At 39.6% G+C, this 54,002-nt stretch carries 45 protein-coding genes and 1 riboswitch; of the genes, 19 read left to right on the forward strand and 26 right to left on the reverse strand.

What is annotated here, in order from left to right; translation table 11 throughout:
- The 3 genes from H3U82_RS09705 to H3U82_RS09715 all read left to right on the forward strand — a co-directional run.
- A partial coding sequence (locus H3U82_RS09705; RefSeq protein WP_304944958.1) for a calcium-binding protein occupies positions 1 to 959 on the forward strand: 959 nt, incomplete at its 5' end.
- Between the two features lie 450 nt (positions 960 to 1,409).
- A complete protein-coding gene (locus H3U82_RS09710; protein WP_370524709.1) occupies positions 1,410 to 2,030 on the forward strand; it encodes a hypothetical protein in 621 nt (206 codons plus the stop codon).
- Between the two features lie 383 nt (positions 2,031 to 2,413).
- Entirely contained in the window at positions 2,414 to 7,567 is a 5,154-nt protein-coding gene (locus H3U82_RS09715; protein ID WP_198210369.1) for a calcium-binding protein, read from the forward strand.
- 283 nt (positions 7,568 to 7,850) lie between these two features.
- Here the strand turns inward: H3U82_RS09715 and H3U82_RS09720 are convergent, their stop codons facing one another.
- From H3U82_RS09720 to cysT, 3 genes are read right to left on the reverse strand one after another with little or no spacing between them, the layout of a single operon-like run.
- On the reverse strand, positions 7,851 to 8,933 hold the full coding sequence (locus tag H3U82_RS09720) for a sulfate/molybdate ABC transporter ATP-binding protein (RefSeq protein WP_198186682.1): 1,083 nt from the start codon (positions 8,931 to 8,933) through the stop codon (positions 7,851 to 7,853).
- Positions 8,934 to 8,963: 30 nt separating this feature from the next.
- Complete coding sequence (cysW, locus tag H3U82_RS09725) at positions 8,964 to 9,836, reverse strand: sulfate ABC transporter permease subunit CysW (RefSeq protein WP_198210371.1); 873 nt, start codon at positions 9,834 to 9,836, stop codon at positions 8,964 to 8,966.
- Positions 9,836 to 10,672 (reverse strand): sulfate ABC transporter permease subunit CysT, encoded by an 837-nt coding sequence (gene cysT, locus H3U82_RS09730; RefSeq protein ID WP_025329851.1) that lies wholly within the window; start codon positions 10,670 to 10,672, stop codon positions 9,836 to 9,838. Before cysT ends, cysW begins: the two co-directional genes overlap by 1 nt.
- Before the next feature lie 366 nt (positions 10,673 to 11,038).
- Between cysT and ppc the strand changes: the two genes are divergently transcribed.
- Together ppc and grpE are read left to right on the forward strand one after the other, a co-directional pair.
- Positions 11,039 to 13,741 (forward strand): phosphoenolpyruvate carboxylase, encoded by a 2,703-nt coding sequence (gene ppc / locus H3U82_RS09735; RefSeq protein WP_198210373.1) that lies wholly within the window; start codon positions 11,039 to 11,041, stop codon positions 13,739 to 13,741.
- A gap of 263 nt (positions 13,742 to 14,004) precedes the next feature.
- On the forward strand, positions 14,005 to 14,553 hold the full coding sequence (grpE, locus tag H3U82_RS09740; RefSeq protein ID WP_037476114.1) for a nucleotide exchange factor GrpE: 549 nt from the start codon (positions 14,005 to 14,007) through the stop codon (positions 14,551 to 14,553).
- Between the two features lie 148 nt (positions 14,554 to 14,701).
- On the opposite strand, the gene H3U82_RS09745 is transcribed toward grpE, so the two are convergent.
- The 4 genes from H3U82_RS09745 to H3U82_RS09760 are packed head-to-tail and all read right to left on the reverse strand — an operon-like array spanning position 14,702 to position 16,115.
- Entirely contained in the window at positions 14,702 to 15,091 is a 390-nt protein-coding gene (locus H3U82_RS09745; protein WP_100126007.1) for a cupin domain-containing protein, read from the reverse strand.
- 26 nt (positions 15,092 to 15,117) lie between these two features.
- Positions 15,118 to 15,405 (reverse strand): MafI family immunity protein, encoded by a 288-nt coding sequence (locus H3U82_RS09750; protein ID WP_078475034.1) that lies wholly within the window; start codon positions 15,403 to 15,405, stop codon positions 15,118 to 15,120.
- A 24-nt stretch (positions 15,406 to 15,429) separates the two neighbouring features.
- The gene (locus H3U82_RS09755) at positions 15,430 to 15,783 is read right to left on the reverse strand and encodes a hypothetical protein (RefSeq protein WP_198210376.1); all 354 of its coding nucleotides are present in this window, start codon (positions 15,781 to 15,783) and stop codon (positions 15,430 to 15,432) included.
- On the reverse strand, positions 15,765 to 16,115 hold the full coding sequence (locus H3U82_RS09760; protein WP_198210378.1) for a hypothetical protein: 351 nt from the start codon (positions 16,113 to 16,115) through the stop codon (positions 15,765 to 15,767). Before H3U82_RS09760 ends, H3U82_RS09755 begins: the two co-directional genes overlap by 19 nt.
- A 309-nt stretch (positions 16,116 to 16,424) precedes the next feature.
- Here H3U82_RS09760 and H3U82_RS09765 point away from each other — a divergent pair, with 309 nt between their 5' ends.
- Positions 16,425 to 17,279 (forward strand): hypothetical protein, encoded by an 855-nt coding sequence (locus tag H3U82_RS09765; protein WP_232336159.1) that lies wholly within the window; start codon positions 16,425 to 16,427, stop codon positions 17,277 to 17,279.
- A gap of 406 nt (positions 17,280 to 17,685) precedes the next feature.
- On the opposite strand, the gene H3U82_RS09770 is transcribed toward H3U82_RS09765, so the two are convergent.
- The 9 genes from H3U82_RS09770 to H3U82_RS09810 form a co-directional block, all read right to left on the reverse strand.
- Positions 17,686 to 18,558, reverse strand: a complete 873-nt coding sequence (locus H3U82_RS09770) for a DUF3800 domain-containing protein (protein ID WP_198210380.1) — start codon at positions 18,556 to 18,558, stop codon at positions 17,686 to 17,688.
- Positions 18,559 to 18,669: 111 nt separating this feature from the next.
- Positions 18,670 to 19,425 carry an amino acid ABC transporter ATP-binding protein gene (locus tag H3U82_RS09775; RefSeq protein WP_037393151.1) on the reverse strand — a complete coding sequence of 252 codons (756 nt, stop codon included), beginning with the start codon at positions 19,423 to 19,425 and terminating at the stop codon, positions 18,670 to 18,672.
- Positions 19,426 to 19,429: 4 nt separating this feature from the next.
- Positions 19,430 to 20,074: an amino acid ABC transporter permease gene (locus H3U82_RS09780; RefSeq protein ID WP_037393149.1), complete on the reverse strand. Its 645-nt coding sequence runs from the start codon at positions 20,072 to 20,074 to the stop codon at positions 19,430 to 19,432.
- 78 nt (positions 20,075 to 20,152) lie between these two features.
- Entirely contained in the window at positions 20,153 to 20,953 is an 801-nt protein-coding gene (locus tag H3U82_RS09785; protein WP_025329846.1) for an amino acid ABC transporter substrate-binding protein, read from the reverse strand.
- A gap of 205 nt (positions 20,954 to 21,158) precedes the next feature.
- Positions 21,159 to 21,929, reverse strand: coding sequence for an ABC transporter ATP-binding protein (locus H3U82_RS09790; RefSeq protein ID WP_198210381.1), 771 nt, complete (start codon positions 21,927 to 21,929; stop codon positions 21,159 to 21,161).
- A 9-nt stretch (positions 21,930 to 21,938) separates the two neighbouring features.
- Entirely contained in the window at positions 21,939 to 22,940 is a 1,002-nt protein-coding gene (locus H3U82_RS09795) for an iron ABC transporter permease (protein ID WP_198210382.1), read from the reverse strand.
- Positions 22,941 to 22,942: 2 nt separating this feature from the next.
- A complete protein-coding gene (locus H3U82_RS09800) occupies positions 22,943 to 23,731 on the reverse strand; it encodes a hemin ABC transporter substrate-binding protein (RefSeq protein ID WP_084565135.1) in 789 nt (262 codons plus the stop codon).
- A 100-nt stretch (positions 23,732 to 23,831) separates the two neighbouring features.
- Positions 23,832 to 24,872, reverse strand: a complete 1,041-nt coding sequence (locus tag H3U82_RS09805) for a ChuX/HutX family heme-like substrate-binding protein (protein WP_198210383.1) — start codon at positions 24,870 to 24,872, stop codon at positions 23,832 to 23,834.
- Between the two features lie 77 nt (positions 24,873 to 24,949).
- Positions 24,950 to 27,178 carry a TonB-dependent hemoglobin/transferrin/lactoferrin family receptor gene (locus H3U82_RS09810; protein WP_198210385.1) on the reverse strand — a complete coding sequence of 743 codons (2,229 nt, stop codon included), beginning with the start codon at positions 27,176 to 27,178 and terminating at the stop codon, positions 24,950 to 24,952.
- Positions 27,179 to 27,801: 623 nt separating this feature from the next.
- On the opposite strand from H3U82_RS09810, the gene H3U82_RS09815 reads away from it, so the two are divergent.
- The 4 genes from H3U82_RS09815 to tenA all read left to right on the forward strand — a co-directional run bounded on the left by H3U82_RS09815 (position 27,802) and on the right by tenA (position 34,400).
- Positions 27,802 to 28,107: a hypothetical protein gene (locus tag H3U82_RS09815; protein WP_198210387.1), complete on the forward strand. Its 306-nt coding sequence runs from the start codon at positions 27,802 to 27,804 to the stop codon at positions 28,105 to 28,107.
- 798 nt (positions 28,108 to 28,905) lie between these two features.
- Positions 28,906 to 30,327 (forward strand): M48 family metalloprotease, encoded by a 1,422-nt coding sequence (locus H3U82_RS09820; protein WP_198210389.1) that lies wholly within the window; start codon positions 28,906 to 28,908, stop codon positions 30,325 to 30,327.
- Between the two features lie 2,145 nt (positions 30,328 to 32,472).
- Complete coding sequence (locus H3U82_RS09825) at positions 32,473 to 33,015, forward strand: hypothetical protein (protein ID WP_038648597.1); 543 nt, start codon at positions 32,473 to 32,475, stop codon at positions 33,013 to 33,015.
- A 575-nt stretch (positions 33,016 to 33,590) separates the two neighbouring features.
- Positions 33,591 to 33,680, forward strand: a riboswitch (TPP riboswitch).
- A 57-nt stretch (positions 33,681 to 33,737) separates the two neighbouring features.
- Positions 33,738 to 34,400, forward strand: coding sequence for a thiaminase II (gene tenA / locus H3U82_RS09830; protein ID WP_198210391.1), 663 nt, complete (start codon positions 33,738 to 33,740; stop codon positions 34,398 to 34,400).
- 263 nt (positions 34,401 to 34,663) lie between these two features.
- Here tenA and H3U82_RS09835 read toward each other — a convergent pair whose 3' ends face one another.
- The 6 genes from H3U82_RS09835 to H3U82_RS09860 all read right to left on the reverse strand — a co-directional run bounded on the left by H3U82_RS09835 (position 34,664) and on the right by H3U82_RS09860 (position 41,639).
- The gene (locus H3U82_RS09835; protein WP_037393173.1) at positions 34,664 to 34,891 is read right to left on the reverse strand and encodes a SlyX family protein; all 228 of its coding nucleotides are present in this window, start codon (positions 34,889 to 34,891) and stop codon (positions 34,664 to 34,666) included.
- A gap of 120 nt (positions 34,892 to 35,011) precedes the next feature.
- Positions 35,012 to 35,167: a 50S ribosomal protein L33 gene (rpmG, locus tag H3U82_RS09840; RefSeq protein WP_025329834.1), complete on the reverse strand. Its 156-nt coding sequence runs from the start codon at positions 35,165 to 35,167 to the stop codon at positions 35,012 to 35,014.
- 26 nt (positions 35,168 to 35,193) lie between these two features.
- A complete protein-coding gene (rpmB, locus tag H3U82_RS09845) occupies positions 35,194 to 35,427 on the reverse strand; it encodes a 50S ribosomal protein L28 (RefSeq protein WP_002216391.1) in 234 nt (77 codons plus the stop codon).
- A 255-nt stretch (positions 35,428 to 35,682) separates the two neighbouring features.
- Entirely contained in the window at positions 35,683 to 37,182 is a 1,500-nt protein-coding gene (locus H3U82_RS09850) for an efflux transporter outer membrane subunit (protein WP_198210392.1), read from the reverse strand.
- The gene (locus tag H3U82_RS09855) at positions 37,179 to 40,391 is read right to left on the reverse strand and encodes an efflux RND transporter permease subunit (protein WP_078475051.1); all 3,213 of its coding nucleotides are present in this window, start codon (positions 40,389 to 40,391) and stop codon (positions 37,179 to 37,181) included. The genes H3U82_RS09850 and H3U82_RS09855 overlap by 4 nt, the downstream gene beginning before the upstream one ends.
- 12 nt (positions 40,392 to 40,403) lie before the next feature.
- A complete protein-coding gene (locus H3U82_RS09860; RefSeq protein WP_100125991.1) occupies positions 40,404 to 41,639 on the reverse strand; it encodes an efflux RND transporter periplasmic adaptor subunit in 1,236 nt (411 codons plus the stop codon).
- Between the two features lie 310 nt (positions 41,640 to 41,949).
- Between H3U82_RS09860 and H3U82_RS09865 the strand changes: the two genes are divergently transcribed.
- Positions 41,950 to 42,579: a TetR family transcriptional regulator gene (locus H3U82_RS09865; protein WP_041879958.1), complete on the forward strand. Its 630-nt coding sequence runs from the start codon at positions 41,950 to 41,952 to the stop codon at positions 42,577 to 42,579.
- Positions 42,580 to 42,680: 101 nt separating this feature from the next.
- On the opposite strand, the gene H3U82_RS09870 is transcribed toward H3U82_RS09865, so the two are convergent.
- Positions 42,681 to 43,133, reverse strand: a complete 453-nt coding sequence (locus H3U82_RS09870; RefSeq protein WP_025329829.1) for a universal stress protein — start codon at positions 43,131 to 43,133, stop codon at positions 42,681 to 42,683.
- Positions 43,134 to 43,310: 177 nt separating this feature from the next.
- Between H3U82_RS09870 and H3U82_RS09875 the strand changes: the two genes are divergently transcribed.
- The 3 genes from H3U82_RS09875 to H3U82_RS09885 are packed head-to-tail and all read left to right on the forward strand — an operon-like array spanning position 43,311 to position 45,307.
- Positions 43,311 to 43,742: a thioesterase family protein gene (locus H3U82_RS09875; RefSeq protein WP_198210393.1), complete on the forward strand. Its 432-nt coding sequence runs from the start codon at positions 43,311 to 43,313 to the stop codon at positions 43,740 to 43,742.
- A complete protein-coding gene (locus H3U82_RS09880) occupies positions 43,743 to 44,645 on the forward strand; it encodes a tyrosine-type recombinase/integrase (protein ID WP_100125988.1) in 903 nt (300 codons plus the stop codon).
- A gap of 23 nt (positions 44,646 to 44,668) precedes the next feature.
- Positions 44,669 to 45,307, forward strand: coding sequence for a LysE family transporter (locus H3U82_RS09885; protein ID WP_037476080.1), 639 nt, complete (start codon positions 44,669 to 44,671; stop codon positions 45,305 to 45,307).
- A gap of 80 nt (positions 45,308 to 45,387) precedes the next feature.
- Here the strand turns inward: H3U82_RS09885 and H3U82_RS09890 are convergent, their stop codons facing one another.
- Together H3U82_RS09890 and H3U82_RS09895 are read right to left on the reverse strand one after the other, a co-directional pair.
- On the reverse strand, positions 45,388 to 45,777 hold the full coding sequence (locus tag H3U82_RS09890; RefSeq protein WP_110413790.1) for an aminotransferase class I/II-fold pyridoxal phosphate-dependent enzyme: 390 nt from the start codon (positions 45,775 to 45,777) through the stop codon (positions 45,388 to 45,390).
- Positions 45,778 to 46,015: 238 nt separating this feature from the next.
- Positions 46,016 to 47,377 carry an MFS transporter gene (locus tag H3U82_RS09895; protein WP_198210394.1) on the reverse strand — a complete coding sequence of 454 codons (1,362 nt, stop codon included), beginning with the start codon at positions 47,375 to 47,377 and terminating at the stop codon, positions 46,016 to 46,018.
- 304 nt (positions 47,378 to 47,681) lie between these two features.
- Here H3U82_RS09895 and H3U82_RS09900 point away from each other — a divergent pair, with 304 nt between their 5' ends.
- The 5 genes from H3U82_RS09900 (at position 47,682) to H3U82_RS09920 (ending at position 52,330) form a co-directional block, all read left to right on the forward strand.
- Positions 47,682 to 48,365 carry a winged helix-turn-helix domain-containing protein gene (locus H3U82_RS09900; protein WP_143557985.1) on the forward strand — a complete coding sequence of 228 codons (684 nt, stop codon included), beginning with the start codon at positions 47,682 to 47,684 and terminating at the stop codon, positions 48,363 to 48,365.
- 190 nt (positions 48,366 to 48,555) lie between these two features.
- Positions 48,556 to 49,098 (forward strand): hypothetical protein, encoded by a 543-nt coding sequence (locus H3U82_RS09905; protein ID WP_084547615.1) that lies wholly within the window; start codon positions 48,556 to 48,558, stop codon positions 49,096 to 49,098.
- A gap of 296 nt (positions 49,099 to 49,394) precedes the next feature.
- Entirely contained in the window at positions 49,395 to 50,135 is a 741-nt protein-coding gene (locus H3U82_RS09910; protein WP_180296338.1) for a carbonic anhydrase, read from the forward strand.
- A gap of 529 nt (positions 50,136 to 50,664) precedes the next feature.
- A complete protein-coding gene (locus H3U82_RS09915; RefSeq protein WP_084552699.1) occupies positions 50,665 to 51,258 on the forward strand; it encodes a DJ-1/PfpI family protein in 594 nt (197 codons plus the stop codon).
- Positions 51,259 to 51,298: 40 nt separating this feature from the next.
- Positions 51,299 to 52,330 (forward strand): AI-2E family transporter, encoded by a 1,032-nt coding sequence (locus tag H3U82_RS09920; RefSeq protein ID WP_198210395.1) that lies wholly within the window; start codon positions 51,299 to 51,301, stop codon positions 52,328 to 52,330.
- A gap of 55 nt (positions 52,331 to 52,385) precedes the next feature.
- Here H3U82_RS09920 and H3U82_RS09925 read toward each other — a convergent pair whose 3' ends face one another.
- On the reverse strand, positions 52,386 to 53,585 hold the full coding sequence (locus tag H3U82_RS09925) for an MFS transporter (protein WP_100125982.1): 1,200 nt from the start codon (positions 53,583 to 53,585) through the stop codon (positions 52,386 to 52,388).
- Between the last annotated feature and the right edge of the window lie 417 nt (positions 53,586 to 54,002).

The following is a 54,002-nucleotide window of genomic DNA, read 5'->3' on the forward strand; positions in this document are numbered from 1 at the left end:
TAGGTGGTGAGGGAAATGATACTTACGTATTTGCCAAAGGCCATGGCCAGGACAAAATTTATGATATCAAAGGTACTGATACCATCCAGTTTACCGATGTTAATTCTGACGAAGTCAAATTCCGCAAAGATAACTATGATTTAATTATCTATGGTTATAACGAAGGAGATTCTATCCGCGTCACCGACTTCTTCTATAGTGACACTTACGCTATCGAAAATTTTGTCTTTAAAGACAAATCCTTCACTCTGGATGATTTACGTAAAGAAGGTATGGTGCTTTATGGCACTACCGGCAATGATACCATCACCTTAAAAAATGGCCGGGCTATTATCTATGGTGGCGATGGTAACGATACCATTACTACCGGTAATAGCAATGATGTGCTCAACGGCGGTGACGGTGATGATTCTCTTTACGCTTATGGCGGTGACGATTTACTCGACGGAGGCGCCGGTAATGATTATCTGGTAGGTGGTGAGGGAAATGATACTTACGTATTTGCCAAAGGCCATGGCCAGGACAAAATTTATGATATCAAAGGTACTGATACCATCCAGTTTACCGATGTTAATTCTGACGAAGTCAAATTCCGCAAAGATAACTATGATTTAATTATCTATGGTTATAACGAAGGAGATTCTATCCGCGTCACCGACTTCTTCTATAGTGACACTTACGCCATCGAAAATTTTGTCTTTAAAGATAAATCCTTCACATCTAAAGATGTGCATATTTATGTGCGTTCAATTGAAATTCACCTAAACGGCACTCAAAATTATAATATTTCTGCTTTTAACAATACTCCAAGTAGAAACAACATTTTGTCTTCTCAGGCACAAAATTTAATAATGGCCATGTCTAATTTTACGTCTTCGCAAAATGGATCACTGGTAAATTCTGATCAAACTCAACATTTTAATCAGAGCAACATTATTGCCACATCTTGGAATAATTAAGTAGTTTATTATTATTCTAAATAGCCACCGAAATAAAGTTCGGTGGCTATTTATAATTTCATAATTATTTGATATATTTTATATTATCAATAAATATAATATTATGTTCTATCAAGCAGCAATTTCAAATATCATAAAGACAAAGCAATCTTGTAATAAATTGTGTTTATGCTATAAATCATATCAATCAATTTCAACATAATTCAACCATTCATGTTCTGAACAATATCACTGTTTCAGTAGGATATAACACTAATAAATTAAACTTTAAAATCGTTTGGTAGAGCTATTTTGGTTTAGTATTAAGAGCAATACATAAATACATTCCTCGGAGTAATTGCAGTGAATAGGTTATGATTAGCTGGTTATTACTAAGTTATAATAATTCATATAATCAGGCTATTATTTAAGATTTACATAATACTTTACCTGCAATAAAAATATCGTTACATATACTATACTTATGTAGAAAAGTTACACGGATACAGTCACCGTGTCGTTCCCGACCGCATAGAAGCCGGAACTTTTTTGTGTGCTGTGGCTATGACCGGCGGCAAAGTCGTTCTTAAACATGCCGCACCTAAAACCATGCAGGCCATTCTGGAAAAACTGAGTGAAGCCGGCGCAATTATTGAAGCCGGTGACGACTGGATCAGCATCGACATGCAACAGCGTCCCAAAGCTATCGACATCTGCACCCTGCCCTATCCGGCATTTCCTACCGATATGCAAGCACAGTTTATGGTAATGAATAGTATTGCCAGCGGTAACAGTAAAGTAGTAGAAACCATTTTTGAAAACCGTTTTATGCATGTACCCGAACTCAATCGTATGGGTGCCCGGATATCAGCTGAAGGTAATACTGCAATTGTGGAAGGTGTAGAACAATTATCTGGTACAACTGTTATGGCTACCGATTTACGCGCCTCCGCCAGTCTGGTACTTGCCGGTCTGGTGGCCAGTGGTGAAACTATTGTTGAGCGTATTTATCATCTTGATCGTGGCTATGAAAATATAGAACAGAAGCTAGGCGGAGTGGGCGCAATTATTGAACGTGTCAGCGACCATTAATCATCAGTAAATCTCAAGGGCATATCTACATATAGTCAGATATGCCCTTTTATATATTACGAAGCAATTAGAATTCAATTTGTCATAATTTAAATTTCATAAATATATTATATAAATTATAAATAAAATTATTAATGCATAAATTTTAATAATAAACAACTATTTATATAATTAAAAAAAATAGAAATATTTTAAATAAAAGAAGATTATTTGATATCTATCAATTTTTATACTGGTTATACATAGTATATATAACTTCTGATTATGATACATAAAACTTTGATTTATAATGATTAAAATTTAAATATCATAATTAGTGCTGATTCTGATCATTCAGCAAACTCATTTAATAATACAAACTTTAAGCAAGGAGAATCAAAATTATGGAAACACTAAACAACTTATTCAGACAGCAAAGTAATTCCCAGTCAAAGACTGAAATAAATTCTCTGAAATCAGTAGCTTTTGCAGAAAGTCTGAATCCAGCAAACACTAATGGTCTTATTCAGGGTAAAGACTGGATAAAAGACAAGTACGTATTCAGAAACGGCCACGGACAGCATACTATCAGTGATCAGGGGTACGATAGTTCTGACTCTTATTGGCAACAACAACGCAATGATATTGTTTTTGAAAATATCAATTCCACTGAAGCATTTTTTATACGCTCCGGTAATAATCTGATTATCTACACTAATAACGCCAAAGATTCTGTTATCTTAAATGATTATTTTGACTATACCAGAAACAGCCGTGCCTTTAACTTCATCTTCAATGATAAAACGATAACCTATGAAAATCTGAAAAGTAGTTATACCTTTAGTGTAAGCGGCGATAGTAATGACAATCACATTAATGGCTGGCAGGGTAAAGATTTTCTGTATGGAGGCAACGGTAACGATACTCTTAACGGCAATGACGATGATGATACTCTCTACGGCGATGCCGGCAATGATATCTTAAATGGCGGCAATGGTAACGACACTCTTTATGGCGGTTCCGGTAATGATACTCTGAATGGAGCTGATGGCGACGATATTATTAACGGCGATGATGGAGATGATATTCTCTATGGTGAAGCCGGTAATGATGTACTTAATGGCGGTTACGGTAACGATACCCTGAGCGGAGGTAATGGCAACGATATTCTTGATGGTGGTTACGGCAACGATATTCTTAATGGTAATAACGGAGATGATATTCTCTATGGTAATGACGGAGATGATATTCTCTATGGTGATGCCGGTAATGACCAGCTCAATGGCGGTACCGGCAATGATACAATTACTGGCGGCAATGGTTTTGATATTCTCAATGGCGGCACTGGTAACGATATCCTCAGTGGCGGTGATTACGAAAAAGATCAGTATATTTTCCAGCGGGGCCATGGTCAGGATATTATCAATGATAAAGGGGATGATTACGCCATTTCTTACTGGCAACAGAAACGCAATGATCTGGTTTTTCAGGGGGCCAATTCAGTAAATGCCGTATTTACTCGCGTCGGTAATGATCTGATCATCCGAGCCTACGGTACTACTGATTCTGTTACCTTGCCGGATTATTTTGATCTGAGTAGAAGCAGCCGTGCCTTTAACTTTATCTTCGATGATAAAACCGTTACTTACGAAAATCTCAAAACCGATTATGCTATTACAACCAATGGTGATGCAGGTGACAATACCCTTATCGGCTGGGCCGGTAAGGATATTATGAACGGAGGTAATGGTAATGATGCCCTGTGGGGCAGAAATGGTGATGATACCCTGAATGGCAGTGATGGTAATGACGAACTCAACGGAGAAAACGGTAACGATATTCTTAATGGGGGTGCTGGTAACGATACATTAAACGGGGGCACCGGTAATGATATTCTTAATGGCGGAGATTCTGAAAAAGACCGCTACCTGTTCCAAAAAGGGCACGGACAGGACATAATTAATGATCTGGGTAAACTTAATCAAACCTCTGCAATTAATGACCTTGTCTTTGAGGGTGCGAAATCAGCTGATGTTGTCTTTACCCGCTCTGGTAATAATCTGATTATCAGTGCCTATGGTTCAAATGATTCTGTCACTGTGAATGATTATTTTAACTATGAAATGGACAGTCGCGCATTTAATTTTATTTTTGATGATACAACGATCACTTATGAATATCTCAAAAATAATTATACCTTTACTGCTAACGGCGACGACCGAAATAATATTATTAACGGCTGGGAAGGCAAAAATATTTTAAATGGCGGCGACGGTAATGATGTCCTTAATGGTCAGAATATGGATGATATTCTGAATGGTGATAATGGCAATGACATACTTAATGGTGGTATCGGTAATGATACCCTGAATGGCGGTGCCGGTAATGATATATTATATGGCCAGAGCGGTAACGATATTCTTATCGGTGGTACAGGTAATGATATGCTCTACGGAGGAAGCGGGCAAAAAGATTGCTATCAATTTCAGGAAGGACATGGACAAGACGTTATTGTGGGGTCAGCAAATAGTAATGATGTTGTCTTTAAAGAAGCCTATTCAGCCAATGCTGTATTCAGCCGGTATGGAGATAATTTGATTATCCATGCTTATGGTAGTGATGACTCCGTTACTATAATTAATTATTTTAATAAGGATAAACAGGCTTTCAATTTTATCTTTGATGATAAAACCATTAATTATGAATATATAGTAAATAATTATACCCTTACTACCATAGGAGACAGTCGTAGAAACTCCCTATCTGGCTGGGAAGGCAAGAATATTCTTTATGGCGGTGCCGGTAATGATAATTTGTATGGTAAAAATAAAGATGATATTTTAAACGGCGATGACGGCGATGACTATTTAGACGGACAATATGGTGACGATACTCTTAATGGCGGTGCCGGCAACGATAGATTAAATGGTGGTCGCGGTTCGGATATCCTCAATGGTGGTGCCGGTAATGATTTTCTTGATGGCGGAGGTAATGAAAAAGACACTTATTTGTTTCAGCGCGGACATGGACAGGATATCATCCAAGAAAGTTATTATAACAATCCTGTGAAAACGGATGATGTGATTTTTCAGGGTGCACATTTTGCAGATGCGATATTTACCCGTTCTGGCAATAATCTGATTATCCATGCCTATGGTAGCGATGACTGCGTTACTATAAATAATTATTTTTATAAAGATAGTTATACAAATTACCATGCTTATAATTTTATTTTTGACGACAAAGTAATTACTTATTCCGAACTTATCAATAACAATTACTCTTTTACCGCCATTGGTGATAATACCAATAACAAAATTGATGGCTGGGATGGTAAAAATATTCTTATCGGCGGTGGCGGTAATGATTTTCTATATGGGCAAAACAAAGATGATGTTCTGAATGGAGATGACGGCGATGACGAACTCAATGGAGCAGGCGGTGACGATATACTTAATGGTGGTGATGGTGATGACAAATTATATGGTGGCAGTGGTTCTAATGTTCTGATCGGAGGTGCAGGCAATGACCTCCTATACGGTAGTTATAATGAAAAAGACACTTACCTGTTTCAGTATGGTCACGGACAGGATATTATTAATGATAGTGGGTATTATAATAGTAACCACACCTTATATAACGACGTTATCTTTGAAGATGCCTACTCTACTGATGCTACTTTTACCCGTTCCGGGAACGATTTAATCATACAAGCTTATCACTCAGATGATTCTATTTCGCTAACTGATTATTTTACTGGCGGTTCCAGACAAGCTTTTAATTTTATCTTTACTGATAAAACTATTGATTATGAATATCTTAAAAATCATTATACTTTAACGCCCACGGAGAATATTAATAAAAAAATAACAGGTACCAATGGTGACGATATTCTGAACGGAGACATGGGTAATGATACTCTAGACGGATACAGTGGCAATGATACTCTGAACGGGAATGATGGCAACGATATCTTATGGGGCAGAGACGGCAATGATATCCTGAATGGAGGTAATGGCAATGATACCTTATGGGGCAATAGTGGCTATGACATACTGAATGGTGGTGCCGGTAATGATATCCTGAACGGAGGCAACAGAGAAAAAGACCGTTACCTTTTTCAGCGCGGACACGGACAGGATACAATCAATGATACTGGAAATAATTATTACTCAAATGAGATTGATGATATTGTTTTTGAAGGTGCCAATTTTGCCGATGCAGTTTTTACCCGCTCCGGCAAAGATTTGATTATCCGTGCCTATGGATCGGAGGATTCTGTTACTCTGACTGATTATTTCACTAACAGCTCAGCTAATGCTTTCAACTTTATTTTTAACGATAAATCCGTTGATTATCAATATATCAGAAATAATTTCACTTTTACTGCAGATGGTGATGATACTGATAATATAATCGATGGCTGGTATAGTAAAAATATTCTGAATGGTGGCGCCGGTAATGACACTCTTAACGGAAAAGATAAGGATGATGTCCTGAATGGCGGTGATGGCAATGATAGATTATATGGTAACTATGGCAATGACACCCTTAATGGTGGTGCCGGTAATGATTTTCTTGATGGTGGTGATTCCGCAGACCGTTATTTATTTCAGCGCGGACACGGGCAAGACATTATTCATGATAGCCATCCCTACGATGATGTTAATGAAGTCGTTTTCCAAGGTGCTAAGTTTGCTGATGCCGTATTTACCAGCTCTGGTGAAAATCTGATTATTCAAGCCTATGGTTCGAATGATTCTGTTACTATTAATGATTATTTCAATAATGGCATTTATAAACCAGCCAAAGCTTATAAATTCATTTTTGAAGACAGAATTATCACCTATCAGGATTTTCAGGATTATTATACCTATATTACCTATGGCGATAGCAGCAATGACACAATTAATGGTTGGGAAGGCAAAAATATTATCAATGGCGGAGCCGGTAATGACACTCTTAATGGATATGGCGGCTTTGATATACTGAATGGCGGTGCCGGTAACGATTATCTGCATGGTGGTAATGGAAAAGATCGTTATCTGTTTCAGCGTGGTCACGGACAGGATATTATCGATGATAGGGGGAACAATATATCCAGTGAATTTAATGATATTGTTTTTGAGGGTGCAAATCTTACCAATGCTGTATTTAGGCGTTCCGGTTATGATCTGATCGTGTGGGCATATGGTACTGATGATTCTGTAACTTTGAGTAGCTACTTTTATTTTGGTATAGGAGCCCAATCTTTCAACTTTATATTTGATGATAAAACCATCAGCTATCAAGATATTATTAAAGGAAATTACTTGTCTGCCCAAACCGGCAAATCCGGCTATGGTCTAACTTCAAAAAGTTTACTTAACCGTGATTTATTGACCAGAAATTCTACTCCTGTAGCAAATGAAGGTCCGGCTGTAGCCAGTCAGGCTCAGCAACTGGCTTCGGCTATGTCCGGTTTTACCGCCAGACAGGATAGTTCTCTTTCCGGCATGCCGGATCAGATACAACAATTTGTTCAGCAAAATAATTTTGCTGCCTATTGGGGTAATTAAATCATAGATGATTTAATTAAAGCGGCTACCGAATATCATTTCGGTAGCCGTTTTTTATTTATTCAATATTTATTGTGATAATTTTTTTTGAATTATATCTTTATTGGTATTGATAGCTTAGCTGCCATTTAATTAATCTTTTTTCTGCAGATAAAAAATACCTGTAATTAATATTTACTAACTTAAAATATTTGAAATTATATAAATAAAAACACATATATAACCGAGGCAGATTTTATTCTAATTTAATTATTTATATGCTTTTAGTATAAGATTAATATAATTAAATCACGTAATCCACCATCTCCGGCAATCTGAACATAGTTAACCGCTGAGGTCTGAACCATACTGTCTGAGCCGGCTGTAATGACAGCGTACGAAACTCGGCCGGCGACAGCCATACCTGTATACGCTGATTATTATCCACCCGGCGCAACCATAACCTTATTTGTGCACCGATAGCATGTATTTCCTCTACGCATGCACTGGCAATTACATTATCCTGAATATGAGTTAATACCTGTATTTCCTGAGGCCGGATATAAACAGCTACATTCTGACGGGCTTTTTCTCCTGTGGTAATAGGTTCATGATAATGCCCCAGACACAATTGCCCGTGTTCAATACAGGCATCTTCAAATACATTAACCTCACCCAGAAACTCAGTAACAAATACATTTTCAGGATTATCATACAAAGATGAGGCAGCTCCGCTTTGCTCAACTTTTCCCTGATTCATCACCACTATCTGGTCGGCCATTTCCAGCGCCTCTTCCTGATCATGTGTAACCAGTACACTGGTAATCCCAAGCTGATGATGAATTTCCAGCAGCCACTGGCGTAATTCCTTGCGCACCTTAGCATCCAGTGCACCAAACGGCTCATCCAGCAGCAGCAGCTTTGGTCTGGTAGCCAGAGCACGTGCCAGAGCAATACGCTGGCGCTGACCTCCGGATAGTTGCTGCGGATATACTTTAGCCAGCCAGTCAAGCTGCACCAGTTGTAATAATTCATGCACCCGGGCAGCTATTTCTGCTTTATTCGGGCGAATGCGTTTAGGCAGTACCTGTAAACCAAAAGCCACATTATCAAATACGGTCATATGCCTGAATAAGGCATAGTGCTGAAACATAAATCCGACCCGGCGCTCACGCACATGCAGATTACTGACCTCATCATCAGCAAAAAACAGCTCACCTGAATCTGCGCGTTCCAGCCCGGCAATGATGCGTAACAAGGTGGTTTTTCCACAACCGGACGGACCAAGCAATGCCGTCAGTGAACCGGTTGGTACCTGCAGATTAATATTCTGCAAGGCATGATAATCACCATAATATTTATTTAATTGTTTAATACGAATACTCATAATCGCTACCCAGCACGGTACTTTACTTATTCAGTCGCTTACTGCAATCTGCTCGCGCCGTGCATCTTTGAACAAACGTGTCTGCCGCCAGTCGAGATATTTCTGTAATACCAGCGTGCATAAAGCCAGCAAGGCCAGTAAACTGGAAACAGCAAATGCCCCTACCATGTTGTATTCGTTATACATCATCTCTACCAGTAAAGGCATTGTATTGGTTTCACCGCGGATATGGCCTGAAACCATGCTGACAGCCCCGAATTCACCCATTGCACGGGCATTAGTCAGAATAATGCCGTAAACCAGAGCCCATTTCAGATTGGGTAATGTGACACGCCAGAACATTTGCCAGCCACTGGCACCCAGTATCAGTGCAGCCTGTTCTTCACTACTTCCCTGAGCCTGCATTAAAGGGATGAGCTCACGCGCCACAAAAGGGAAGGTAACAAACAGAGTCGCCAGCACCATACCCGGTACTGCAAAAATAATCTGTATTCCATGTGTTTCCATCCAACCACCGAACCAGCTGTTACTTCCGAAGAGTAAAACAAACATCAGCCCCGCAACGACCGGTGAGACTGCAAATGGCAGATCCAGCAAGGTTGTCCATAACTGTTTACCACGAAATGAAAAATGGGTTAACAACCAGGCCATTGCCACACCCAGTATCACATTCACCGGCACCACAATAACAGTAATCAGCAAGGACAAACGAATGGCTGAGAGTGCCTCTTCATCAGTCAAAGCAGCCAGATACAATTGCCAGCCCTTTGCCAGCGCAAAACTGAATACCGATAACAGCGGCAAAAGTAACAGCAAACCTAGACACAGCAGCGTTATGCTTATCAGCAAGTAGCGCAGCCAGCGTGGCTCGGTAAGCAACTCATTGGTTTTAACTATGCTCATCAGTATCGCCCCTGCATACGCCGGCTCAAACGCCATTGCCACAAATTCAGCATAAACAAAATGGTAAAGGAAATTATTAACATAAATAATGCGACCGCTGCCGCTGCAGGCAAATCAAACAATTCAAATTTACTGACAATAATCAGCGGCAGAATTTCTGATTTAAATGGCACATTACCGGCAATAAAAATTACGGAACCGTATTCTCCGGTAGCGCGTGCAAAAGCCATACCTGCCCCCATTACCAGTGCCGGTAAAACCTCCGGCAGCAGTACCCTGAATACAATGGTTAATCTGGAAGCGCCCAGAATAGCCGCAGCTTCTTCATATTCTCCTGATAATTCTGCCAGCACCGGCTGTACTGCGCGTACGACGAATGGCAGGCTTACCAGCAACAATGCCAGCCAGATACCTGCCGGTGTAAATGCTATCTGCAATCCAAACCGGGTTAATAACGCACCTATCCACCCTGTAGGTGCATATAAGGTAGCCAAAGCCACCCCTGTTACTGCAGTAGGTAAAGCAAACGGCAAATCCACCAATGCATTAACCAGATCCTTACCCCAGAAGTGGTAACGTACCAATACCCATGCCACCAAAGTTCCCAGCAGCACACTGGCCAGCATTGCCAGTAAAGACATTTTCAAAGTCAGCCATACCGCAGCAAGTGTCCTTGGTTCAGAAATGACTTGTATAAAACCATGCCAGCCCAGATCAGTAACAGTCCATACCAGCATCGTAAATGGCAACAGCACCAGTACTGACAGCGATAACACACTTATGCCGAGACTAAGCGAAAAACCGGGCAGTACAGATGGCTGTTTTAAAAACAGCATAACCTTCTCTCCCACAGACCTGGCAGGCACAAACAATACCGGTAGCTGTATCAGACACACCGGCACACATTGGAAGCATCCTGTTCGGGCTATGTTCCAAGCGCAAAATACCAACCACAACAAGAAAATGAATTAACAAGTCAAAAAAAACAGAATGTAAAAATAAATTCAATCATTCTGTTAAATCAGAATCAGCCAACAATATAAAAGGCTGTTTGGGTGATTGAGAAAGAATATATTTTTGTAACCTAAGAAGCTGAGGTTATAACTCTTATCAAATCAGTAGTATTGCCCGTACCATCACCACGTAATATCATGGACGCAGGTTATTCAGTATAAACACAAGTCTGCAAAAGCGAGAACACAATGCCAACATCACTTCTGGACGAGCGTAAAGATGCGCCCCTGTCGGCTGATATCAAATTCCTGACTGAAGCACTATTTAACGTCCTGCAAAACGAAACTACAGCTACTGTGCAAACTGTATTGCGCCAGCTCCTCAGTGGTAATCAGCCACAAATCATCATTCAACAGGTAGTGCCTACTCTGGATTTACAACAACAGCAAGATTTAATTCGTGCATGCAGCCTGTTTGCACAAGTACTGAATATTGCCGAAGATGCGCACCATGAACGGCGGCGACAGGCATATGAAAATGACAGACAGCATCCCGGACGCACCAGTTTTACTCATGTTATCAACCAGATTCAGCAACAGCAGATTAGTGCTGCGCAACTGGAACAGATTTTGCAGCAAACCAGTATCAGTGCAGTGCTAACCGCTCATCCGACTGAAGTACAGCGCCAGTGTATTCTGTGCTTTCAGCGTCATATCCGCACCATTCTCAGTGAATACGACCATTCTGATCATCACTATAACGAACAGCTAAAGCAACAGGCTGAAACTATTCTGCTGGCCTTATGGCAGACTGATGAAACGCGCCATTTCAAAATCAGTGTAAGTGATGAAATTTATAATAGCGTTAACTATTTTCCATTGAGTTTTTTTAAAGCGGTACCAGCTCTTTACCGCAAACTGCAACAGCAGCTCACCAGCGCGTATCCGCAAATAACTCTTCCTGATGTACTCAGTATCGGTGGCTGGGTTGGCGGAGATCGTGACGGTAATCCGTATGTTAATGCAGATACTTTACAGGAAGCTTTCATCTTTCAGGGTGACACTTTGTTAAAGCATTATCATCAATGTCTGGATGAGCTGCACCAGCTGCTGCCGCTTTCTTCTCGTCGCGTTCAGATTGACAGCAGCGTGTATCATATGGCCGAGCAGTCACCGGATACTGCAACGGCTCATAGCGAAGAACCATACCGCCGTGCTCTTACCTATATACAGGCACGCCTGAATGCTACCTCCCGGCAACTGAATATTGCTCCACACAACCAGCATCATGGTCTGCCTCCATATAAACAACCGGCGGAACTTTTGCAGGAGCTTAATAATATAGCCAGCTCTCTACAACAAAATGGCAGTGCCCTGCTCACACAAGGCAAACTGGCGGACCTGATTCGTTCTGTTTCCCTGTTCGGTTTTCATCTGATGTCCATCGACTTGCGTCAGCATGCAGCCAAACATGCCGAAGTTGTAGCCGAGCTGTTTACACACGCCGGTCTTGAAACATTTGAGACATTAAGTGAAGCAGCCAAACAGCGCGTTCTGTTACGTGAATTAAGCACCCAGCGCCCGCTATACAGCCCTTATATTCAGTATAGTCCACACACCATGCGTGAGCTGGCTATATTCCAGACTGCGGCGAATATTAAAAATAACTATGGTGAAAGCGCTATCAATCAGTGCATTATTTCTAACGCCGAAACCGTTAGCGATATATTGGTGGTAGCGTTATTGCTGAAAGAAACCGGTTTACTCAGCATCAGTAATGAGAAACCGACCAGCCGGATTAATATTGTTCCTCTGTTTGAGACCATTGATGCCTTGCATAATTGCATCAGTATTATGGATAAATTGTTTAATCTGCCCTGGTATCGTGCTTTTTTGCGTAGTCGTGATAACCTGCAGGAAATTATGCTGGGCTACTCCGACAGTAATAAAGATGGTGGTTATGTAACCAGCCAGTGGTCACTTTATCAGGCTGAGTCGAGACTGGTACAACTATTTGGTCAGCACCATATCCGTCTGCGCCTGTTTCATGGCCGCGGTGGCAGTGTCGGTCGCGGTGGCGGACCTTCATTCGACGCAATCATGGCACAGCCGGCTGGCAGCGTAGCCGGACAAATACGCATTACTGAACAAGGAGAAGTTATTACCGCCAAATATGCTGATCCGACCAATGCAGAACGTAATCTTGAAGCACTCATTGCTGCTACGCTTGAAGCTACTGTTTTACCTATGCACAACAGCGAGCCTGACAGCGAACTGATGAATGCATTGTCTGCCAGCGCATTCACACATTACCGGCAATTAATTACCTTCCCAGGCTTTATTGATTATTTTCTGCAAACCAGCCCGATTCAGGAAATTGCGAGCCTGAATATTGGCAGCCGCCCCGCCAGCCGGAAAACACTGGCTAAAATTCAGGACTTACGCGCCATACCATGGGTATTCTCATGGACCCAGAACCGCCTGATGCTGCCGGCCTGGTATGGTTTCGGTAGTGCAGTAGCGGAACTGATTGAACAGGACAGCACCAATCTGCAACGCTTACAGCAGCAGGTTAAAAACAGTCCGTTTTTTCAAACCATGCTTTCCAACATGGATCAAGTCATGGCCAAAGCCGATCTCACTATTGCTGAGGCTTATGTAGATCTTGCCAGTGATCAGCAAGCTGCCAGAACCATTTACACCATGCTTTCTGAAGAGTTTGAACGCAGCCGGCAGGCTTTGCTTAATATTTTGCAACGTCAGCATTACCTGAGTGATAACCGCACTCTGGCACGTTCTCTGGCCTTGCGTATTCCCTATTTGAATGCACTGAACTGGTTGCAGATACATCTGCTGCAACAATTACGCCAGCAGCCGGATAATAGTGAGATACTCCAGCTCATCCATCTGACAATTAATGGTATTGCACAAGGGTTGCGTAATACCGGCTAGATATCATCCTGTTTTGCGGACAGTATTTCCATTCTGTCCGCTCATCACCAGTACATATAACTTGAATTTTCCAATGAAATATTTACTTTTATATCCAAAATAAAACACTTGGATATTGATATATAAATATATTTAATTTTTAGAAAAATCAATGTATTAAAATTAATAAATAAAAGTGATTACAAATCTGTTACAGTCGCTTGAAATCGATATACAACGACCCAATTTAATCATATAACTTACCCTTTTGCAGAGGAAAAAATATGCAACCGGAAAACAATACCGAAAACGAAACACAGGTTAACGATAATACCGAAACCACAGAACCAATTGTCGCTCCTGAAGCTACCGTAGAAGAGTTACAGGAACGTATTAGCGAACTTGAAGGACAACTCAAAGACGAACAGTTACGTTCACTCGCCAATGAACAAAATCTGCGCAGACGTCATCAGGATGAACTGGAAAGCGCACACAAATTTGCCGGACAGAAATTTGCCAGTGCTATGCTGCCAGTTAAAGATTATCTGGAAATGGCCCTGCAAGATCAAAGCGGTAACTTTGACGCACTGAAAATGGGCGTACAAATGACGCTGACCGAATTACAAAAAGCTTTCGATCAGTCTAATATTAAAGAGATCGATCCTAAAGCCGGCGACAAACTTGATCCACACCGTCATCAGGCCTTGCAAAGTGTAGAAAGTGAGCAAGAACCCAATACAGTAGTTTCGGTAATGAAAAAAGGTTATACCCTGTCCGACCGTGTATTACGCCCTGCTATGGTAACTGTAGCTAAGGCTGCTGACGCAGAATAAACCTGCTTACACAAAAACCGTCAGACACACCCAAGGTCTGACGGTTTTTTATGTATACAGTTTCATCCCCATCCAATTAAATTACGATTCAAAGAGCAAAAACATGCCGCTCCGGTTATCCATCTGAGCAGTAAAACTGTACCTGAAATTATTGCTCAGCAATCACATCAATAAACACCAGCGGCTCCTTACCTATATTGGCCAAAGCATGCGATTGCCCCTTACGCGCAATTGTCACATCACCAGCCGTAACCTGATAAGATTTACCATCAGAATCAGTAAACAGACCTATCCCAGAAACAATAATATAAGTATCCTCATTATGCTCATGCCGATGAAAACCGATTGAAGCACCCGGTTGCAACGTCATCCAGCCAATCTCCTTGATCGCCTCATCCCTCTTTGCCGCATCTCGTCTGAAAGCAAACTGCCCATACAAAGTACCTTTACCACCAGCCGCCGCATCACGATTAAAATCAATCAATTCATCTTTTAAATAAACATCAGCCCATACCGTACTGGCCATAGCAGCCAGCATCAATGCAAGCAACCATCTGGCAAACATCATTCCGCCCCCATATCAAAATTTATATATTTAATTAAGTCTTTAGTTATAACTTCCATATTTTGCTCCATGAGATTAGATAATTTTGCTATATATTGAAAAATATCATTATTTATTTCCTTATTTTCTTCCTTAATAATATCAATCAGAGTATCTAAAGCTAATCCATATTCACCATAATCAACAAAATCTTTTATTTCATCTATTTCTTTAGAGATAAAACTCTTATTTAGTAAAGAAATTAAATTACCAAAATTTTCTTCTACATCCTGATATTCAATATTCATTTAATGGCTGTCTTGAAACAAAAGTCACTTATAATCCGGCCATACCTTTTCAGAAGCAAGCCGGGTAACATTACACACCAGTATTACTTCACACGCTCCCGCTCCCCTGTCAGTGCGTGACAATGACGATAAAACATACCTATTTCCCATATCGATCCTAACCAGCCAACCATCCACACGAACATTATCCCCAACCTTAATACCACTAATCTGAGTAGCTATTTTTTTATTTGCCGGAATCAAATGGACATTCGAAGCATTCAGGTACATATCATCATAAGAATATGGCATAGAGCCCCCATCTTTAGTGCCGGCAATACCACCAAAACGAGCTCTCTGCTCAAATTTCAGGCGCTTTACTACCTTTTCATTAGCCATACCCCCCACCCCACAAACCAGTCAGTTGTAGAGATACTAGCGTGTTCATCATAAAGATAAGAAGCGCGATGTAGTACACGTGCGGGCATACTAAACCCAGCCAAAGGAGTAAGTTTCACTTTTGGAAACACAAATGGCTGCATTCCTGTAGGTACTTCTGTCTGCAATGGTTCATCACCCATAGCCATTGGCGGAAACTGCGAACAATCCACACCAGCATTTAAATATGCTGGCATAACCACCCGTGGTGAATAAGGTGAAAATCGCCACCAGCCAACACATAATAACAAAATACCTATCAATAACTTCCGATATTGATAAAAAAAATCCATGGCAAACCTAAGCAAGAATATTTAATCCAGATTTTAGTTTTATACCAAAAATAATATTTCTATCTTAAACAACTAACAAAAATTAATAGTCAATAAATATTAAAATAAACATTCTAAGTGTGTAGCTCCTGCCTAAAAAAAAATATAACCAATCTGTCTGATTATTAAATTTAATTGTTCTTGCCTATTACCAATTAACCAAGTATAAACGCATAGTTCCAATATTACCCCATATTGTAAAAAAGAATAAAATCCATGCGTTTATCAAGCCTATTTTTTATTTTTATCTGCATAGCCATAAAAATGGCCATGGCAAAAGAAGTAGTATTACCGGTAACCTTTACTAAAGATACCCATATTGCCAAAGTAGTCTTAAATATCAACGGCAAACCAAGCCAGTTTCAGCTTGATACAGGTTCACAGACAGCCTTGCATTTACCGCTAAATACACTGCAACAACTGCCAGATACGATCAAAAACCAAAATACCAATAAAAGTCTGGATTTAAGCGGAAAAATTAATGAAACACAAAAATTTCTGATAAAACATCTGGATATCAACGGGCTTAACTTTGACAACATCAATGCAGAAGAACTGCAACCATGGGGCTGGAGTTATTCCAGCACTGCGGAACAGGCACCTGCACCAGATGACAACCTGCCAGTTATCGGTTTGCCACTCTTTCAGAATCACATCCTTACTCTGGATTTTGCGCACAAAAAAATCATAATCGACGATGGTAAGGATTCTACCCAGATAAACCAGCAATGGATTGCTTTCCCCTACAACATTCATCCCAAAGAAGGCATTATCATCAACCTCACCAACCAGAAAAAACCATATAGCCTTGTTCTGGATACCGGAGCATCAATGACCTTTATCAAAGGAAAATTACTGCCAGCATCATTCAACAGCAGCAATAAAACACCCGCAGCCAAATCCGAAGAAGCCACACTGCGCCTGAATAAAAAAGGCAATCCCCAGACTGTTAAAATCATACTGACTAACCCATCCATCCGAAAAATCCCCATTCAGGCGGCTATTATGGACGGTATGCCTGACCAATTTGAATCAGACGGCTTACTCGGCGTAGATTTCCTGAAAAAATATAGCGTGAAAATAGACCAGAAAAACCAGCAGCTATGGATTAAACCAGCAATATAATATCAAACTATATATTATAAATTTATCTATTTTGAATTAAACTTAGAAGAGCATTCTAGTAATTCTTAATTTATAATATTACTTTATCATTAAACCAGAACAAGTATATTCTTTCTAGAATATAGAAAGAATATACAATACTTAAATAACATAATGTTAAATTAAAGAGTTGGATGAGCAAATCAAGCAATAAAACAACTGACAAGTAAGATATCTTTTTATTAATCCAATATCAAGATAAACCAAACTATCTTGTATATGCCAGTATCATTTTTAGATATTAATACTTTCCTAAATTTTTATTGAATTAAAATTTTACCTTAGGTATACTTTAAACAAATGGATTGGGTAGCCCAGTCGGCGCTGTAGCCTTGAGTATTCTCAAGGCTCTTCTGCTTTTTGGACTTTATCTTTCCGGCAAAATATTTAGCCCATAATTCAGATAATTGTTTCCTACATTAAGCCGGTCACCTTCACAATAAAATTTTAACTTTAATACCTCAAAAGCCCTATTGAGTTTTCTCTCAGAATTATTAAAATCTAAATGATTCCTACTAATAGGTCTAGCACACAAATCAGCAAACTGTAATCCAGTGCTATTAGTGTCTTTTTTCTTAATCAAAATCTCAAATGGAAAATTAGTCTTTAATGAATTATGTCCATCACAAATACGCCTAAATGCTAATTCAATGCTTTTATCTTCCTTTGCACCCCGTGATTCTATGACAACATAAGTTTTTCTAAGGTGACTATTTTTCTCTCTCATAAAATTATAAAGATTAACCAGACATACTTCCATAGCTGCATTATATAAATTATCTTCACATTTACCCTTGCGTTTATCGATGATAGTGGAAATTAAAATAAAATTAGTTTCGCACATTACTTTATTCAAATCATTTAAGAATTCATCAGATAAAGCCTTGAAATTAAAATTGAAAGGGTATTCATGTTTTCTTATTTCTTTTTCATGTAGAATAACCATATCATGCCCAAAAAATTTAAATTTCAATGCTTGGATTAAAGGCACCAATTTTTCAGTATAAATACGCTTATTAAAAATGCAAAACGCCAAAACAAAAACTGGATAATTTTTATCATTATCCATAGTTGGCGTACCGCTCTCATCTGCATAAACAATAAATGGGCTAAAAGAATTATAATAATCTGCTAATGATTTTTCTTTACTATTAGCAGATTCATCCAAATCTAAGGCTAATTGAACCTGATTCTCAATATTATATGTATTGTTAGTAGCTATCAAATTACTTTTAGTCATATTTATTACTACATACTGTTTAGACGGAATGCATATCTCCGCATTGATATTTAATCAAACATCTAATATAAACAATAACTACAACTTGTATAAACTTTAATATTAATAAATTTACTTCAACATCGAGCTCAAAAACGCCTGTGTCCGTGCATGCTGCGGATTAGCAAAAAAGCTTCTCGCTTCACCCGATTCAACAATCACACCTTTATCCATAAACAGCACCTTATTCGCCACTTCGCGCGCAAAACCCATTTCATGAGTGACCACAACCATAGTCATTCTGTCTTCAGCCAGTTGCTGCATCGTTTTCAATACTTCGCCGGTTAATTCAGGATCAAGAGCTGAAGTAGGTTCATCAAACAGCATAATTTGTGGCTGCATAGCCAGTGCACGGGCAATAGCAACCCGCTGCTTTTGTCCGCCGGATAATTGAGACGGATAATAATCCTGTTTATTAGCCAGACCAACCTTGCGCAACAACTCCTGTGCCAGCGGAACAATCTCATCACGCTTCATTTTTTTTACAGTTATTGGAGCTTCAATGATATTTTGTAATACGGTCATGTGCGGAAACAGATTGAACTGCTGAAAAACCATACCCATCCGAGTACAGATTTTTTTTATCAGGCCTTCAGATACATAATGAGCACGATTGTGGATATTGTTCTGTACCAGAAAATCATTTTCAATGGCAATACTGCCCGCATCTATCTTTTCCAGATAATTCAGACAACGCAGTAATGTAGATTTGCCTGAACCGGAAGAACCGATAATGGCAACTACTTCTGAGCGTGCTACCTGAATATCGACGCCTTTGAGTACTTCAGTATTACCAAAAGCCTTATAAATACCGCGGGCATCTATCATTAAATCAGTCGTCGTAGCGTGCATAGCGTTTCTCCATTTTCTGGAAGCCCCAGGTCAGAATCAGGGTCATAATCAGGTAGAATGCAGCCGCCACAAAAAACGGCATCAGATTAAATTCACGCTGTACCAGCTGATAAGTTACCCGCATCACATCCTGTAATGCCAGCACATATACCAGCGATGTATCTTTAACCAGTGTAATCGTTTCATTGCTTAACGGCGGCAGAATTTTTTTCCACATTTGTGGTAAAACAATACGACGCATGGTTTGGCCGTAGCTCATCCCTAATGTCTTTGCTGCTTCATACTGTCCCTTACCTACCCCCTGAATTCCGGCACGGAAAATCTCTGCAAAATAAGCAGCATAGTTAAGCACAAACGCTACTACCGCTGTAGTATATGCCGGCAGTAAAATATTTACTGCCGGTAAAGCAAAGTAAATAAAGAAAATCTGTAGCATCAAAGGTGTGCCGCGCATCACCCAGATATAAAAATTAACAATATAATCCAGTGCCCTGATTCCGGAAAGGCGCAATAATGCCAATACCAACCCTAACGGAATAGACAGTAATAGGGTAATGGCAAACAGGCTCAGAGTAATTTTTGCTCCTGTCCAGAGTTCAGGCAGCATATTTAACACATAATTCATGTGTATTCCTTAAAACAACAATAACGCTGCCTGAATAAATTCTATTCAGGCAGCGTTGATTCCAAAGTAAAACAACATTTATTTAATGATGTCTTTACCGAACCATTTTGTAGCAATTTTAGCAGATGTACCGTCTGCTTTCATACTATCCAGAGCCCCTTGAATTTTTTGCTCCAGAGCCTGATCATCTTTACGGAAAGCAACAGCATATTGTTCTGTACCAAAATTATCACCTAATACTTTATATTCATTAGGTTTTTTTGAAACATAATAGCGACCGACTACTTCATCTACAACCAGTGCATCTACACGTTTGGCGGATACATCCATTAATGCTGTCACATTATCTGCATATTTCTTCAATTCTTTGAATGATTTGGCTGTATTCTGATCAGCTTCTACCGCATCAACAGCACTACTGCCATCCTGAACCGCCACAATTTTACCGTTCAGATCAGCTTTAGTATTAATTCCGCTATCCGGACGGACAACAATAATCTGATGATTGTCCATATACGGTTTGGATAATAATAATTGCTGCTGCCGCTGAGGAGTAATGGTTAATCCGTTCCACAGCATATCAACACGTTTACTGTTAAGCTCCGATTCTTTGGCACTCCAGTCGATTGGCTTAAGCTCCACATTCAGACCGGCACGCTTAGCTGCTTCACGAGCCATATCAATATCGAAACCAACCAACTCATTTTTTTCATTACGAAAGCCCATAGGCGGAAAGCTGTCATCCAGCCCCATTACTACCTTTTGACCTGTACTCTCACCGGAGCTGGAAGCAGTACCTGAGGCAGATTCACCACCACAGGCAGCTAACGCCACCGCAACCACAGAACCAAATAAAAAATTACGTATGGCGTTTTGCATATATAAAGTTCCTGATTTAAAGGTATTAGATAATTGTGTCATACACACTATACCGGAATTTTTTAACACTTTCATCTGCCGGCAATCAGGTATTTACTGCAAATACCAGAACACATAGCAAACAAATACCAAGTTATTATTGGTCATTTTATCTCTGATTCAGCATGAACCGTGCTGATACTAACCATGGAGATTCATTGTGATATTATGCGGCAGCCGAATGCAACGCTTGATGGTTCATACGAAAAAACAGTTTACCATCCTCTTCAATACGCCGGATGGGCCATTGATATACTTCACTCAGCAAAGCAGATTGCATAACATCCTGAGGTGTTCCTGAAGCAACTATCTGTCCTTCATTCATTAATACAATAAAATCAGAATGATTTGCTGCCATAGTTAAATCATGGAGTACCATAACAACAGAAAAATCAGCGTGATGCTCATGCAGATAATGCATCAGTTGGTGCTGATGACGAATATCCAGATGATTACATGGTTCATCAAGCAGTAGTAATGGTGCATTCTGAAGCAGCGCACGTACCACATTAGCACGCTGCTGTTCACCTCCGGATAAACTGCCTATGCGTTGCTGTGCCAGTGTGCACAAGTCGAAAACATCAAGTAACTGCTGGAGCTTTGCTGCGGGTGCCCGGGCTTTCTTAAACCAACCGCCCTGAGGAGAGCAGCCAAGCTGCACATATTCAACTACCGTAAGCGGCAAATTATATTGTCCGTGCTGACCCACCCATGCAATCTGCCGGCGCTTTAAACTATTGTCAACCGGTTCTCCAAATAATTTGACACCGGCACCATGCAGGCCTAACAGTGCACGCAGTAAAGTTGACTTACCTGCACCATTCGGCCCGATAATACTGATATGCTGATTGGCCGGTAAATCAAGTTGTGGTACCGATAAAATACAACGGCCACGTGGTTGTACATGTACATTGCGAATGGTAAATAAATTTTCCATATCCAGATCCTAGCGACGCAATGGCTGTAAAAACAACCACAGGAAAAATGGTCCGCCAAGTAAAGAAATTACAATACCCACAGGTAAATCAACCGGATAACTCAGCCAGCGCGATACACTGTCTACCAGCAGTAAAAATATTGCCCCCAGCCAGGCAGATAACAGAATAATTTTACGCCGGCTGCCGCCACGATTACGGGCAACCACATTCGGTACCATCATACCCAGAAAACCTATAATACCGGCCATTGATACCGCTGCTCCGGTTAACAGAGCAGAGCCTATCACTGCCCATATCCGGGTACTCCCGACAGCAACACCCATACTAATGGCTGTTTCTTCTCCCAGCATCAGAATATCCAGTCGCCTGCCCACCGCTACCAGAACACACAACCCCAGCAGCATTACTACCAGCGCATACCATGGCGAAGTAAAACCGGACTCAGCCAGACTGCCAGCCAGCCAGCTGGTTGCACTGCGTAAAACCATATCATCCGACATAAACAGAATCATGCTTACCAATGCACCACAAAAGGCACTGATGACAAAACCCATCACCAGTAGCCCCAATGTTCCTCCGCCTAGTAGACGATGTACCGTCAGAATCAGAACACATACCAGCAAAGCCCCCAGAAACGCAGCCATTGGTACTGTTACTGCACCCCAGCCACCCGCCAGGACGGCAATAACCCCCAGTGCGGCACCACCGGAAGTACCTATCAGGCTCGGATCCGCCAGCGGATTATCAAATAATGCCTGCAATGCAGCACCAGAAGCGGCCAGTGCGGCACCCACTATCAGCGCTACCAGTACTCGCGGCAGCCGGATACCTAGTGTTATCTCATCCATGAATTGCGGCCATTGCCAGCCACCCATACCCAGTCCCAGACAAAACCAGCTCAACAGTAAACTGAATAATATAGCGGCGATAAACCAAACCAATTTAGGCCAGAACGCACTTTTCACCCTATTGTGATCAGGCGTACCGGCCGTTTGCTGCACTTGCGTCATAATTATTGTGCCAGTTTATAAAGTTTAGGAATAACCTGCGGAGTATTCAGGCCATAACGAAAAATATCATTTGACGGCATAAAATAGATTTTCTTTTGTTTTGCGGCTGGAGAAGCAGCAATTTCCGGTCGTTTAATCAAGCCCTGCACGCCGCCTGTCAGTTTTTGGTTACGTTCGGCAATCAGAATGATATCCGGTTTCGCGGCCAGCCATGCCTCGCGTGACATCGGTTTCATACCTTCAATAGCAGCGGCTGCATTAATACCACCAGCCCGCCTGATGAGTTCATCCGCAGCAGTACCCCGGCCGGAAACATAACGACCATCATAGCTAATCAGATAGCGCTTACCGGTTTTTGGCATCTGTTTCACCTGACTGAGCCAGCGATCTGCCAATGCATTGGCTTCTTTACTCTTACCAATAAGCTGTCCGATCTGGCGAACACCGGCCGCATAGCCATTAATATCATCCTTTGGCGCAACATTCACCGCTTTAACACCTACCCGGTTCAGATTGGCGTAAATACTGGTTGGCTGAGCCATCCACGAACCCAGAACAAGAGTTGGTTTTCTGGCCGCAATCGGTTCCACACTCAGCCCGTGAAACAAGCCGATACTGGGCACATTCTTTAAAGCCGGATTAGTAGAAGCCCTCTCGCGCCCTACTACTTCTTTAGCACTACCCAACTCCACCACAATATCTGCCACATCAGGCGTCAGCGTAACAATACGAGCAGCAAACGCAAATGGAAAAGCAGCGCACATAGCCGCTGCCAACAGTAATTTTTTCATAATCCACCCTTTAATTACTCATATTACAATGGCAGATATACATATTCCTAGTAATTTATGATTTCACCATAACTACAAAATGCATATCTGCCCCGGCTACTTAGCCTGCTAACAAGCCATCCATCAGCTGATGCCATGATTGCATTTCATCATTACCTTCTTCACGGCGACCAAAAATCTGCACCACAGTTTGACGATTTTTGTCAAAACCTTCTATACAGGTCACATAACCTTCACTGATCGGACGACGTACCACCCAGGTTTCCACAATATCACTATCGCGCAGATGCAAATCAAAGCCTTCTTCCGGTACTTTGGCATCCAGTACATTCAGATAGCCATGTGAACGTACTACATTGTGTAGTTTACCGGTCTGAATCTGCACTAAGCCACGATTACCGACAAATACCATAATTTCCAGATTATTTGCCTGAACATACTGCAGAACTTCTTCCCATACACTGCGATCGACCTGCTTAGTACAGCCTGCCGGTGCATGACGGTAAGACTGCTGGCGGTCAATTTTAAAAGTCTCCAGCAAACCGCCAAAATGATGTACATCCTTCAGCTCATTCCAGCGCTCCTGAAAGGCCTGCTCGCGCTCTGGTGACAATGGTTCTGGTATCGTTACATTAATTTCCGGTGCCGGCAGAAATTCCGGTTTGCCACTGGTTGCGAATTCATCAATCAGGGCCTGCCATGCATCCAGTTTAGTTTCATCACGCATGAAAACTTTTTCAATACTCATGCCGTATTCGTCATAAAACTGAATCGAACGCATGGTTCTTTCACCAATCACCACAGTTGTAGCGATAGCATGATGCCAGTTATGCAGGAAAAAACGTAAATCCAGCCCGCCCACATTCAGCGCCAGCCCTGTACGCGCAGTCAGCGTTACATGTTCATAAACACCAACTTTTTCATGTACTGCGGCATCATTACGCACCACACTCAAAACTTCTCCCAGGATTTCCAGCTTAAGTACCAGATCGCGAATCCGGCTGCCCAGATAAACAGAGTCCGGAGCATCTGCCATTAATGCGCCTTCACTCACACCCAGATCAGCTGCTGCCTGACGCGGAAAGTACATTCCTCCTTCGACAGTTGCCTTTTTATCCAGATATTTTTGCCATAAACTCATGTCTCGTTCCTTTACAAAGTTATTATTGATAGTGATTTAGCAAATAATTCAGCTAATTATTTTATTTTCAGATTTATTTAAAAGGTATAGCGCAACCCTACATTAAATGTCCGTCCCGGAGCAGAATAGAAATCAGCATTGTCTCTGGTTAACTTAGTCGCATTGCCGTCGCTTTGCCCGGAAGTGCCCGACTGACTGTTTACATTCGGCATCATGTAAGCAATATCTGCCCAGTTCCAGTATTTCTTATTAAAAACATTATTCACACCGGCACGGAAACTCAGATGCTTAGTTGGTTTCCAATAGCCACCCAAATCAACCAGTGCATAATTTCTGGACGGATTATAGTAACTTGTTCCTTTTGGAACATTTTGAATGTCGCTATCATCTTTTTTCGCCACATAGGTTAAATCAACATTGGCTCCCCACACTTCCTTATCATAGGCAAGACCAAGTTTCACTTTAACCGGCATCACTGAGTTAAGCGGTCTGTCTACGCCTTCCTGGCGAATCGAGCCACGCGAATAGGCTATTGAACCATTTATTTTCCAGTCTGGTGCGAACTTCCAGCGTGCATATGCTTCACCGCCGTAAATATGTGCCTTACTGAAATTCTGTGCCTGCAATACCAGCGTCTGTTTACTGCCCGGACGGCTCCATACAGCATCAGCCGGTAGCTTCACCACATCAGAAATATTTACATAATCAATAAAGTTTTTATAGTGATTATCAAATCCGGCTATACCGTATTCAAAAACATCATTTTTACCGCGTAAACCAAGCTCAAAATTATTTGCAGTTTCCGCTTTTAGATTCGGATTACCCCAGGAACTGTAGTTTCCCGGATTCCATGAAGAAGCCAGCTGCTGAGATGATGGCGCATTAAAACCACGGGCATACTGAAAATACGGTACCAGCAACGGAGTAATCTGGTAGGAAATACCCAGACGGGGGGTCAGCGCACTTTGATGTTTTTTGCGCAATTCACCGATTTCACCATTGATTCCGGTTACAAAGCCATTGGAATTAGGCTTCATATTATAGTAAGCAGCCGACAAACCCGGACTGACAACCAAATTTCCCCATTGCAGATCTGCATCTATATACGCACTGGCCCGAATAGTTGTGTTATCGGCATTAGGCTTCGATCTGGCATAATATCCTTGCCAGTCACTAGTTAATTCATGGTGCGCAAAACTCAGACCATAGCGCCATTCCTGACTCAGACTACCTGTATCAAAATGTGATGACCAGTCTGTCGTCAATCCCCATACTTTATCTTTATTGGTAAAATCAAAAACGCAACGATTATTCCGGTCAGGAACCATACTGGTACAACCTTTGACATAGTCACGACGAGTACTTGAATCTGTTTTAGTCTGCTGCCAGTAAATCTGAGTTTTACCTGAATGAATCAATCCCTCATCACTATGATAATCATGCCCCAGTGAAAACCGTGTTTTCTTGTTGTCATCTATACCGCGTACATCAGTATAGGTATTATTTACCTGAGACAATGAATCAGTCCACTGATTCCGGCTCAAATATTCAGCAGTAAAATTCAGGGTATTTTTGTCATTAATATCAAATTCGTGCTTAGTAAGAAAATACCGGCTATTGTGATCAACAGGGTCTGATTTAGTACGCAAAGCCCCTTTGCCGCCAATATTACCCCGGTTATCCACTTCATCACCTTTACGGTAAGTACCCAGTACCATTCCGCGCCAGCGGTCACTTCTCATTGCACCGACACCTGTTACCGCTGTAGATTTATCCACACTGTTATACTGAGTATCAATATAACCACCCTGATCTTTATCCTGCAAAACCTCATCAGGGGTAAGTGTGTGCATAGCAACAACACCGCCCAAACCAAAACCACGGGCATTTTTACTGATATCAACACTACTGAGCGCGGAAACATCCATAAAATTACCACGACCGAAAATCGCATACTGTCCCGTATGCTTCATTTCATTTGCTTCAGGCAACTCAATTCCATCAATGGTCATACCAACCCGGTTACCACTTAAACCACGAATATTGACACTGTCATTACCCTGTCGTGTACCCTGAGTATCCAATACCTCTACACCCGGAACATCTTTTAATGCCGTTTTTAAATCCACCGCACCTTGTTTTTTAATAGTATCTGCCTTGACTTTAGTATTTTTGAATACACTTGGCGTAACACGTTTACCCTCAACATGAATTGTTGGCAAATGAGCTTCGCCTTCGGCATAAACTACTGCAGGAAAGCCGATATAAGCTACAGCCAGCGCAATAATCTTGGGTGAGCGGCGCATATTAAGTTAACCCCTTTTGACACAAATTAATATAAAGATGCCGCATTGTAATCAATAATGATTCTTTTATACAAGTGAAAATAGGAATTATTCTTATTAATTTTAAGTCATATTTTTCTAATACTGCTCAGCTGCTTTTTACAGTATTCTTATAAATGACAGTAAGCATAAATATGTTTTAAATCCGGACAGATCGGCTTTGTAAAAATATATTTTTTTATTAATATAAAAATATTACTTCCTCATAATTATTAAAAATTACTCTTGTATAAAATTATACAAACTTTGTTTTAGGTTATTTTATATTCTGAATTTATCTTTCAGAGTAATAAAAAATTTACTTTATCAATTATATTATCAAAATAAAATTTGCTGAATTCTATATAATAAGTATCTCTCATCACCACTTACTGTCGGTTTACCACTGTCTAATTCAAATTATTAGTTTTTTAACATTCTAAATGTATCAATGAAAACCAGACAAATACAAAACACTTCCTGAAACCATCATATCATAATTAAAATCACACATCCGGATTACAAAACACAGCAGCCTGCTACCAGAACTTAATCAGGCTATATTACAATTATTTCATTATTTATATTGATTATCACAGACAGCCATGCAACTTGATCGTATTCTTCAGTATCAGATTCTTACCGAACTTACCAATTGTTTTCCGAATCCCTCATCGCAGGAATTTTTTGACCAGTTAGTAACACAATATAGCCTTGATCATGTACTGGGCAATCTTATCTATCTGGACGGACACGGATTAATCCGGTTAAAAATCGATCAGGGATTTAATTATAAAGAAATTCTCTGGACACTAACCGAACCAACCGTAAAGGCATTTGATTTTCTGGCAGACGATGGCGGTTTAGCAGCTATTCTGCAGACCGGAACAGAAAAACCGAATAATAAATAGGCAAATACCTGACCTGGTCAGTAAATTTAATAAAAATGAGACATTAAAGTATATAAAATCATTTGTTTTTATGTATTCTAATGGTAGAAATGTATTTAGTTTGGTAAATTACAGATTCTGAATTATTGTTAACTGATTCATATTGCTTTTTTCTGTAAGATTACGAAAGAAAGTAATATAGCAGGTGATTATCTTGCATAAAAGTACAAACCTTCATATCTTTTCGCTCAAAGAAAAAATCTATCTTTTTTTTTCATCATTTTATTACCACTTATTAGCATTCGCCTAAGCATTTACTATTATCCCTCCTCATCACAAATCCAGAGCATCAATCAGGAAATCTTTCAGCTTTCATTACAACAGCAAGAGTTACTACAGCAGCCTGAAAGTTATGAAAATAACTGCAAGCGTCAGCAAATAAAGCAAGAAATTAAAAAGCATAATTTCGCACTTACATATGCCAGACCACTCGCTACCGGCGGCATAGTTAGCGGTATTATGTGTCTTTTTTCCGGAGTAGTTGCTTTATTCCTGATTCAGCATTTGGGTAGAAAAGCAGATAAATCTTTAAAACAATTGCGCATTAATTTTACTCGTGCGTCGCATATGATACAGGCAATTTTGATGATATTGCCCATCAGTCTTATTCTGTCTTTTTTATTCGTTTTCATAATACTTACTGATGGTACAAGACCGGAGAAGGCAATCATCCCTCTGTTTGTTGTAGCAGGATTATGCTTTTTCTATTTACACAGATATAACAGACAGGATAATACAGGAACAGCCAGAGTAAGCGGTGTGCTGATCACGACTGAAACCAATCCGGAATTATGGAAATTAATTAGGGAAATTGTACAAAAGCTTGGGTTAAACGCTATGCCAAACCATATTGTACTTTGCATAGGAAATGGCTTCAGGGTAAGTAATAAAGCAGTTCGTCTGTATCCGGACAGAATAGTATTAACAGGAAATACTTTATATCTGGACAGTACTTATATTAATTATTTAACCTTAGCAGAATTATCCAGCATAATTGCGCAGAGATTAAGTCATATTGCCAGTAATGATTTAAATGTATCTGCAAATTTTAATCGTCAGATTGATAAGTTAACTGAAACAGCTAATTTTTTATACCAGAATTATTTATCCTATTCTTTATTCGAAAATTATTTATTCTACCCTCCATATTTGCTAGCCAAATATTTTTATTGTTCGTTCAATAAAGCAATTCATTGGTGGTATCGTTCCACAGAAGCTATGGCGGATTTAAATGTTTTAAAAGTTACCCATAAAGAGCAATTTGCATTAGCCTTAAGTAAAATGCATCTTTTGCAAACACGAATTAATCAGGCATTGGAAAATTATTACTATAAAACACATATAAACTTTCTGCCTTTAGATTATGTTACACACTATGTAGAACACTCAGAAACACCATCGCTTAGCAAACTTCTAAAAAAATCACCTTCTGTTTATGCCCGGCACCCGACTTTAGCTCAACGACTGTCTTACATTAAATATGGCGAATTAAACCGTTTGAGTGGTTTGCTCATCAACATTAGTCCTACCACGCTTCTGAAAGATTTATTTAGTAAAGAACTAAACATCCTGCAATCAGATTATCAAAATGATATACAGGAAACAGCAGAAACTAAATTAAATTATCTGAAACATATCAGTAGTCAACATCAGGAAACCATTACCTTAAAACAGGGCGGAATAATCAGATCGTTTCTGCGATCCCTGCTGGCTGGTCTGTTTATCTTAATAACATATGCTTGTATTACAACTGATAAAGCACATGATTCAGAGTGGCTGATAACTGTCATTATCCTATCAATGATCAGTGCTTTTTGCTTATTCAGATGCTACAAAATGTATAAAAGCATTGGTTCAGCACTACTTACCATGAAGCCACGCGGATTAATTCTTCCCTGCTTTGATAAAGCTATTCCATGGAAGCAAATAGACTCTTTTGAGATAACTGGCCAAATGTACAAAAAGCTAACTCTTTATCTCAATCCAGCATTCAAACCGGGAGAATTCAAACCATGTAACGCAAAAATAAAATATAACAAACGAAATAATCATATCCAGATAACTGCATATGAAATCAGAGGCAAATTAAAGTTACCGGATTGTGAGTCTTTAATATCAGACTACATAAGAGTTGCTCATGCCCAAATAGAGCTGCAGTTGTTTATGCAAAACAAAAAATAATCAGTAGATTATGAGTAAATTCATTATTATTCCTATTATTCTGCTTCTTCAGATGGCCGGCTATATATTTCTGTTTTATGAAAATAAACATGGACATGCTGATTTTCCTATTGAATGGGTCATATTTAACATTTTGGGAATTTTTAATCTGATTGTATTGGTACTGTCTTATTTTCTTTTTTTTAATTCTGAAAATAAAATTTCTTTTTGGTGGATTCCCGTAACAATAGCTGTAATTACTATTATTATACTGATTATTCAATATATAAGAATGGCTATGGGTGAATTCTGAATTTATTAGCACAAAACGGGACAGGGAAAAGAGAAAAATTTATTTTTTGCAATAATAGAAAGAAAAGGAGGTAATATAACCGATATAAAATCTTATATTAATTATTTAACTTTAACAGCATAATCGCACATAAATTAAATCACATTGCCAGAAATCATTTAAATGCATAAGCAAGTTTTAATCATCAATTTTAATCATCAAATTGATAAGTTAACTGAAACAATTGATTTATTAAAAAATTATTTATTTTATCGAATATATCTGCCATCTAAACATTTTTTTATCATTCATTTAACTGGACAATTTATCAATGGAATCGTTCCAAAGAGTTTATGGCAGATTTAGATGTTTTAAAAATAATTCCTAAATAATACTTTACCTTAGACGTATCTTTTGCAGGAGCCAATTATTTAGGCATTGGAAAATTAATATTACAAAACAGATATAGATTATCTGACTTAGATTATGTTACATATTATGCAGGAAAGTCAGAAACACTATCATTTAGCAAACTACTTAAATAATCACCTTCTGTTTACAACCGATACCCGAATTTAGCTCAACGGCTATCTGGTATTAAATATTACCAGCCTAAATCATTGAATATTTTACTCATTAGCATTACTCCAACCAGGCTTCCGGAAGATCCGTTTAATAAGGAATTAAGCATTCTGTAATCGAATTACCAAAACGATGTACAGGAATTAGTAGAAATTAATTTAGATTATCAAAAAAGCATCATTAATGATCATCAGGAACCCATTATCCTAAAACCGGGTGGAATTATCAGATTACTTATGCGATTCCTGCTGGCAGGTCTGTTTATCTTAATAATATATGCTTGTATTACAACTGATAAAGCACATGATTCAGAATGGCTGATAACTGTCATTACCCTCTCAATAATCATTGCTTTCTATTTATTCAGATGTTACAAAATGTATAAAGGCATCGGTTCAGCATTATTTACCATAAAATCACAAGTATTGATTTTTCCCTGCTCTGATAAAACCATTCCATATGAGCAAGTAAACACTTTTGAAATAACTGATAAGATGTACAAAAAGCTATATCTTTATCTCAATCCAGAATTTAAACTGGGAAAATTTAAACCATGTAAACGCAAAAATAGAATATAACAAACAAAATAATCATATCCGGATAACTACATACGAAATCAGAGGCAAAATAAAGTTACCGGATTGTGAGTCTTTAATATCAGACTATATAAGAGTTGTTCATACCCGAATAGAGCTTCAGTTATTTGTACAAAACAAAAAATAATCAGTAGATAAATTACGACTGATGATAATCAATAAAATTTTTACCGATATTGAAGTAATTTCTTTATGAATAAATTTTAAAATTAACGAATTTTAGTATATTAAATATGTTCAATATCCTGCATTCTTTACTTTATCAGAGTTTTTAATTTGTATATCAGTGTATGTATATGCAACAATCAATTTCTGTTCTGGGAAATAATTTGAATAATAGTACAACCCAAACGACTCAATACAAGCCCATCAAAGAGCCAGTTTAGTTCAATTGTATTTGTATTATATTATTGTTAAAATAAATTAACTTAAATTATCTTTTGATATTTAATCAAAAAAATATTAAAATTTAAATGGTTATAAGGCAACAATCTTAAAGACAAAAGCATATTTATATATATATTTATTTTAAGAGAGGATCTATTTTTAGTTCAACAACTATCTTAATATCAGTACAGGAACAATATAGCTTATGCAGTTAACCTATCAATATCAGTGAAACAGCTTTCTCTAAGCAATTTATTTAATAATGAATTAGCACATCTACATCAAATTGATACACGGAAAGTAATAAAAATGAACCAGCGTGAACCAAACCATCATGTGAATTATGATCATAATCAAGAAACCATTACCATAATACAAGGCGGATATATTCGATTATTTTTTCGCGCATTAATAGCAATCTTTTTCATTATTATGACATATTTGATAATAAGATTTGGTCATAAAATGGATTATGGAAGTAAAATATCTTCAGTTCTGATAAGTATTTATTTTTCATCTAGATGTTATAAATTGTATAAATGTATAGGTTCTGCACTACTTACCATGACGCCGCAAGGATTAGTTCTTCCTTGTTTTGATGAAGTTATTCCCTGGGAACAAATAACCTCATATCAGATAATTAAAAACATGCATATCAAGCTAAAAATTTGTCTTAATCCTGCATTTAAATTAGGGCAACCTAAATTTTGCGGCGCAGAAATAGACTATTATTGTAATAAAAAAGAAAATCGTATTGAGATAACTGCATATGAAATCAAAGGAAAAATACAGTTATCCGACTGTATTCAACTGATATCAAAATATAAAACACTTTCCGAAGCGAAAGTTTGAATACTAAAATCTACACTTAATAAAATAGTTTATACATCAACTAAAGCAGATAACAATCAGAAAAATTTCAGAGGATATCTAAATAAATTTTCTTATGAATAAATATTTAGATATAAAAATTTTCACTACTATTGTAGTTAAATTTCAACTCTCTATCAGTAAACTGCATGCTATACAGCTAATATGCAGTTTACTAGCTACATTTTCTGATTACATGATTTTAAAAAATTTAGTTATGTAATAAATATAAAAACAAAGTGTAAGATGTAATCTTACCAAAACATTTACCATTGATAATTAAATGTAGACTCTACCATTCGCCCGCTACAATAACGGCAGGTAAACTTTCCGCTCAAGAAGCAACATATTTTTTATCAGTCTTAATTCTATTTCAGACATAAATTTGAATAATAAAATAAAAATTTGATCTCTGAATAATGCCCAATATTCTATCTAGAGAATATTTATTCAATATATTTATTGAAAACAACTGTATACTATAGTTGTCAGTACATCTTATAGCTGGTTCAATATTTTTTCTGCTAGTTGTCTGACTTTCTTTTAACCTTTACCGGTTAATTTATCCGGGGTGCCGCTGGCTGAGATTACACCCGTAGAACCTGATGCGGTTAGTACCGCCGAAGGGAGTATAAAACACACTTTTTTCGAATAATAAGTCTGTTTTGTTACTCTTTAATATATTATTTATTAAAGGAGCTTTTATGCCTTCATTTCAATTACTCACAGAAGCCTGTCAGGATGAATGGAACCGCTATATTCAGCATGATTTTATCCGCCAGCTGGGTAAAGGAATATTAGATAAATCGTGTTTTCAGCATTATTTAAAACAGGATTATCTTTTTTTAATTCAGTTTGCGCGTGCATGGGGACTCGCGGTTTATAAAAGCCATGATGTATTTGAAATACGCAAAGCATTGGCAGGTCTCAAGGCTATTATGGATACTGAGCTGGAATTACATATACAGTATTGCAAGGAATGGGGCATCAGTGAACAGGAGCTTAGTACTCTGCCCGAAGCCAAAGCAAATATTGCATATTCACGCTATATACTCGATGCCGGACAACAGGGGGAATTACTGGATTTACATGTTGCACTGGCACCATGCTTAATCGGATATGGAATTATTGCCTGCTGGCTTAAAGATCAGCCATGGTATCAAACAATTAATAACCCTTATCAAAGCTGGGTAGAAATGTACGCAAATGATGAATTTCAGATTGCTATGCAGGAAGAAATAGACTGGATTAATCAGCGTTTAGCCGATATTGATTCACAGCGCTTTCAGCAACTGAGCAAAATTTTTACTAAAGCGACACAATTAGAAGCTGATTTCTGGCAAATGGGACTGGATAAAAGCTACTAACTAAACCTTTTATATGCATGACTTTCCTGTCAGGGTAACTGATGGGAAAGTTCAATAATATTCATATAGCATATTATTTCTATTAGAATAAATTTAAATTTTTAAAACAACACTAGAAATTGTATGATTGATTATTCTCTATAAAAAAATTGTTTATTTAAAACTCTGCTTCAACATTTATATTAATTAGATTTCCAATTAATCAAAACGCGGTACATCTGAAATTGAAATTTTCTGCTTTGTAATACTCCGGACAAAATTAATCAATAATGGGGCGGAATTTCATTAGCCGGATTAAATGGTTCGTTACCATTTTCTATCTTGTCTGGCAGGCGCTGATAAAGCAGACGCAGTTGTGCCTGCTGTAAATCCAGAGTTTGCTGAATTCGTGCTATGGTATCACTCAGGCTCTGGATAGTTTCTGCCTGTAGTGCACTTTCAATTTCCAGCTCTTCGATTCGGTGTTGTAATGCTTCCAGTATTTCAGGCATGTTGTTATCCATTGTTTGATTATTTAATCTTTACCGGCAAAGATAATCTAATTTTGATTATTTGTAATAAAAAAACCTGAGCAATAAACTGCTCAGGTTTTTTAAACCAGTAAGAAATAATTATTTCAGTTTGGTTTCTTTGTACAGTACATGTTTACGCACTACCGGATCGAATTTTTTGATTTCAAATTTACCGGACATGGTACGTTTATTTTTGGTAGTGGTATAAAAGTGACCAGTACCAGCAGAAGATTCCAGTTTAATTTTGTCGCGCATTGCTCTATCCTTAAATCACAATATGATTAAGCTTCACCGCGAGCGCGCAGGTCGGCCAATACTACATCGATACCTACCTTGTCGATTGTACGCAAGGCGGCGTTAGAAACGCGCAGGCGTACCCAACGGTTTTCACTTTCAACCCAGAAACGACGTGATTGCAGATTAGGCAAGAAACGGCGTTTGGTTTTATTGTTGGCGTGTGACACGTTGTTGCCACTCATCGGGCGCTTACCGGTCACTTTACATACACGTGCCATGGTTAACTCCAAACTTCTAATAATTTTGTAAAACGCGATTTATACCATGAAAAGCGGAATCTATTCAAGGGTTAAATCATTTTGTATGACATGAACAGCTGAAAATGTTGCTGTTGAATCAGGCAAACTGTAGTAAGTACAGATTTGATACAGGCTGATTACCGGTTCAGGTTACTGCCTGTACTGCATTTTCAGTAAGCTGCTTATGTCGTCAGACGGATGGCAGAGTAATACTGCCATCCGGATTTCAGACAATTACCGCACCGTGGTTGTGGTAGTAGTTGTCGTGGTAACGCTAGTGTTTTCTGCAGGGGTGACCGTTTGCTGATTCAGGCCGCCACCCAGTGCTTTATAAAGATCGGCACGGTTTTCCAGCAGAGTCTGCTGTGTATTGAGTAATGCCTGCTGTGCTGCATAACTGTCACGTTCTGCGTCCAGCTGTTCCAGTGAGCTGGCTATACCGTGTTTATACCGTAACTGCGTGAGCTTGTAGCGATTAGTTTGTGCCTGTTCACCACGTGATTTAGCCTCATACTGCTTTTTAAGGGAATCACGTGCCACCAGTGCATCGGCCACATCACGGAAAGCAGCCTGTACAGTTTGCTCATACTGGGCTACAGCAATGTTTTTACGCGCTGTTGCCAGATCCAGATTACCTTTGTTTTGCCCCCATGTGAAAATCGGCAGGGTAATCTGTGGCGTAAAGCTCCATGTACGGTTCGGACCATTGAAGAGATGACCAATATCGTTGCTGCCGGAGCCAATACTGCCGGTCAGGCTGATGCGCGGGAAAAATGCTGCCCGTGCCGCACCGATGTTGGCATTAGCAGATTTAAGCGCAAACTCAGCTGCACGTACATCCGGCCGCTGATACAAGATGGTCGACGGCAAGCCGGCCGGCAGCTCCACATTCACGAACTGGCGGCTCAGTGGTGCTGCTGCCGGTAAATCGTCCGGCAATGGTTTACCCACCAGCAAAGTTAAGGCATTGTGAGCCTGTTCACGCGCCTGTTTAGCCGCAGCATAATCGGCACGGGCTGTTTCGATTTGTGCTTCTGCTACATCTACCTGTACCTGTGAAATCACACCGGATCTGAATTGCAGATCAGTCAGACGCTTGCTTTCTTCACGTGATTTTAATACACGGCTGGATAAGTCCATTTGTGCCTGAGCAATACGCTCAGCAAAGTAGGCTTTGGCCACGCTGGCAATCAGGCTGATCTGGGTAGAATCGCGCACCTGCTTTTGCTGGAAATACTGATTCAGAGCCGCATCAGACAGGCTTTTAACCCGTCCGAATAAATCCAGCTCAAATGCGGTTACACCTAAACCGACATTATATGATTCTGCAATATAGCTGGTTTGCTGACCCGTAGCATCACGCATAGCGCTTAAGTCCTGCGCAACACGCGAACGTCCGCCATTACCTGTCGCACCTAATGCAGGCAGGCGGTCTGCGCGCTGAATAGCATACTGAGCCCGAACCGCTTCCACATTTAATGCGGCCACACGCAAATCACGGTTATTAATTAAAGCCAGATTGATAATCTGTTTCAAACGCTCATCAGCGAAGTAGTCCTGCCAGCCGAGATTGGCGGCAGCCACTGAACCGGCATACCGGTCATTGGCTGCTGCACCTGGAAAGGTTTCTGCCAGCTCTACTTTCGGCTGATGATAGCGGGGTGCCATCGAACAGGCAGACACTACTCCGGCAACTAATACAGCCAGCAGAGTAGGTTTCACTATGTGTTTCATGCTTTATCCTCTTTGTCTGTCTGATTGGCAGACTGCACACTGACACTGCCATCACTGTTTACTGTCATCGGCAGATTTTTGTCATTGTCAGGAGTACCGCCATTTTTGTCGTTCTTTTTCCTGCTGAACAGACTGCGTACAGTTGAATAGAATACAGGTACAAAGAACAGAGCCAGACAGGTACCCACTAACATTCCCCACAATACGCTGGTACCAATGGCTCGCTGACTCGCAGAAGAGGCACCACTGGCAAAGTACAGAGGCACTACACCCATAATGAACGCAATGGATGTCATCAGAATCGGACGGAAACGCAGGTGAGCGGCAGCCAGTGCAGCTTCAAGCGGACTTTTACCCTGCTCTTGCAACTCCTTGGCAAACTCCACAATCAGAATGGCGTTTTTAGCACTCAGACCAATTACGGTAATTAACCCCACCTGAAAATAAACGTCGTTCTCCATACCGCGCATCCATGTACCCAGCACGACACCAAGCAGACCCAGCGGTACTACCAGCATTACGGATAATGGAATTGTCCAGCTTTCATATAGTGCGGCCAGACACAGGAATACAGCCAGCAGTGAGAACATATAGAGGATGGTAGACTGGTTACCCGCATCTTTTTCCTCTTTAGACAGACCTGTCCACTCATAACCAAAACCATCCGGCAGCTTGCTGGCAATTTTTTCCATTTCATTCATGGCATCACCAGTACTGTATCCCGGAGCAGCATTACCGGTAATCGCCATAGCGGTATAGCCATTGTAGCGGACAGTTTGTGCCGGGCCGGTAATCCAGCGTGTCTTCATGATGCCGGATAATGGTACTGGCTGTCCCTGTGCATTATTAACGGTAAGCTTGCTCAGGTCTTCAGGTGTCATACGGGAAGCCACATCTGCCTGTACAATTACGCGCTGCATACGTCCTTTATTCGGGAAGTCGTTAACGTAGTTGGAACCCAGAGCAGTACTTAATACAGTTGAAATATCACCGAATGACACGCCTTGTGCATTAGCAGCATCGCGGTCGATATCAATCTGCAATTGCGGTTCATCTTCCATGCCGTCCGGACGTACCTGTGTCAGCACTTTACTTTCACGCGCCATACCCAGCAGCTGATTACGCGCGGCCAGTAACGCCTCATGACCTTTACCGCCACGGTCTTGCAGCCGGAAGCTAAAGCCGGTACTGGTACCCAGTTCAGGAATGGATGGCGGTACCAGAGCAAAGATATAACCATCACGTACTGAACCCATCATAGCACCGGTAATACGGTTAGCCAGTGAATTGGCGCTGTGTTCCGCACCGCTACGTTCTGACCAGTCTTTCAATACAAGGAAGCTCAGACCAACGTTCTGCCCCTGACCTGTCATACTGAAGCCCAGTACGGATACCATGTTTTTCACTTCAGGCTGATGAAGAGTGAATTCTTCCATCTTCTTGAAAGTATCCAGGGTACGATGCTGAGTCGCACCCGGCGGCAACTGAATCAAAGCAATGGAATAACCCTGATCTTCCTCCGGCAGGAATGAAGTCGGCAGACGTACCATTACTAACAACGCACAGGCTGTGATAGCAGCATAGATGATGAACATACGTACGCTGCGATGCAGTACATAAGCCACTTTGGATTCGTATTTTTTGGCACCGCTGGTAAATTTGCGGTTAAACCAGCCATAAAAACCCTTTTTCTCCGCTTCATGTTCGTTAACTGGTTTAAGCAAAGTAGCACACAAGGCCGGTGTCAGCGACAATGCCAGAAAAGCAGAGAAGAAAATAGCTACCGACATCACAATAGAGAACTGACGGTAAATATTACCAGTAGAACCGGAGAAGAACGCCATCGGGATAAATACGGTAATCAGTACCACTGTAATACCGACTACAGCGCCGGAAATCTGCCCCATAGCCTTTTCTGTAGCAGGCTTTGGCGGCAAATGTTCATCGGCCATGATACGTTCTACGTTTTCCACCACCACAATGGCATCATCGACCACAATACCGATTACCAGCACCATGGCAAACATGGTCAGTACGTTAATCGACAGACCGGCAAAGTACATGATGGTAAAAGCACCCAGCAAAGCAATCGGTACCACAATCGTCGGAATCAGGGTATAGCGAATGTTTTGCAGGAATACCAGCATAACAAGGAATACCAGTACAATCGCTTCTACCAGAGTATGTACCACTTTTTCAATGGAAATACTAACGAAAGTGGAGCTGTCATATGGTGCAGACCAGCTCATGCCGGCAGGGAAATATTTTTGCAAATCGGCCAGCTTAGCCTTAACTGCATTGGCTGTAGCCAGTGCGTTACCTTTAGTCGTCAGCTGAATACCTGCACCCACCACGTCTTTACCATTCAAACGGGCACCAGTAGAGTAATCCTGTTTACCCAGCTCTACACGAGCAACATCTTTCAGACGTACCAGTGAACCATCGGTATTGGCTTTAACAATAATATTTTCAAACTGTTCAACTGTTTTCAGCTGACCTGGGACAATGATAGTCGCTGTAGTCTGAATATTATCAGGTGAAGGCAAAGCACCCAGACTACCTGCAGAAATCTGCTGGTTCTGTGCAGCTACTGCGGCATTAACTGCTGCCGGTGTCAGATTAACACTGCGCAGCTTGTCTGAATCCAGCCAGACACGAATGGCGCGTTCAGAACTGAACACCATTACATTACCTACACCGTCAATACGCTGTAATTCCGGCTGAATGTTACGTACCACATAGTCTGCCATATCTGCCGGGGTCAGATTAGGACTATCACTGGTATACATGGTTACCATCAGGAAGTTACTCCGTGATTTAGCAATCTGTACACCAGTCTGTTTGACCATAGCCGGCAAACGCGGTTCTGCTCGTGAAAGCGCATTCTGCACATTCATCTGTGCAATATCATCATCAGTACCCGGGTAGAAGGTCAGGGTTAATGTACCCGTACCGTTGGATAACGATTTTGCTTCCATGTATTCCAGGTTTTCCAGACCGTTCATTTCACGTTCGATACGTGACAATACAGTATCTTCAATGGTCTGGGCATCAGCACCCGGATAGGAAATAGTCAGGCTGATGGAAGGAGGAGCTACTGTCGGATACTGGGCAACAGGCAGCTTGGTAATACACACTATACCGGCAATGATGATGAACAGCGCCACCACCCATGCAAAAATCGGTCGGTTAATAAAAAATCGTGACATATTACAGATTCCTTACTGAGCCTGAGAGGCAGATGCCGCAGAAGCTTTAGGTGCAGATGCAGAAGCAGCCTTAGCCTGAGGCATAGGCGCACCATTAGCAGGTGCAGGTTTCCACGGCTGAGTCTGTACTTTCTTCGCACCGGTTAACTGCACTAGTGCCAGACCATCCATTGCTACTTTATCTCCCGCACGCAAACCTCCGCTGATTACCCAGTTTGTGCCTTTTTGCTGTACTACGGTTACATTGCGCACAGCCAGACTGCCATCAGCATTAACCACCGTAACCGTATCACCACTGGCACCACGGGTTATTGCCTGCTGAGGCAAGACGATGGCATTCTGAATTTCAGCCTGCGGAATCTCTACACGTACAAACTGTCCGGGCAGCAGCATATCATCATCATTAGGAATTTCGGCACGTACTTTAACTTCACCGGTACCTTCATCTACTGTCATATCTGTAAACAGTAAACGACCTTTTTGCGGATATTCACTACCGTCATCAAGCTTGATGGCCACTTCGACGGCACCATTGATGGTTTTCATCTTACCGGCAGCAATATCCTGACGGATCTTCATTGCCTGTGCGGCAGTCTGGGTCAGGTCAACATATAAAGTATGTGTTTGCTGAATCAGCGCCAGCTGAGTAACATCATTCTGGCCGACCAAAGCGCCTTCAGTTACCAGCGCCTTACCAATACGGCCTGAAATCGGAGCACGTACATAGGCATAACCAACATTAATCTGTGCGCTTTTAATTGCAGCCTGTGCGCTGTCAATCTGTGCATGCGCCAGGCGCTGTTGTGCGATTGCCTGATCAAATTCCTGTTTACTGATTGCGTTAGCTGCAACCAGCGGGCGATAACGGACAATATCGGCATCAGCCTTCGCCGCATTAGCCTGTGCGGTTGCCAGGCTGGCACGTGCCGATTGCAAAGAAGCTACATAAGGCGCATTGTCGATCTGAAACAGTGGTTGGCCTTCTTTAACATAAGTACCTTCTGTAAACAGACGTTTCAGCAAAATACCAGCCACACGGGCACGTACTTGTGACTCGCGAATCGGCTTCAAACGACCAGTCAGCTCGGTATCTACAGTCACCGTTTCCGGATGTACAGTCAGTACACTAACCATTGGTGCAGGTGGTGCTGGTGCTTTGTCGCCTTTGCCACATGCAGCTAATGCCAGCGCACTTGCCAGTACTATCGCACTGATGCGCCATTTATCTGCTTTTCGATTCGTTCCCATATTCACCTCAATATGTGCATATATACTTTAAAAATTAAATAACTTTTTACTATACTGTGCTAAAAATATGACAAAAATAGCGCTGGTGCCAACACTTAGGGCTGCCGAAATCTAAATATCAGGCAGCCAGCAATGCGACAACAGACGATTAAATAAGAATAGCTTTACGCTGCGCATTATACATGCAACAATGTATGTATACCAGATGCAATAATTTAATACTTAAGTTATTTTAATCAAAAAATCTTGTGCTAATCTGAATTAAATACAGATTTGCCTAATTTAATTTACAGATAAACGGAAATTTATTATGCGCAAGACCAAAGAAGAAGCCCTGCAAACCAAAGAGGCTCTCATGGCTGCTGCACTGGATATATTTTACCGGCGCGGTGTCAGCCGTGCTTCACTGCAAGAAATTGCCAGCGCAGCCGGCGTGACTCGCGGTGCTTTATACTGGCATTTTAAAAATAAGGAAGACTTATTCGATGCGTTATTCCAACAGGTTTTCAGTAAACTGAGCAGCCAATTGCAGCATGACATTGACACCAGTTCTCCTGACGCATTGAACAATCTGATGCAGGCGCTAAAACACATGTTTCAACGTATGGCTACGGATAATAATTATCGTAAATTCTGTCATATCCTGCATTTGAATTGTGAGCACACTGCTGACAACCATGCGATTGTGGCTTTGTTGCAAAAATACCAAAATTTATGGTGGCAAAACCTGTGTGCTGTATTTCATATGTGCTGTCAGCAGCATATTTTGCCCGCAAATATCAATATCCAGCAGGCCGCCCTGTATTTTCAGGCCCTGTTTATGGGATTAACCAATTTATGGCTGACTGACCCGGATAATATAGATATTACCAGTATTGCCCCTAATTTTATTAATATTGCCCTCGAATCACTGCACCATAATCCGAATCTTCGCCAGTAAATCATCCATCCTGATTGGAATTGATACTTTACATAAATAAATAGCAGGCAATAATTGAGCTCATTGCCTGCCAGATTTCAATAGAAATAACAAATTGTTAATCAGTCATCATCACGTACACGTAATAACATCACCGGAATATCAGACTGTCGTAACACACCTTCAGCCACAGAGCCCATTAATATATGCATAAAACCACTGAAGCCGTGAGTACCCATCACCAGCAAATCAACATTATGTTCCGTCGCTTCCTGAATCAGCATATCAGCCACCTTATCACCGGCACTTTCCAGCACTTCAATTTCATACTGCATACCGGATTCTTCAAGTAGTTTTTCTGCCTGCTCTAAACCTTTTTTACCTGCTGCATTAACTGCTTTGCGTACTTCTTCAGAGGGCAGCGCTCCTACACCACCCCAGCTAAACTGTGCCAGATCCACAACATTGACTACCCGTAGAACCGCATTACATAATTTAGCCAGCATTATTGCTTCCTGCAAGGCTCGCATAGCAGCTGCACTTTCATCTACCGGTACCATAATTTTGTGATACATCGTTATTCTCCCTGCCCGACAAACCATAACTGCGTTTGTTAATAAACTGAAAAACAACAATACAACCTAAGAAATACTGGCAAAGCTTAGCACAAATTTGCCTGATACAAACATCAGCCGGCTACAGAATACCTCAAAAACTGCTACCATCTAGCCTGAATCCAGTAAGGAAAACCCATGAGCCGTATTCATATCGAACCACCCGAACACTGGCTGTTTCATACCACAATCAAGGTATATATCGGTGACATTAATTATGGCAATCATCTGGCCAATGATGCCGTATTACGCCTGTGCCATGAAGCACGGCTGCGCCTGCTGGCCTCGTTCGGCTTTAGTGAAATGGATATTGGTGGTACCGGTTTGATTATGCTTGATGCTGCTCTGCAATTTCAGGGACAAAGCTTCTATGGTGATGAATTAAACTTTGATTTGGATATATCTGAACTAAGCAACACCGGTTTCAGTATTTTGTACCGTATAACCCGTGTCAACGATGGTGCTGCTATTGCCATGGTAAAAACCGGTATGGCTTTTTTTAATTATGAACGCCAGCGTATCAGTCGTACACCTGAGGCTTTTCGTCATCTCCTTGCACAGAGTAATTAAATGCAGACTACTTCATCCCCCAACTGGATACTCTGGAATGAATTTTTTCAGCACTTACAGCAGCGTGGTCTGTCTGCCTTAACCTGCACAGCCTACACTCGTGACCTGATTCAGCTCATCCGGCTTCTGCCCGATAACCTTACTGCTGAAAGCATTACACGGTTGCATCTGGTCGGTGCATTGAAAAAACTTAGCGGGATGGGTGATAAGCCTGCCTCACTGGCTCGTAAGCTTAGTACGTGGCGAGCCTATTTTAATTTCCTGCAACGTCAGGGAAAAATTGAAACTAACCCAACTAACAACATTAAAGCTCCTAAAGCGGGGGCACGTCTGCCAAAAGCCGTTCCGGCAGAAAAACTAAATCACACTTTTGACCAGCCCACAGCCGAAGATACACTATCACTGCGCGATCAGGCTATTTTCGAATTGCTGTATGGCAGTGGCTTACGTCTGAGTGAACTTGTGCAGCTAGACTTGCATCACCTAATGCTGAATGAAAACTGGGTTCATGTTAGTGGCAAGGGGAACAAACAGCGTCAGGTTCCTTTGGGTCAGAAAAGTATTGATGCTTTACAGCGTTACCTACCCCGCCGTTATGCCATTGCGGGAGAAAATGCCGTTTTTACCAGTCAGCGCGGCACACGTCTGAGTGCGCGTCAAATTCAAAACCGTTTAAATGTCTGGTCAATTACTCATGGCAGCGACCGCCATTTGTCACCGCATATGCTGCGGCATAGTTTTGCCAGCCATGTTTTACAAAATGCTCATGATATCCGCGCCGTACAGGAACTGCTTGGGCATAAATCCATCAGCACTACCCAGCAATACACTAAGCTGGATTTCAATCATCTGGCACAAATTTATGACAGTACTCATCCGCGTGCCAAACGTCGTAACAAATAGCCGTTTTAACTCTGAATCTGTTTATGCTTAATCAAACACAATCCATGATTGCCAGTATCGTTTTGCTTAATCTTCTGGGACAGCTATCTCCGGGGCCAGATATGCTGCTTATCAGCAAAACCGCACTGAATTACTCACGCTGGGCTGCATTTTGCGTAGCACTTGGCATTACTACAGGCGTGGCTTTCTGGTTATTACTGACTATTGAAGGTTATAGCGCCTTATTGCAGCAGCTGCCCTGGTTACAGAATATCCTGATGCTGGCTGGCGGTTCATACTTAATCTATTGCGGCTACCAGATGCTGCGTACAGTTATACCCCAGAATAATTCCATTACTGCACCAATACAGGAAAAGCATTTTTTCTGGAAAGGTCTGATTACCAATTTGTCTAATCCGAAAATCATTTTTTATCTGGGCAGCGTTATGTCCATGGCTATGGCTAATGTACATAAACCCACATTAAAATATGAGATTATGCTTATTTTACTGGTACAGGTTTTACTGACCTTATGCTTAATGATATGGCTGTTTTCCTTACCCATAATTAAACGCAATTATTTGCACTGGAGTCTGGCTATCGACCGCATTGGCGGCTGTGCATTCATCTGCTTTGGCTGCTGGTTATATATTCAGATTATCACCAGTCTGCTTTATCATTAACTGATAAATAAAAAGGACAGATAAATCATCTGCCCTAATTTTTTACTGCCAAAATTTATTTTACCCAGTGCACAATAATTCTACTGGCTAAATCCATCATGATAAAATGCCGCCAGCAGTACCATAGTTACCCGATGTGTAATCAGCAATTTCCGCACAAATTCATTTTCTGGCGCAGTGCTGACATCTCCGTAATTGAGTACCCTAAAATATATTCCCTGAGGCACATAAACCTCAAAACGTGAATAACGCAAACCAGCCAGCATAAAATTGCATTTTTGCTGAAAAAAGCAGCCTAACTTTTCATAATGTGAAGCATCTGCCAGATAAACAGCAATAGCATATAGTATAGGCGTATGGATACCAAATACATCAAACTGATGAACCTTGCGAAACGCTGTCATCAATACAGCAGCTGCTACACAATAGCCTATTTTCCAGCCAGTTGCATGTAACAACTTAGCAAACAACCGATAACCAAAGTTCGTTTACGTAATAACGGGTGATTTAACAATATCTGCGGGCGGGGTAATACACAAAGGCATTATTACCAGTGCCCATCTCTGCCAACGCATTCTTATATAATCATTTATCCTGCTCAATTGAACGTAATTGATCGGCTCATTCGAGCATTTTTCCATATGATGATTTATCTTCAATAAGAATTTATTTGAATTGTTAGCCACATAAGTAAAAATGAGACTGTATTTATTTTTTTATTCTAAATAAAGAGACATATGAATAAACAAACATAATAGAGAGTACACTAAAAGTAATACCCCATAATTTTTGATAGGTAGAAATATTCTCTAAAGGCGAAATCTTTGCTTCTAATAACATTAAAGAACATGCTGACCCAATAATAATTCCTCCATTTTGAAAAAGCCTTAATAAGCCTCCAATCGTTGATTGTTTATCTTTTTTTTGATCCATCGCTATCTGAATTAATGAACCTTGAAACAGTCCGCCACCTAAACCGTAGCACAAAGCAGCTATAACATAATTAAAAATTGAAATATTAAAACTCACAAAGAAAAGCAAGGCAAAAGCAAATAGCATAAGCGGTAAAGCATAAATTAGTATAATTTTATTACAACCTGAATTTATTACTTTTCTGCCAAACACACTTAAAATAACGCCAATGGGTGAGGCAGTACAGATTAATCCTATATAATCGATTGGATAATCAGCTTCTCTGATAAACATGAGAGGTGACGCTGAAAAAATGATGCCCGCTGTCAACCCAAATACCAAACTGCCAATTGAAATGTATCTAATTGACGAGATTAATAATAATTTGACAGGAAAAAAAGGATTGGAGCATTTTGACTCTATCCTCAAAAAAATAAAAAAAATGATTAAAGTAGAAATACCAATAAAATTTTTTTCAATCAATAACAGATTTAAACTATTAGAATAAATAAGAGAAACACAAGCCACTAACATCATAAAAAAAAGTATCATTCCTTTTAAATCAAAAGTCTCTCTTTTTAGTGTGTTTACTGCTTTAGTTATTTTTAAACTAAAAAAACATCCCACAATACACAATGGAACATTAATTAGAAACAAAAATTGCCATCCCCATAATTTTAAAATAACACCACCGAAAGAAGGCCCTAAAATTGGTCCTAAACTTATCGCCAACATTATGAAAGAATTTAACCTTATTTTCTGTTTACTTGATTGTAAACCAGCCAGCCCCAAGCAATTTGCCTGCAATAGCGCCGCACCAATTCCTTGCCCGCATCTTGCTATAATAAGCTGATTTGCAGACCCAGAAAAACCAGCTATCAATGAGGTTAGACCAAAAAGCACGAAACCTGCTATTAACGCTATTTTTTGCCCCCAAAAGTCACCAAGCCAACCGCCAGGAACAAGAAAAATAATTAAAAATAATAAATATAAAGTAACAGATAATCCGATATATTCCAAAGAAACACCAAAGTCGATGGAAAACGTATTCAGTGCTAAGTTTATAATACCGGTATCCAGTGTTGATAAGAATAATCCTAAACAACATGTAATATAAATAGAATATATTGGTTTAGAACTATCTACTACTTTAGTCATTTATAGTCCCCGTCTTAATTTGATTACACCATTAGCTAATTGCCTGCAGAAGAAAGTAATTTCACCCTCAACCAACCATCAAATTTGCAATAATGAAATATCCATTTTTCATATTGACTCAAATCTTTTCTCTCTTGTTTTTATTGGTGAAAATATCTGATTAGCTTATTTACTTTTCAGGAATAATGTTTAAAAAGAAATTTAAACAAATTAGCTAAAAAGCGTATATTAATTCGCTGTGCTTAATTGATTTCAAATTGAATAATAATAAAAAATCATAGATTTTTCATGGAGACTCTAAAGAGTGAATAAATTATATTGTAAGGATTTAATACGATTTTCAGACGCAATGTCTGATTTCAGTAGAGTTATAATTATCACTGAATTAATGAATGGCAGAGCTCTTTCAGCCTCATGGTTAGCAAATCGACTGAATCTGTCGCCACAGGCTACGCGTTTTCATTTAAAAAAACTAGAAGATGTTGATCTTATCCATCACAGGGCATGTGGTAAACACCATTACTATGAAATAAAAAATCAAGATACCGCAATGTTTATTGAATCAACTTTTAATATTATTCCCCCAAAAGAGTGTTTATTTTTATCCAATACTAACACTAAAAAAAAATTTAAAGAGGCAAGAACATGTTATAAACATCTAGCCGGTTCATGGTCTGTTGCACTTACGCAGTCATTTATTAATAATGAATTTATTGTTATACAAGATAATTTTTTTTTAGTTACTGAACATGGTAAAAATTTTTTTAAAGGACATAAGCTATTAATCAACGCATCTAAAACAGCTAGTGTTGGAAAGCGCTGTATAGATTTTACTGAGCATAGGGATCATATTGGTGGTCCATTAGGGACTTTATTGCTTCAATCAATGCTACAACAAGAATGGTTTAAACAAAATGATAATAATCGTGAATTGACAATTACGCCAAAAGGTAGAAAAAACTTAAATGTATTATTAATTGATAAATAGAGATTTACAATAAAAATTAACTTTTTGATGATAAACTAATTATATATGTTTAGCATGATGTCAATTCTGGATTAACTGATTCTAAGCAATTTTTAGCTCAAATAAGAGCTTAAGCAGATCATGCTTTAATTGAAAATGATTGCTATCATATCCAGATAAATCAACAATTAGAAGGGGGGCTTTAATTATTATGAAAAAAACATTATTTATATTTTTCTGCTTAATATTTTTTTCTTTCCACACGGCTTTAGCAGGACAAAATAATTTAATACTATTCGAGAAAAAAACAAAAATTATTTTTGACAAAGATATAGTTATATTAGTCACTCCCAGTGAAAATACAATTAATAAGTTAAAAACTAGTATGGGTGATGATTTCTATATTATGGCCGATGACGCTAATTATTACTCCTTCTTAGTTTTTAATTACCTTAAATCTATTAATAAACCATATTTAATAAAGAACGATGAAGCTATTTTTTATTTTCAAAAAAATGGCGTACTACACAAAATACAAAATAATAATTCCCATCTCCATTGGTGGGCATTGTTATATAAACATAACGAAGGAAAATACAAAATTGTAGCTTTAATTGATTTTGAAGATGAATATAAAAAATTCATATCAGATGGAGATACTTATTCAAAAGATGAATGGATTTTTAATAGTAAAGTTAGCGATATACAAAAATACTTTTTGAGGTTCTGCATCAGACTAATTTTACTAATCTAAAGAGTTCTACATATACTACGTTTACCATTTAACAGTAAGTACTGTCGCAAACTTGATTTATATATTTTATTTGATAGCAAATTAATAGATGTTTTTTATATAACACCATCACAAATTTCAGTTCCTCTTGATGGTAATTTAAAATTTAGATTCAACATGATTTAAACCAGAAATAGAATACCATATAAAAAATATTTAATATATTAACAATATATCAGATTCTAACAACAAAAATACTACCCAACTTTACCAAATAAGACTAAACTAAAAAATAATAAACCCATATGAACCGCATCATGAGAAAAAATATTTTAGCTTTATGTCTTAGCCTTGGTCTGGCTACCTCAGCCATGGCGGAACAAACCCACTGGGGTTATCAAGGTGATAACGCACCGGAAAACTGGGGTAACCTGCCTGATGCACAAACTTGTGCATCAGGCAAAACTCAATCCCCTATTGATATTTTTGACAGCAAAAACAATAAGCAATTACCGGCACTGAAATTTAATTATCAACATGCCGATATTAAGCAAATTATTGATAATGGTCATTCACTTCAGTTTAACTTTGATGCAAACAGCACATTTAGCTACGAAAACAAAACATACAAACTGGTTCAGTTTCATGCTCATGAACCGGCTGAGCACACGATTAATGGTGTCCGCTATCCGTTGGAATTACATTTTGTTCATCAGGCTGCTGATCACAGTAATCTTGTCATTGCCGTATTTGTACAGGAGGGCAAAGAAAATTCCTACTTTGAAAAATTATCCGTATTTAAACAACTTGCCAAAAATAGCAGTGAAAATACCGATATATTATTCAACCCTGAACACATTTATCCGAAAAATCACAGCTACTATCGCTATATCGGTTCACTGACTACTCCACCATGCAGTGAACCGGTAACGTGGATCTTATTCCGTCAGCCGATTACCCTGTCCAAGGATGAAATCGAAGAAATTTCTCATTATCTGCCGAAAAATAACAACCGGCCGGTTCAGTCACTCAATAACCGCATTATTGAAAACAATTAAGCTATAATTGCTCAATAAAAGGTCAGAAGAGCATCAGCAAAGTCTGACCTTTTATTAAACCTCACAGCCTAAATGTTTTCAATCCTGCATTTATAAAACCAAATTACATCAGCTAAACTTAAGCAATACTGGAAGAACCATTATCCATGTATGCTTAATGTTATTCTCAATTTTATAAGCTTCAAACTCTTCACCCGTCTTTTCTCAGTTCACCTCTGCCAGTCAGCTCATTTTCAATTTATTTCAGCATTACCAGTTATTCTGATTACAACATTTTTATATTTTTACAACTGAATTATCCACGGATTTAGTTTGAATACTTCACAAGTTCATATCTAACTGAAAAATAATCTGAATTATAATTATATCTAGATAAATTCATATCCTATATTTTTGGATTTGCCTAATTTTAGACTCCACTATCCAAGTACAAATAAGCATCTGAGAAGTGAAAAAATGATATGCTACTCATATTCAAAACAATATCCAGAAATTTATCTTTTCAACCCGTCTACACTAAGGAAAAATAATGCACATCTCTATTATTCTATATCCTGATTTCGAAACTCTTGATGTTTTCGGACCTGTAGAAATATTTGGAAAAGTTCCAGACTGGAAAATGCAGTTTTATTCCCGTGATGGTGGCTTAATAAGCAATCGAGATGGTGTACAGATTGCTACCGAAAGTTTTAATACGATGCCGCAGTCCGAAATCGATACGCTTTTCATTCCTGGTGGAACAGGAGCCAGAACACTTATCCTCGAAGCCGACTATATCAACCAGCTAAAGCAATTGGCACAAAAAAGCCGGTATGTATTAACAGTATGTACGGGTAGTGCCCTACTGGCTAAATCAGGATTACTTGATGGAAAACGAGCAACATCCAATAAACTCTCTTTCGAATGGGTAAAAACTTCATCGTTACAAACTCAATGGATAGAAAAAGCCAGATGGGTTACAGATGGGAAATACTACACATCTTCAGGTATTAGTGCAGGTATGGATATGGCTTTAGCCTTTGTACAAGACAGGGCCGGAGAAACCGTTGCCCGACAAATCGCAACCAGAATCGAATATCGTTGGCAGCAAGACAGCCAGCAAGATGAATTCTGTCTGAAATAAAAATTTATTGTTATAAAAATTAATTAACCCGGGAAAAATTATGCCGTTAGATGAGCAACAAAAAATAGGACTGTTTTTTGTAGTAATGTATTCTGTCTTTTTTATCATATTTATGGAAATACACTTAATGTCCGGTGTTATTTCCGGCTTACTTACCTATACCCTGACACAGAAACTTGAAGATTTCCTGGCCAAAAAAATGCATCGCTGGGGCAATAAAGCCAAACTTTTTTCCGTATTATTACTTTCACTGCTCATCATGGCAATACTCATTAGCGGCTTTGGTTACCTGATTAGCTGGGTAATCAGCGTAGCCAAAGATCCGCAACAAACCCTTACTCATATTCAAAGCTTATTTAACAGCATTGCCAGCTCACTGCCCAAAGAACTAAATAAATATATTCCTGATAATCTGATTGAATTGCGAACCAATGCACTAAACTTTATCAAAGAACATGTTCTATATCTTCAGTCAGTAGTTAAGCAATTATTTCATTCATTACTAATCATCATCATTGGTATGATTATCGGTTTGATTGCTGGCTATCAGCAGAACAAACGCAATATCACTGAAACCCACTCCTCATCAACAATTTATATGCAGGCACTCAAAGAGGGGTTAAATCGTCTGGTACTGGTATTTCAATATGTTGCCTTCTCACAGGTAGTGATATCCTTTTTTAATACCATCCTGACTGCTATTTTCCTGCTTATCATATTACCTTTATTCGGTATTCATCTGCCTTTCAGCAAAAGCCTGATACTGGCTACTTTCGTTCTTGGACTGATCCCCATTATTGGCAACCTCATAGTCAATACTATTATGTGTCTGGTTGCATTTACTATTTCCTTCTGGATGGCGGTAATTGTCCTGTTATATCTAATTATCATCCATAAAATCGAATATATACTCAATGCCAAAATAATTGGTAACAAAATTCACGCCGGCATTTGCGAACTGCTGATTGCAATGGTATTGTCTGAAAGCTTATTTGGCGTAATCGGATTGATTTTTGCGCCTATCTTTTATGCTTTCCTGAAACTGTCTTTAAAACAACTCAAAATCATTTAATCTTATTTCGTATATCAATAAAAAGGCCATGAACAATGGCCTTCCTTTGGGTATTTTAGCGTTTATACCGCTCCACATCCGGTAACAAAATTGTCAGTATTCCAAGTAATGGCAGGAAAGAACAAAATTTAAAAATAAGTTGTAAGCTGGTTTTATCGGCCACATATCCTAAAACTGCTGCTGCAATTCCACTCATCCCAAACATAAATCCAAAAAACAGACCGGCAATCATGCCGACGCGGCCGGGAATCAACTCCTGAGCATAAACCACTATTGCCGAAAAAGCTGAAGATATAATTAAACCAATCACACAGCTTAACAGCGCCGTACCCCAAAGATTTGCATAAGGTAAGGCCAGAGTAAAAGGTGCAGCACCTAAAATAGAGAACCAAATAACATATTTCCGACCAATACGGTCACCTACCGGACCTCCGACAAACGTACCAATTGCCACACAGGCCAGAAATAAAAATAGAAATAACACTGCAGATTGTTTAGTTAGAGCAAATTTTTCAATTAGATAAAAGCTATAATAATTGCTCATACTGGCCATATAAAAAAATTTAGAAAAAATTAATACGGCAAGAATGAATAAGGCCAGAACAGTCTTACTTTTATCATAAGGTAAAATACAATTTGCTGCTGCCTTGTGTCTATTTGCAGCCAGATGACGAGCACTCCATGCACTGATGCGGCACAAAAGCAAAATAGCAATTACACCAATAACGATAAACCACAGAATATTACTTTGCCGGTTATATCTCAGCACAACCAAACTCACCAGTAGCGGCCCAAGTGATGAACCCAGATTACCGCCTACCTGAAATGCCGACTGAGCCAGACCAAACCGACCAGAAGAAGCATTACGTGCAACGCGGGATGCCTCAGGATGGAAAGTAGATGATCCTACTCCCAGAAATGCTGCGGCCAATAATAATAAATAGAATTGACTGACCAAACCCAGCATGCACAAGCCAAACGTCGTTGAAACCATACCTAATGGTAATAAATAAGGTTTCGGATGCTTATCTGTGTAATAACCGATTGCGGGCTGTAAAATTGAAGCTGTAAGCTGATATACCAGACTAATACAACCCACCTGAGCGAAACTTAACTGATATTTTTCTTCCAGTAAGGGATAAGTAGCTGTCAGCATCGACTGAATTAGGTCATTACACAGATGTGCGCCTGCTACCATTAAAATAACCGAAAGAAATAACTGATTAGATGAGAACTGACTATCTTGCTGATTCATTATTTTCAACTAAAGCAAATAAATAAATGATAATTTTGGTATGATATATTACTGAATAAATGTTAATAATTGGCACATTTTTCTATCTAATACAATCTGGGATCTGATAACAATTTAATTTGTTATACTGTCTGCCACAAGCATTTACTCAGACCTAAACAGAGCAATGTCTGCGAATTCCGCAGTCCGAGCACATCCGCTCACTGAACCTCTCCAACGCCGCCGCCATCGTCCTCTACGAAGCGCTGCGTCAGCAGTCCTTCCCCTCTCTAACCTAGATACAGCAACAGCAGCCATATGGCTGCTGCGGTATTGTTTTTCTTCTGTGGTACTTCTCAGTACTTAAAGTAAGAAACCCGGCTGACTAATCAACCGGGTTCTTCTATGGGGAGTCTGGCGGTGTCCTACTTTCACATG

This window comes from Snodgrassella sp. W8132 (assembly GCF_016100865.1).
GTDB classification, from domain to species: domain Bacteria; phylum Pseudomonadota; class Gammaproteobacteria; order Burkholderiales; family Neisseriaceae; genus Snodgrassella; species Snodgrassella alvi.

Bases quoted from the DNA above. Each gene is read 5' to 3' on its own strand.
- H3U82_RS09715 (WP_198210369.1), top strand. From the start codon at position 2,414: ATGGAAACACTAAACAACTTATTCAGACAGCAAAGTAATTCCCAGTCA.
- H3U82_RS09720 (WP_198186682.1), bottom strand. From the start codon at position 8,933: ATGAGTATTCGTATTAAACAATTAAATAAATATTATGGTGATTATCAT.
- cysW (WP_198210371.1), bottom strand. From the start codon at position 9,836: ATGAGCATAGTTAAAACCAATGAGTTGCTTACCGAGCCACGCTGGCTG.
- cysT (WP_025329851.1), bottom strand. From the start codon at position 10,672: ATGCTGTTTTTAAAACAGCCATCTGTACTGCCCGGTTTTTCGCTTAGT.
- ppc (WP_198210373.1), top strand. From the start codon at position 11,039: ATGCCAACATCACTTCTGGACGAGCGTAAAGATGCGCCCCTGTCGGCT.
- grpE (WP_037476114.1), top strand. From the start codon at position 14,005: ATGCAACCGGAAAACAATACCGAAAACGAAACACAGGTTAACGATAAT.
- H3U82_RS09745 (WP_100126007.1), bottom strand. From the start codon at position 15,091: ATGCTGGCTGCTATGGCCAGTACGGTATGGGCTGATGTTTATTTAAAA.
- H3U82_RS09750 (WP_078475034.1), bottom strand. From the start codon at position 15,405: ATGAATATTGAATATCAGGATGTAGAAGAAAATTTTGGTAATTTAATT.
- H3U82_RS09755 (WP_198210376.1), bottom strand. From the start codon at position 15,783: ATGGCTAATGAAAAGGTAGTAAAGCGCCTGAAATTTGAGCAGAGAGCT.
- H3U82_RS09760 (WP_198210378.1), bottom strand. From the start codon at position 16,115: ATGGATTTTTTTTATCAATATCGGAAGTTATTGATAGGTATTTTGTTA.
- H3U82_RS09765 (WP_232336159.1), top strand. From the start codon at position 16,425: ATGGCAAAAGAAGTAGTATTACCGGTAACCTTTACTAAAGATACCCAT.
- H3U82_RS09770 (WP_198210380.1), bottom strand. From the start codon at position 18,558: ATGACTAAAAGTAATTTGATAGCTACTAACAATACATATAATATTGAG.
- H3U82_RS09775 (WP_037393151.1), bottom strand. From the start codon at position 19,425: ATGATAGATGCCCGCGGTATTTATAAGGCTTTTGGTAATACTGAAGTA.
- H3U82_RS09780 (WP_037393149.1), bottom strand. From the start codon at position 20,074: ATGAATTATGTGTTAAATATGCTGCCTGAACTCTGGACAGGAGCAAAA.
- H3U82_RS09785 (WP_025329846.1), bottom strand. From the start codon at position 20,953: ATGCAAAACGCCATACGTAATTTTTTATTTGGTTCTGTGGTTGCGGTG.
- H3U82_RS09790 (WP_198210381.1), bottom strand. From the start codon at position 21,929: ATGGAAAATTTATTTACCATTCGCAATGTACATGTACAACCACGTGGC.
- H3U82_RS09795 (WP_198210382.1), bottom strand. From the start codon at position 22,940: ATGACGCAAGTGCAGCAAACGGCCGGTACGCCTGATCACAATAGGGTG.
- H3U82_RS09800 (WP_084565135.1), bottom strand. From the start codon at position 23,731: ATGAAAAAATTACTGTTGGCAGCGGCTATGTGCGCTGCTTTTCCATTT.
- H3U82_RS09805 (WP_198210383.1), bottom strand. From the start codon at position 24,872: ATGAGTTTATGGCAAAAATATCTGGATAAAAAGGCAACTGTCGAAGGA.
- H3U82_RS09810 (WP_198210385.1), bottom strand. From the start codon at position 27,178: ATGCGCCGCTCACCCAAGATTATTGCGCTGGCTGTAGCTTATATCGGC.
- H3U82_RS09815 (WP_198210387.1), top strand. From the start codon at position 27,802: ATGCAACTTGATCGTATTCTTCAGTATCAGATTCTTACCGAACTTACC.
- H3U82_RS09825 (WP_038648597.1), top strand. From the start codon at position 32,473: ATGAACCAGCGTGAACCAAACCATCATGTGAATTATGATCATAATCAA.
- tenA (WP_198210391.1), top strand. From the start codon at position 33,738: ATGCCTTCATTTCAATTACTCACAGAAGCCTGTCAGGATGAATGGAAC.
- H3U82_RS09835 (WP_037393173.1), bottom strand. From the start codon at position 34,891: ATGCCTGAAATACTGGAAGCATTACAACACCGAATCGAAGAGCTGGAA.
- rpmG (WP_025329834.1), bottom strand. From the start codon at position 35,167: ATGCGCGACAAAATTAAACTGGAATCTTCTGCTGGTACTGGTCACTTT.
- rpmB (WP_002216391.1), bottom strand. From the start codon at position 35,427: ATGGCACGTGTATGTAAAGTGACCGGTAAGCGCCCGATGAGTGGCAAC.
- H3U82_RS09850 (WP_198210392.1), bottom strand. From the start codon at position 37,182: ATGAAACACATAGTGAAACCTACTCTGCTGGCTGTATTAGTTGCCGGA.
- H3U82_RS09855 (WP_078475051.1), bottom strand. From the start codon at position 40,391: ATGTCACGATTTTTTATTAACCGACCGATTTTTGCATGGGTGGTGGCG.
- H3U82_RS09860 (WP_100125991.1), bottom strand. From the start codon at position 41,639: ATGGGAACGAATCGAAAAGCAGATAAATGGCGCATCAGTGCGATAGTA.
- H3U82_RS09865 (WP_041879958.1), top strand. From the start codon at position 41,950: ATGCGCAAGACCAAAGAAGAAGCCCTGCAAACCAAAGAGGCTCTCATG.
- H3U82_RS09870 (WP_025329829.1), bottom strand. From the start codon at position 43,133: ATGTATCACAAAATTATGGTACCGGTAGATGAAAGTGCAGCTGCTATG.
- H3U82_RS09875 (WP_198210393.1), top strand. From the start codon at position 43,311: ATGAGCCGTATTCATATCGAACCACCCGAACACTGGCTGTTTCATACC.
- H3U82_RS09880 (WP_100125988.1), top strand. From the start codon at position 43,743: ATGCAGACTACTTCATCCCCCAACTGGATACTCTGGAATGAATTTTTT.
- H3U82_RS09885 (WP_037476080.1), top strand. From the start codon at position 44,669: ATGCTTAATCAAACACAATCCATGATTGCCAGTATCGTTTTGCTTAAT.
- H3U82_RS09895 (WP_198210394.1), bottom strand. From the start codon at position 47,377: ATGACTAAAGTAGTAGATAGTTCTAAACCAATATATTCTATTTATATT.
- H3U82_RS09905 (WP_084547615.1), top strand. From the start codon at position 48,556: ATGAAAAAAACATTATTTATATTTTTCTGCTTAATATTTTTTTCTTTC.
- H3U82_RS09910 (WP_180296338.1), top strand. From the start codon at position 49,395: ATGAGAAAAAATATTTTAGCTTTATGTCTTAGCCTTGGTCTGGCTACC.
- H3U82_RS09915 (WP_084552699.1), top strand. From the start codon at position 50,665: ATGCACATCTCTATTATTCTATATCCTGATTTCGAAACTCTTGATGTT.
- H3U82_RS09920 (WP_198210395.1), top strand. From the start codon at position 51,299: ATGCCGTTAGATGAGCAACAAAAAATAGGACTGTTTTTTGTAGTAATG.
- H3U82_RS09925 (WP_100125982.1), bottom strand. From the start codon at position 53,585: ATGAATCAGCAAGATAGTCAGTTCTCATCTAATCAGTTATTTCTTTCG.